Origin of the sequence: Rothia similimucilaginosa (assembly GCF_029850875.1) — a bacterium.
Classification (GTDB): Bacteria; Actinomycetota; Actinomycetes; order Actinomycetales; family Micrococcaceae; genus Rothia.
Genome location: NZ_JAOVAM010000004.1, coordinates 1 through 56499, shown reverse-complemented (window position 1 = coordinate 56499; position 56499 = coordinate 1). Strand labels below are relative to the sequence as shown.

General features: G+C 59.0%; 58 protein-coding genes (1 of these 58 only partly in view). 36 read left to right on the top strand and 22 right to left on the bottom strand.

Annotated elements, in window-relative coordinates:
• The 4 genes in view from QFX05_RS04115 to QFX05_RS04100 are tightly spaced (at most 26 nt apart) and all read left to right on the top strand, a layout consistent with a single transcriptional unit that may run on beyond the window.
• A protein-coding gene (locus tag QFX05_RS04115) for a LysR substrate-binding domain-containing protein (protein WP_279741190.1) crosses the window boundary here: on the top strand, positions 1–637 show its 3' portion. The gene continues 548 nt to the left of window position 1, outside the view; the window shows 637 of its 1185 coding nt (coding positions 549–1185); its start codon lies off the left edge, out of view; it ends in the stop codon at positions 635–637.
• A gap of 26 nt (positions 638–663) precedes the next feature.
• A complete protein-coding gene (locus QFX05_RS04110; RefSeq protein WP_005508451.1) occupies positions 664–1173 on the top strand; it encodes an NUDIX domain-containing protein in 510 nt (169 codons plus the stop codon).
• Complete coding sequence (locus tag QFX05_RS04105; protein ID WP_279741188.1) at positions 1173–2354, top strand: glycine betaine ABC transporter substrate-binding protein; 1182 nt, start codon at positions 1173–1175, stop codon at positions 2352–2354. The genes QFX05_RS04110 and QFX05_RS04105 overlap by 1 nt, the downstream gene beginning before the upstream one ends.
• A gap of 6 nt (positions 2355–2360) precedes the next feature.
• On the top strand, positions 2361–3584 hold the full coding sequence (locus QFX05_RS04100) for a pyridoxal phosphate-dependent aminotransferase (RefSeq protein WP_279741186.1): 1224 nt from the start codon (positions 2361–2363) through the stop codon (positions 3582–3584).
• 137 nt (positions 3585–3721) lie between these two features.
• On the opposite strand, the gene QFX05_RS04095 is transcribed toward QFX05_RS04100, so the two are convergent.
• On the bottom strand, positions 3722–3988 hold the full coding sequence (locus QFX05_RS04095) for an exodeoxyribonuclease VII small subunit (RefSeq protein ID WP_279741185.1): 267 nt from the start codon (positions 3986–3988) through the stop codon (positions 3722–3724).
• 54 nt (positions 3989–4042) lie between these two features.
• Positions 4043–5344 (bottom strand): exodeoxyribonuclease VII large subunit, encoded by a 1302-nt coding sequence (xseA, locus tag QFX05_RS04090; protein ID WP_049346945.1) that lies wholly within the window; start codon positions 5342–5344, stop codon positions 4043–4045.
• Between the two features lie 156 nt (positions 5345–5500).
• On the opposite strand from xseA, the gene QFX05_RS04085 reads away from it, so the two are divergent.
• The 14 genes from QFX05_RS04085 (at position 5501) to QFX05_RS04020 (ending at position 17622) form a co-directional block, all read left to right on the top strand.
• Positions 5501–6724 carry a dehydrogenase gene (locus tag QFX05_RS04085; protein ID WP_279741181.1) on the top strand — a complete coding sequence of 408 codons (1224 nt, stop codon included), beginning with the start codon at positions 5501–5503 and terminating at the stop codon, positions 6722–6724.
• A 27-nt stretch (positions 6725–6751) separates the two neighbouring features.
• Positions 6752–7837 (top strand): 4-hydroxy-3-methylbut-2-enyl diphosphate reductase, encoded by a 1086-nt coding sequence (locus QFX05_RS04080; RefSeq protein WP_279741180.1) that lies wholly within the window; start codon positions 6752–6754, stop codon positions 7835–7837.
• Between the two features lie 279 nt (positions 7838–8116).
• Complete coding sequence (locus tag QFX05_RS04075; protein WP_279741178.1) at positions 8117–9073, top strand: ABC transporter ATP-binding protein; 957 nt, start codon at positions 8117–8119, stop codon at positions 9071–9073.
• A 56-nt stretch (positions 9074–9129) separates the two neighbouring features.
• Positions 9130–9891 (top strand): ABC transporter permease, encoded by a 762-nt coding sequence (locus QFX05_RS04070; RefSeq protein WP_279741176.1) that lies wholly within the window; start codon positions 9130–9132, stop codon positions 9889–9891.
• Positions 9892–10035: 144 nt separating this feature from the next.
• The gene (locus tag QFX05_RS04065; RefSeq protein WP_279741174.1) at positions 10036–11295 is read left to right on the top strand and encodes a sensor histidine kinase; all 1260 of its coding nucleotides are present in this window, start codon (positions 10036–10038) and stop codon (positions 11293–11295) included.
• A 125-nt stretch (positions 11296–11420) separates the two neighbouring features.
• On the top strand, positions 11421–12053 hold the full coding sequence (locus tag QFX05_RS04060) for a response regulator transcription factor (protein WP_070616154.1): 633 nt from the start codon (positions 11421–11423) through the stop codon (positions 12051–12053).
• A gap of 216 nt (positions 12054–12269) precedes the next feature.
• The gene (gene ychF, locus QFX05_RS04055) at positions 12270–13355 is read left to right on the top strand and encodes a redox-regulated ATPase YchF (RefSeq protein WP_279741172.1); all 1086 of its coding nucleotides are present in this window, start codon (positions 12270–12272) and stop codon (positions 13353–13355) included.
• 406 nt (positions 13356–13761) lie between these two features.
• Positions 13762–14241 (top strand): Asp23/Gls24 family envelope stress response protein, encoded by a 480-nt coding sequence (locus tag QFX05_RS04050; protein ID WP_279741171.1) that lies wholly within the window; start codon positions 13762–13764, stop codon positions 14239–14241.
• A 212-nt stretch (positions 14242–14453) separates the two neighbouring features.
• Complete coding sequence (locus QFX05_RS04045; protein ID WP_279741170.1) at positions 14454–14870, top strand: Asp23/Gls24 family envelope stress response protein; 417 nt, start codon at positions 14454–14456, stop codon at positions 14868–14870.
• Entirely contained in the window at positions 14867–15415 is a 549-nt protein-coding gene (locus QFX05_RS04040) for a DUF6286 domain-containing protein (protein ID WP_279741168.1), read from the top strand. The genes QFX05_RS04045 and QFX05_RS04040 overlap by 4 nt, the downstream gene beginning before the upstream one ends.
• 187 nt (positions 15416–15602) lie before the next feature.
• Positions 15603–16082 carry a hypothetical protein gene (locus QFX05_RS04035; RefSeq protein ID WP_279741166.1) on the top strand — a complete coding sequence of 160 codons (480 nt, stop codon included), beginning with the start codon at positions 15603–15605 and terminating at the stop codon, positions 16080–16082.
• Positions 16045–16728, top strand: coding sequence for an RNA polymerase sigma factor (locus QFX05_RS04030; protein ID WP_279741165.1), 684 nt, complete (start codon positions 16045–16047; stop codon positions 16726–16728). The genes QFX05_RS04035 and QFX05_RS04030 overlap by 38 nt, the downstream gene beginning before the upstream one ends.
• Complete coding sequence (locus tag QFX05_RS04025; RefSeq protein WP_279741163.1) at positions 16725–17276, top strand: Asp23/Gls24 family envelope stress response protein; 552 nt, start codon at positions 16725–16727, stop codon at positions 17274–17276. Before QFX05_RS04030 ends, QFX05_RS04025 begins: the two co-directional genes overlap by 4 nt.
• Complete coding sequence (locus tag QFX05_RS04020; RefSeq protein WP_279741161.1) at positions 17266–17622, top strand: transcriptional regulator; 357 nt, start codon at positions 17266–17268, stop codon at positions 17620–17622. The genes QFX05_RS04025 and QFX05_RS04020 overlap by 11 nt, the downstream gene beginning before the upstream one ends.
• Before the next feature lie 121 nt (positions 17623–17743).
• Here the strand turns inward: QFX05_RS04020 and QFX05_RS04015 are convergent, their stop codons facing one another.
• The gene (locus tag QFX05_RS04015; RefSeq protein WP_005505155.1) at positions 17744–17956 is read right to left on the bottom strand and encodes a TOBE domain-containing protein; all 213 of its coding nucleotides are present in this window, start codon (positions 17954–17956) and stop codon (positions 17744–17746) included.
• A gap of 344 nt (positions 17957–18300) precedes the next feature.
• On the opposite strand from QFX05_RS04015, the gene QFX05_RS04010 reads away from it, so the two are divergent.
• Complete coding sequence (locus QFX05_RS04010; protein ID WP_279741157.1) at positions 18301–18669, top strand: zinc ribbon domain-containing protein YjdM; 369 nt, start codon at positions 18301–18303, stop codon at positions 18667–18669.
• Positions 18670–18789: 120 nt separating this feature from the next.
• Here the strand turns inward: QFX05_RS04010 and QFX05_RS04005 are convergent, their stop codons facing one another.
• The 3 genes from QFX05_RS04005 to QFX05_RS03995 form a co-directional block, all read right to left on the bottom strand.
• Positions 18790–19047, bottom strand: a complete 258-nt coding sequence (locus QFX05_RS04005) for a GlsB/YeaQ/YmgE family stress response membrane protein (RefSeq protein ID WP_279741155.1) — start codon at positions 19045–19047, stop codon at positions 18790–18792.
• 206 nt (positions 19048–19253) lie between these two features.
• Positions 19254–19646 (bottom strand): DoxX family protein, encoded by a 393-nt coding sequence (locus QFX05_RS04000; protein WP_012903126.1) that lies wholly within the window; start codon positions 19644–19646, stop codon positions 19254–19256.
• Positions 19647–20129: 483 nt separating this feature from the next.
• Positions 20130–20885 carry an LppP/LprE family lipoprotein gene (locus tag QFX05_RS03995; RefSeq protein ID WP_279741152.1) on the bottom strand — a complete coding sequence of 252 codons (756 nt, stop codon included), beginning with the start codon at positions 20883–20885 and terminating at the stop codon, positions 20130–20132.
• 275 nt (positions 20886–21160) lie between these two features.
• Here QFX05_RS03995 and tpx point away from each other — a divergent pair, with 275 nt between their 5' ends.
• Positions 21161–21661 carry a thiol peroxidase gene (gene tpx, locus QFX05_RS03990; RefSeq protein ID WP_070593671.1) on the top strand — a complete coding sequence of 167 codons (501 nt, stop codon included), beginning with the start codon at positions 21161–21163 and terminating at the stop codon, positions 21659–21661.
• A gap of 248 nt (positions 21662–21909) precedes the next feature.
• Here the strand turns inward: tpx and QFX05_RS03985 are convergent, their stop codons facing one another.
• The 3 genes from QFX05_RS03985 to QFX05_RS03975 all read right to left on the bottom strand — a co-directional run bounded on the left by QFX05_RS03985 (position 21910) and on the right by QFX05_RS03975 (position 24408).
• On the bottom strand, positions 21910–22827 hold the full coding sequence (locus QFX05_RS03985) for an AzlC family ABC transporter permease (RefSeq protein WP_279741148.1): 918 nt from the start codon (positions 22825–22827) through the stop codon (positions 21910–21912).
• 6 nt (positions 22828–22833) lie between these two features.
• The gene (locus tag QFX05_RS03980) at positions 22834–23169 is read right to left on the bottom strand and encodes a branched-chain amino acid transporter permease (RefSeq protein WP_279741147.1); all 336 of its coding nucleotides are present in this window, start codon (positions 23167–23169) and stop codon (positions 22834–22836) included.
• A gap of 444 nt (positions 23170–23613) precedes the next feature.
• Positions 23614–24408 carry an AzlC family ABC transporter permease gene (locus tag QFX05_RS03975; protein ID WP_279741145.1) on the bottom strand — a complete coding sequence of 265 codons (795 nt, stop codon included), beginning with the start codon at positions 24406–24408 and terminating at the stop codon, positions 23614–23616.
• A gap of 222 nt (positions 24409–24630) precedes the next feature.
• On the opposite strand from QFX05_RS03975, the gene QFX05_RS03970 reads away from it, so the two are divergent.
• The 5 genes from QFX05_RS03970 (at position 24631) to QFX05_RS03950 (ending at position 29111) form a co-directional block, all read left to right on the top strand.
• The gene (locus QFX05_RS03970) at positions 24631–25128 is read left to right on the top strand and encodes an OsmC family protein (protein ID WP_279741143.1); all 498 of its coding nucleotides are present in this window, start codon (positions 24631–24633) and stop codon (positions 25126–25128) included.
• Between the two features lie 313 nt (positions 25129–25441).
• Positions 25442–26935, top strand: a complete 1494-nt coding sequence (locus QFX05_RS03965; RefSeq protein ID WP_279741141.1) for an amino acid permease — start codon at positions 25442–25444, stop codon at positions 26933–26935.
• Positions 26936–27111: 176 nt separating this feature from the next.
• The gene (locus QFX05_RS03960; RefSeq protein WP_279741139.1) at positions 27112–27627 is read left to right on the top strand and encodes an NUDIX hydrolase; all 516 of its coding nucleotides are present in this window, start codon (positions 27112–27114) and stop codon (positions 27625–27627) included.
• A gap of 149 nt (positions 27628–27776) precedes the next feature.
• The gene (locus QFX05_RS03955; protein ID WP_279741136.1) at positions 27777–28364 is read left to right on the top strand and encodes an LOG family protein; all 588 of its coding nucleotides are present in this window, start codon (positions 27777–27779) and stop codon (positions 28362–28364) included.
• A gap of 42 nt (positions 28365–28406) precedes the next feature.
• On the top strand, positions 28407–29111 hold the full coding sequence (locus tag QFX05_RS03950) for a pyroglutamyl-peptidase I (protein ID WP_279741381.1): 705 nt from the start codon (positions 28407–28409) through the stop codon (positions 29109–29111).
• 153 nt (positions 29112–29264) lie between these two features.
• On the opposite strand, the gene pgi is transcribed toward QFX05_RS03950, so the two are convergent.
• Positions 29265–30941, bottom strand: coding sequence for a glucose-6-phosphate isomerase (pgi, locus tag QFX05_RS03945; protein WP_279741133.1), 1677 nt, complete (start codon positions 30939–30941; stop codon positions 29265–29267).
• A 129-nt stretch (positions 30942–31070) separates the two neighbouring features.
• Between pgi and QFX05_RS03940 the strand changes: the two genes are divergently transcribed.
• The 5 genes from QFX05_RS03940 to dapC all read left to right on the top strand — a co-directional run bounded on the left by QFX05_RS03940 (position 31071) and on the right by dapC (position 38030).
• Positions 31071–32009 (top strand): NAD(+) diphosphatase, encoded by a 939-nt coding sequence (locus QFX05_RS03940; protein ID WP_279741130.1) that lies wholly within the window; start codon positions 31071–31073, stop codon positions 32007–32009.
• A gap of 210 nt (positions 32010–32219) precedes the next feature.
• Positions 32220–34133 carry a translational GTPase TypA gene (gene typA, locus QFX05_RS03935; protein WP_279741127.1) on the top strand — a complete coding sequence of 638 codons (1914 nt, stop codon included), beginning with the start codon at positions 32220–32222 and terminating at the stop codon, positions 34131–34133.
• A gap of 405 nt (positions 34134–34538) precedes the next feature.
• A complete protein-coding gene (locus QFX05_RS03930; protein ID WP_279741124.1) occupies positions 34539–35888 on the top strand; it encodes a PIG-L family deacetylase in 1350 nt (449 codons plus the stop codon).
• Between the two features lie 488 nt (positions 35889–36376).
• Positions 36377–36697, top strand: a complete 321-nt coding sequence (gene fdxA, locus QFX05_RS03925) for a ferredoxin (RefSeq protein WP_279741121.1) — start codon at positions 36377–36379, stop codon at positions 36695–36697.
• 193 nt (positions 36698–36890) lie between these two features.
• On the top strand, positions 36891–38030 hold the full coding sequence (gene dapC / locus QFX05_RS03920) for a succinyldiaminopimelate transaminase (RefSeq protein WP_279741119.1): 1140 nt from the start codon (positions 36891–36893) through the stop codon (positions 38028–38030).
• 178 nt (positions 38031–38208) lie between these two features.
• On the opposite strand, the gene QFX05_RS03915 is transcribed toward dapC, so the two are convergent.
• The 8 genes from QFX05_RS03915 to dapD form a co-directional block, all read right to left on the bottom strand.
• Positions 38209–39147, bottom strand: a complete 939-nt coding sequence (locus QFX05_RS03915) for an amino acid ABC transporter permease (RefSeq protein WP_279741117.1) — start codon at positions 39145–39147, stop codon at positions 38209–38211.
• A complete protein-coding gene (locus QFX05_RS03910) occupies positions 39144–39827 on the bottom strand; it encodes an amino acid ABC transporter permease (protein ID WP_279741114.1) in 684 nt (227 codons plus the stop codon). Before QFX05_RS03910 ends, QFX05_RS03915 begins: the two co-directional genes overlap by 4 nt.
• 20 nt (positions 39828–39847) lie before the next feature.
• Complete coding sequence (locus QFX05_RS03905) at positions 39848–40678, bottom strand: glutamate ABC transporter substrate-binding protein (protein ID WP_279741111.1); 831 nt, start codon at positions 40676–40678, stop codon at positions 39848–39850.
• Positions 40679–40693: 15 nt separating this feature from the next.
• On the bottom strand, positions 40694–41458 hold the full coding sequence (locus tag QFX05_RS03900) for an amino acid ABC transporter ATP-binding protein (RefSeq protein WP_279741109.1): 765 nt from the start codon (positions 41456–41458) through the stop codon (positions 40694–40696).
• A 374-nt stretch (positions 41459–41832) separates the two neighbouring features.
• The gene (gene galE, locus QFX05_RS03895; RefSeq protein WP_279741107.1) at positions 41833–42846 is read right to left on the bottom strand and encodes a UDP-glucose 4-epimerase GalE; all 1014 of its coding nucleotides are present in this window, start codon (positions 42844–42846) and stop codon (positions 41833–41835) included.
• Between the two features lie 225 nt (positions 42847–43071).
• Positions 43072–43764, bottom strand: coding sequence for a DUF4253 domain-containing protein (locus QFX05_RS08360; RefSeq protein ID WP_279741106.1), 693 nt, complete (start codon positions 43762–43764; stop codon positions 43072–43074).
• 4 nt (positions 43765–43768) lie between these two features.
• The gene (locus QFX05_RS03885; RefSeq protein ID WP_279741104.1) at positions 43769–43987 is read right to left on the bottom strand and encodes a hypothetical protein; all 219 of its coding nucleotides are present in this window, start codon (positions 43985–43987) and stop codon (positions 43769–43771) included.
• Between the two features lie 276 nt (positions 43988–44263).
• Positions 44264–45229, bottom strand: a complete 966-nt coding sequence (gene dapD, locus QFX05_RS03880) for a 2,3,4,5-tetrahydropyridine-2,6-dicarboxylate N-succinyltransferase (RefSeq protein ID WP_279741102.1) — start codon at positions 45227–45229, stop codon at positions 44264–44266.
• 89 nt (positions 45230–45318) lie between these two features.
• Here dapD and dapE point away from each other — a divergent pair, with 89 nt between their 5' ends.
• The 4 genes from dapE to QFX05_RS03860 all read left to right on the top strand — a co-directional run bounded on the left by dapE (position 45319) and on the right by QFX05_RS03860 (position 48955).
• Positions 45319–46497: a succinyl-diaminopimelate desuccinylase gene (gene dapE, locus QFX05_RS03875; RefSeq protein ID WP_279741100.1), complete on the top strand. Its 1179-nt coding sequence runs from the start codon at positions 45319–45321 to the stop codon at positions 46495–46497.
• A 104-nt stretch (positions 46498–46601) separates the two neighbouring features.
• Positions 46602–47027 carry a taurine ABC transporter substrate-binding protein gene (locus QFX05_RS03870; RefSeq protein WP_279741097.1) on the top strand — a complete coding sequence of 142 codons (426 nt, stop codon included), beginning with the start codon at positions 46602–46604 and terminating at the stop codon, positions 47025–47027.
• A 5-nt stretch (positions 47028–47032) separates the two neighbouring features.
• Positions 47033–48394, top strand: coding sequence for a hypothetical protein (locus QFX05_RS03865; RefSeq protein WP_279741095.1), 1362 nt, complete (start codon positions 47033–47035; stop codon positions 48392–48394).
• A 183-nt stretch (positions 48395–48577) separates the two neighbouring features.
• Entirely contained in the window at positions 48578–48955 is a 378-nt protein-coding gene (locus tag QFX05_RS03860; protein ID WP_279741093.1) for a Sec-independent protein translocase family protein, read from the top strand.
• Positions 48956–49058: 103 nt separating this feature from the next.
• On the opposite strand, the gene QFX05_RS03855 is transcribed toward QFX05_RS03860, so the two are convergent.
• From QFX05_RS03855 to QFX05_RS03845, 3 genes are read right to left on the bottom strand one after another with little or no spacing between them, the layout of a single operon-like run.
• The gene (locus tag QFX05_RS03855; RefSeq protein WP_279741090.1) at positions 49059–50261 is read right to left on the bottom strand and encodes a P-loop NTPase; all 1203 of its coding nucleotides are present in this window, start codon (positions 50259–50261) and stop codon (positions 49059–49061) included.
• Positions 50251–51141, bottom strand: coding sequence for a DUF1003 domain-containing protein (locus QFX05_RS03850; RefSeq protein WP_279741087.1), 891 nt, complete (start codon positions 51139–51141; stop codon positions 50251–50253). Before QFX05_RS03850 ends, QFX05_RS03855 begins: the two co-directional genes overlap by 11 nt.
• A complete protein-coding gene (locus tag QFX05_RS03845) occupies positions 51134–52462 on the bottom strand; it encodes a magnesium transporter MgtE N-terminal domain-containing protein (protein ID WP_279741084.1) in 1329 nt (442 codons plus the stop codon). The genes QFX05_RS03850 and QFX05_RS03845 overlap by 8 nt, the downstream gene beginning before the upstream one ends.
• 130 nt (positions 52463–52592) lie before the next feature.
• Between QFX05_RS03845 and QFX05_RS03840 the strand changes: the two genes are divergently transcribed.
• Complete coding sequence (locus QFX05_RS03840; protein ID WP_279741081.1) at positions 52593–53576, top strand: hypothetical protein; 984 nt, start codon at positions 52593–52595, stop codon at positions 53574–53576.
• A gap of 132 nt (positions 53577–53708) precedes the next feature.
• Here QFX05_RS03840 and QFX05_RS03835 read toward each other — a convergent pair whose 3' ends face one another.
• Positions 53709–55238, bottom strand: coding sequence for an aminopeptidase P family protein (locus QFX05_RS03835; protein ID WP_279741079.1), 1530 nt, complete (start codon positions 55236–55238; stop codon positions 53709–53711).
• 215 nt (positions 55239–55453) lie between these two features.
• On the opposite strand from QFX05_RS03835, the gene QFX05_RS03830 reads away from it, so the two are divergent.
• Entirely contained in the window at positions 55454–56428 is a 975-nt protein-coding gene (locus tag QFX05_RS03830; RefSeq protein WP_279741076.1) for a PHP domain-containing protein, read from the top strand.
• Positions 56429–56499 lie beyond the last annotated feature (71 nt).

Below are 56499 nucleotides of genomic sequence, written 5' to 3'. Positions count from 1 at the left end.
CCACAGCATCCGCCTCTACGAGGAGCTGCCCGTGGTCATTCTGCCGGTGGATCATGTGCTCACCGTACTTGATGAGGTGCCCGTGGAGGAGCTTGCCGAAGAGTTCCTGTTGCAACCGGCCTCCGATATTCCCGCCTATGAGGAAGTATCCCGCGCCTGGCGTGAGAACGCAGGTCGCATTGTGCCCGAAGGTCTGACCGATAAGGAAACCATCGAGCTGGTTGCCGCCGGTGTGGGCCTGTACATTGTGCCCATGTCCATTGCGCGTTTCTACCACCGCAAGGACCTCACCTACCGCCCCGTTGCGGGCTTGGACGTCTACCCGGTGCACCTGGTGTGGCCGCGTGCCCCCAAGGGCGAGCCGCGCAGCGAAGAGCTTGAAGCGCTCCTGCAGGACTTCATCGGTATTGTGCGTGGCCGCACCGCAACCAGTGACCGCGGCAGCGAAACCCGGCAGGCACGCGCTGAACGCGTCGCCGCCGAAAAAGCAAAGGCAAAAGCGAAGGCACGAGCCGCCAACGCCCGCCGTGAAGCACGCGATAAAAAACGCGCCAACGCCAAGAAAAACGGTAACGCACGCCAGCACTCCCGACAGACCGCCAAAGCCGCCAGTGCACGCCGCGGCAAGAAACGCTAAAGAACGATAGACGGTAAAATCAAACCATGGCATTAGCAATGGAAACCCGCCCCGCAGCCTACGCAGTCATCATTGAGCAGGGCAAGCTGCTCATGACCCGCTGGGTGCCCGAAGACCGCGCACTCAGCCCTCTCTGGTCCCTGCCCGGAGGCGGCATGGAACCCGGCGAACAGGCCGATGAAACCGCGCTGAGGGAAACCCTTGAAGAGACTGGCTATAGCGTCGCTATTGAAGACATTCTGGGCGTGCACGCCGGGCACTTCCCCGTGCGCTCCACCCAGAAAGACCCGCAAGCGCTGCCTTTCTGCGCCCTGCGGGTGGTTTTCCGTGCCCATATTGTCACCGGCGAACTGCGCCATGAAATTAACGGTTCCTCCGACACCGCACGCTGGGTACCCATCGCTGAGCTAGATACCATCCGCTACGGTACTCTCATAGACGAGGTAGCCTCCATGATGGGCTACTCCAATGCCGCCAGCTGGGCACGCGAATACCGCGAATTTCTTGCCGACGAAAATGCACGGAAGCTTCCCTAATGAACCGACTAACCATCACCCGCCGTGCGGTGTTCACCTCCCTGGTGCTCATGCCGCTGCTCGCCGCCTGCGGGAATAATGACGCAACCCCCCAGATGGACCTTTCCGCATCCAGCTACGGTACTCTGCGCATCGGCTACGGTGCCCTGCGTGAAATGCGTGCTGTGGCGCACCTGTACGCGCGCGCCCTGCGACAGGTTGGCTACTCCGTTGAACTAGTTGACACCGACAACAGCCGCGCTACCGCCCTGCGCGGGCTCATGGTTCCTTCGGCTAACTCCGCCACCCCTACCGCAACTTTGCCCGACGATGAGGAAACCGGTAGCACCGCAGCCGCGCTTGAATCGTTGGACCTGGTTATCGACTACAGCGGCGACCTGCTGCTTTACCTGACCGACGACGGAAAAATCAGCCCCGCCGCAGCGCAGAACGAACGCATCGCGGCCTCCATGAGCGCCTCCGCTCAAGCCGCAGGCGTGACCCTGCCCCCGGCAGCTACCCCCAACCCGGAGGAGAGCACCGCCTCCGCGCATGCTAGGGACGCAACCGCGAGCCCCACGGCAAGCTCTACCCGCTCCGCAGACCCCATCAACCTGCGTGCCATGAGCACCACCGACATGACCAACGCCATCTCGCGTATCCTGCCCGAAGAGCTCATGCTCCTCAACGGTGCCCACGCCACCAACAAGGATGTACTGGTCACCACCCGCGCCGTGAGTGCCCGCCACAAGCTCAACTCCCTCGCGAACCTGCGTGAGGTACACTCTTCTCTGGCGTTCTCCATTCCGACCGGGTACTCCAGCGGCACCTACGGCGTGGATTCTTTGCATAGCCTCTACCGCTACCGTGTGCACAACCCGAAGATTCAGGACAACCCTGCCGAGCGCGTTAAAGCCCTGACCTCCGACAGCGTGCAGGTGACCCTGCTGCACAGCAGCGACTCCGCGATTGAAGAGAACCGCCTGGTTATCCTGGAAGACCCGTCAACGGCACTTTTGCAGCAGCAGTTGGTGCCCATTATTCGTCGTGCCCTGCCAGATAGCGCCCGTACGGCAATTAACCGCGTATCATCTACATTAGACACGGGTAACCTCTCGTTCCTATTGCGTCTGACCAGCGGATCCAACCCCATCGCAGATGATGACGCAGCGCAATTCATTTTGGATCACCCTAGAAAGTAAATCATCATGACGAAGTACCGTCAGTCCTCAAAGTTGAGCAACGTCCTGTACGACATCCGCGGCCCCATTCTGGACGAGGCCAATCGCATGGAGGCGATGGGTCACCGCATCCTCAAACTGAACATTGGTAACCCCGCCCCCTTCGGCTTTGAAGCGCCCGACGCCATCATGATGGACATCATTCGTCACCTGCCCGAAACCCAGGGCTACTCCGACTCCCGCGGCCTCTACTCGGCACGTACCGCCATTGTGCAGCACTACCAGAACCGCGGCATTATGAATCTCGACACCGACGCCGTCTACCTCGGCAACGGCGTGTCTGAGCTAATCCCGATGACCCTGCAGGCACTGTGCGAGACCGGCGACGAAATCCTGGTTCCCATGCCTGACTATCCGCTGTGGACCGCATCCACTGCGCTGGTTGCCGGCAAGCCCGTGCACTACCTCTGCGATGAGGAAAACAACTGGTACCCGGATATTGAAGACATTAAGTCGAAGATTACCGAGCGCACCAAGGGCATCGTGGTTATTAACCCGAACAACCCCACCGGCGCCGTGTACCCACGCGCAGTCCTGCAACAGATTGTGGACGTGGCACGCGAGCACAATCTGGTGGTCTTCGCTGATGAAATTTACGAAAAGATTACCTATGACGATGTTGAGGTAGTCAACATGGCAACCCTCACCGGCGACGACGTGCTCTGCCTGACCTTCTCCGGTCTGTCCAAGGCATACCGCGTCTGCGGTTACCGTGCAGGCTGGGTCGCTATCACCGGCCCGAAGAAGGACGCCGCAAGCTACCTTGAGGGTATTCACCTGCTCGCCTCCATGCGCCTGTGCTCCAACGTTCCGGCACAGCACGCAATCCAGACCGCGCTCGGCGGCTACCAGTCCATTAACGAGCTGATTATTCCCGGCGGCCGCCTGTACGAGCAGCGCACCCTGGCGCACAAGATGCTCAACGAGATTGACGGCATCAGCTGCACCAACGCCGAAGGCGCACTGTACCTGTTTCCGAAGATTGATGTTGAGCGCTTCGACATTACTGACGATGAGCAGTTCGTCCTGGACCTGCTTAAGAGCCAGAAGATCCTCTTCAGCCACGGCCGCGCCTTCAACTGGAAGGATCCGGACCACTTCCGCCTGGTGTTCCTGCCCGATACGCAGACCCTCACCAGCGCCCTGGAGCGTCTGGGTAACTTCATGGCTGACTACAAGCAGAAGCACTAGCCTTCCCGCCTCTGCTACATATAGACAGAAGTAGCCTGCCCCGCAGTTCTGATGAGCTACGGGGCAGGCTATTTTTAGTGGCTTAGCGGATGCGTGATGCGCCAGAGGGCCGAGGAACGCGCCGGGGGAGGGGCGTGCTAGTTCGCCGCAGGCTCCCCGCCCTGCGCACCAGTCTGCACACCGCGTGCCGCGTTCAGGCGCTCCTGTGCGCCCTGAAGCCACGCCTCGCAGCGGGCGGCAAGCGCCTCGCCACGCTCCCACAGGGCGATAGAGGTCTCCAGGTCACTGGCGCCGGACTCCAGCTGGCGCACGACCTGCTCCAGCTCGGCGCGCGCCTGCTCGTAGCCGAGGGTTTCGACGGGGGCGCCCAGCTCGGCGCTGTTGAAGCTAATGTTCTCGCTCATTGAGGAACCTTTCAGAGGTAAAAACTTGGGGTAAAACTTTAGGGGTATTGAGGTTTAGGAGATGTTCGAGGGATCCGTGGAGGTCACGGTCGCCTGCGCCGAACCGGTCGCCGCGCGCACCGTAATCTGCTCGCTCTCGCTCAGCGCCGAAGCGTCACGCACAATAGCGCCCGCGGCATCCTGAACGATGGAGTAGCCGCGGTTCAGCGTCTGCGCAGGAGAGAGCGAACGCACCCGCGCCAACGTGTGCGACAGGGTCGCCGACTCACGCTCCAGGCGGTGCTGCACCGAACGGTGGGCGCGCTCGCGCAGCTGGCTCAGCTCCTCCACACGCATGAGCAGGGAGGACTCCGGGTGGGTGAGCACCGGGCGGCTGCGTAGCTGGGCAATGTAGTTCATCTGCATGCCCACGTAGCCGAGCACCGCACGGTCCAGGCGGGCGCGCGCCTCGGTGATGCGGGCGGTTTCCTCCGAAATATCGGGCACAATGCGCTTACCCGCATCGGTTGGGGTGGAGGCGCGCAGGTCAGCGACCGCGTCGAGGATGGGGGAGTCAGCCTCGTGACCGATTGCCGAGACCACGGGGGTGGTGGCTGCCGCGACGGCGCGGATGAGCGCCTCCTCAGAGAAGGGGAGCAGGTCCTCGAAGGAGCCGCCGCCTCGGGCGATGACGATGACGTCAACCTCCGGGTGAGCGTCTAGCTCGGCGAGAGCGGCAATGACCTCAGCCGCCGCACCTTCACCCTGAACGCGGGTGTTGCGCACCTCGAAAGTCACGCCGGGCCAGCGCAGGGAAGCGTTACGGATGACGTCCTTCTCAGCGTCAGAATCGCGACCGGTAATCAGACCCACACGGTTGGGCAACATGGGCAGCGGCTTCTTCCGCGCGTCAGAGAACAGCCCCTCGGCGGCGAGAGCCTCACGCAGACGCTGCAGCTGCTCGTGCAGGTTGCCGGTGCCGACCGCGTACACTTCCTTGCCGATGAGGGAGAGCTTGCCGTTCTTCCACAGGCTCGGCTTGGCGCGGGTGACGATGCGAGCGCCTACGGTCACATCGGCCGCCAGGCCGCTACCGGCACGCCCGAAGAGCGCGAGGGTGAAGGAGAAGTCTTCGTTGAGGTCTTTGAGCTCCATGAAGACGTTGCCGCCGCGGCCGTTGAGGGAGGCGACCTGTGCCTCCACCCAGAGCTCGGGAACCTTGTCTACGTAGTTTTTGAGGTTCTGCGCGAGCAGGGCGAGGGGCCAGGGGTTGGTGGCGGTGGTTTCCTGAGACTTCCCGGGAAGCTGCCGCTCGTGCACGGGCGGCACCACGAGTGCGGGTGCCGGCTGCGCTGCGGAGGGGTTGTAGAAGTTCATACCCTCTATTGTCCCTGATTGGTTGGTTATGCGCCTGCTCACAGGTCAGCCGAGCAAATCGGGGTATCTTGCACGCAGTGCAGGTGGAACTTAGCTTCTGGCGCATTCGGCGGGTCTGAATCGGCTTTGAACAGTGTGAGCGGGTACCCTAGGCTCATGCGCTCACCCGATCAGTCAGAAGACCAGAACAATGCCCTCAACACCGCCGCAGCTTCGTCTGCGGCGGGTACGGGCGCGCACAACTACCCGGCGGATGCGACCCGAGTCGTCGGCACCCGGATCACCCGCACGGATGGCTACTACACGGACGGCCACTACACGGCGGATGAAGACACCACCCTGCTACAGCCCACCCGCACGCTCGGCCACGGGACAGCCCCCACAAAGGCCGAATTGCAGGCTGCCCCGGAGCCTCCCTTCGCGGCAGGTTTGCGCAGGTTCCTGACCGTTGTGCTGTGCGCCCTGGCCCTGGTGACCGGTCTGGGCGCATCCGCGGGTGCCTGGGTGAACTCAAAGCTCATGTCAGAGCGCGGTTTCTCACAGATTTCCTCCAACTTGGCGGAGGACTCGCAGCTTGCCTCGCGCATCGCTGACGGCGCGGTGGAAGACCTCATGAACTCCGAGGCTATGACAACCTTCCTCGACGGCACCAAAGAAAGCGGCTTATACTCCATTCTTGTAAAGCCGACACAAGACGGCATACGTTCCCTGCTCAACCGTTCCGCGGCTGAGCTGTCAAAAACTGAAGAATATCGAAGCCTCTGGAAGGAAGTCGCCGAGGAAACTCGCCGCTACAACCTTGAACACCAGGACGGTCCCGCCGTCATTGTGCTCACCCCCTTCTACCGTGCGCTGGATGCGAAGGTCGGCTCTATCGGCTCCTTCGACCCGGACCTGACGAAGCTCGGCCCTGAAACCCTCAACATTGACCGGGTGAAGGACGGCAACAGCCAGCAGGACCAGCAGGAATGGTACCTGCACGCCGGCATTAACCGTGCCGCCGCGCTGGGCAAGTCCACCGTGCCGCTGACCATTATCTCGGTGCTGAGCCTGCTGCTGGCTATGTTGCTGGCACCCAGGCACCGCATCCTGGTACCGGTGGTCACGGCTCTGCTCTACGCCCTGCTGGGATGGGGCGCCGCAGCCTGGTTAGGGGACCAGAGCCCCGAATCCCTAGGAATTACCAGCCACAGCGCCGCCGGAACGGCGCTGATTACCGGGGTATGGAATCAGCTCGCACCGTCACTGACCGGGCATCTGGAGGCGGCGGCAAGCTACGGGCTGGTCCTGGCAATCCTCGCCCTGCTACTCGGTATCCTGATTCGCCTCACCGCCCTGGGCCGTAGCCCTGCGAGCGGTGCCACAGTCATCACACACTAAAAGTCTGAACAACGTAGGATAGTAACCATGTCCACTGAAACTATTGCCCTGGGCCTGCCGCCCGTACCCCGCGAGCGCCGCAGCCGCGCCGAGGTTGAAGCCGCCGCACCCGTCACCGGTGAGAAGAAAGTCCTGCTCGCCACCCCGCGCGGTTACTGCGCGGGCGTTGACCGTGCCGTGATTGCTGTTGAGAAGGCGCTGGAGCACTACGGCGCGCCCGTCTACGTGCGCAAGCAGATTGTGCACAACCGCCACGTGGTGGAGACCCTGGAGAAGCAGGGCGCTATCTTCGTTGATGAAGTGGACGAAGTTCCCGAAGGTTCCGTGACCGTATTCTCGGCGCACGGCGTGTCCCCGGCGGTGGTTTCCGCAGCCGGCGACCGCTCCCTGAACACCATTGACGCGACCTGCCCGCTGGTGAACAAGGTGCACCGCGAGGCTGTGCGCTTCGCCAAGCAGGACTACGACATCCTGCTCATCGGTCACACCGGCCACGAAGAGGTCGAGGGTACCGCCGGTGAGGCGCCCGAGCACATCCAGATTGTGAACTCGCCCGAGGAAGTGGATCAGGTAACGGTCCGCGACCCCGAGAAGGTTGTGTGGATTTCTCAGACCACCTTGTCCGTGGATGAGACCCTGGAAACCGTGGCTCGTCTGCGTGAGCGTTTCCCGTCCCTGCAGGACCCGCCCTCGGACGACATCTGCTACGCAACCTCCAACCGCCAGGGTGCAATCAAAGAGATCGCTCCGCGCGCTGACCTGGTGATTGTGGTTGGTTCGGCGAACTCCTCGAACTCCGTGCGCCTGAAGGAAGTGGCACTTGAATACGGCGCTAAGCGTGCCGAGCGTGTGGACTTCGCACACCAGGTGGACGAGGCCTGGTTCGAGGGCGTGGCGACCGTGGGTCTGACTTCGGGCGCGTCCGTGCCGGAGGTGCTGGTTCAGGAGGTGCTGGCGCTACTGGGTGAGTACGGCTACAGCACTATCGAAGAGGTTGAGACCGCGAAGGAAGACATTCTGTTCTCCCTGCCGAAGGAACTGCGTTCCGCCCTGAAGAATGACGAGAACGTCGGCCGCCAGCTCGGTGGCCGTGGCGCGAAGCCCACTCGCTAATACTTTTAGCTTATGACCCCGTGTCCTCTTCCCCGTGTGGGGAGAAGACACGGGGTTTTTCGTGTCTGAGGATGAGCGGGCAAGGACGCTTGCGCAGCTTCACGTTCACGCTACGCGGGAGAGTGCGCCCTCTGCGGAGCTGGGGAGCCTTGAGGACGGAGTGCCCGCTTCGCGTAACTGACCGAGACGTTCGCATATCCTCAACTCATGACATTTGTCATGGGCAGGTCATGACACTCTGTACCGCACCGGTGCGAAAACCGGCGGTGTAATAGAAACATGAACACCGCAGTACTTCAGAACAGCACGCAACAAAATATCGCAGAAACCGTTATTTCCGCCCGCTCCCTCCGCCAGGTTTTCTCCACCCGTGCGGCAGACACCGTGGTCGCTGTCGACTCGATTGACCTGACCATCAAGCGCGGCGAAATCATCGCATTGCTCGGCCCCAACGGCGCAGGCAAGACCACCCTCATTGACATGATTCTTGGTCTGACCCAGCCCAGCGGCGGTGAGTTGAGCGTCTTCGGCCGCAACGCCTCCGAGGTGGCACGCGCCGGTCTACTCGGTGCGGTTCAGCAGACCGGTGGCCTGCTCAAGGACCTGACGATCCGCGCCACGGTCGAGATGATTGCCGCCCTGTACCCCAAGCCCATTGACGTGGATGAGGTACTCGCCGGCGCCGACCTGACCGATATTGCTAAGCGTAAGGTCGGCAAATGCTCGGGCGGTCAGCAGCAACGTCTGCGTTACGCCCTGGCGACCATGCACTCGCCGGAACTGCTGATCCTGGACGAGCCGACCGCCGGCATGGACGTGAACGCGCGCCGCACCTTCTGGGAGCGCATGGAAGCCATCGCCGAGCGTGGAACGACCATTCTTTTTGCGACGCACTACCTAGAAGAAGCACAGAACTTCGCCCAGCGCATCGTGCTCATGGAATCCGGCTCCATCATCGCTGACGGCTCCTCCGACGAGATTCGCGCCCTGACCGGCCACCGCCACCTCAGCTTCCTCTCACCCGCACCCATCACCGACCTGAACGTGCCGGTTGAGGTCACCGAAGAGTCCGGCGGGTACCGCCACCGCATCTCCGTGGTGGAGATTGAACAGGTACTGCGCACTCTGCTGAAAAACTACAGCATCACCGACCTGGAGGTCACCAAGCCCTCCCTGGACGAGTCCTTCACCCTGCTGACCGAGCAAGCCGCCGCCTCCAAAGCATCCGAAGCCTAAACACCGTACCGCCTCAACATCACACCGCCGCCGCTACATACCTCAAGGAAAACATCATGCTCCGCTACGCACTCTACGACATCCGCGCTTCTATCCTCTCGACCGACCGTTTCTTCTTCGGCGTGGCACTGCCGATTGTATTCTTCCTGCTCTTTGGCGCGATGCAGGACTACTCCTCCCAGCCGATGGGCGACGGCAACGTAGCAGCGTACGTCATGATTGGCATGGCGCTGTACGGTGCCGTGCAGAACACCGTGGCGATTAGCGGCAGCACCGTCACCGAACTGTCGAGCGGCTGGAACCGCCAGCTGGCGCTGACCCCGCTGACCACCGGCAAGTACCTGGGCGCGAAGGCACTGACCGCCCTGGTGATTTCTGCGCTGCCGGTGATTGCGGTGAACATTGTGGGCATGTTTACCGGTGTTGAGATCCCTGTGAACCAGCAGCTTGCAGCCGGCGCGCTGACCGTGCTGTGCGGTCTGGTGTTTGCCTTCTACGGCATCATGATGGGGCTGCTGATTCGTAACGAGAACGCCGTGTCCATTGCGAACGGTCTGCTGGTGATTATGAGCTTCTTCGGTACCGTGTTCTCCCCGCTGAGCACCGACCTGCTGAAGTACGCCCGCTTCACCCCGCTGTACGGTGCCGCTGAGATTGCCCGCTACCCCTTCGCCGCAGGTCAGACCATTATTCTGGGCGGTGGTGAGGACTGGTTCGTCACCGAGCCGCTCTGGTACGCCGTGTTGAGCCTGGCCGTGTGGGCGGCGATCTTCCTGGGTGTTTCTGCCCTGCTAATGCGCCGCGCAACCCGCCGCTAAACGCTTCTTCCCGCCGCAGCCTTGAACCCTAAGGCTGCGGCGGAAGCCGTACCCACTCACACCCCATCTGCTAACACTGCCGCGCCGGTGGTATCTGCACCCCTGGCACCTGCACCCGCAACACCCGCACGTTAGGCTAGAACCATGACCGAAACCCACACGCACCCGCACAACACTGACCAGGCCCGCGCCGTGACTGAACAGACTCACGCAGAGAACGAGGCGGCACCCTCCGCCGCGAAGCGCACCCTGGGTAAGCACCGCTTCCGCTTCCTCCACCGGGAACGCAGTGGCAACGTGAACTGGCTGGCGCTGGGCTTTAGCGCCCCGTGGCTGGTGTTTCTGCTCATGCCGCTGGACAGCTTCCTCACCACCCCGGAGCTGGCGCATGTGCGCTGGACCGGTGTGGCGCTGGTGGTACTGTTCGCGGTGGTGAACTGCTCGGCGTACGCGGTGCCGTGGCTGGTGCCGGTCGCCTCCACGGTGCGTCGAAGCGTCATCTGGACGGTGCTGATGGCACTGCCTGTGGCTGGCCTGACGGCGCTGCAGCTGGAATCTGCGTATGTGGTGTTCTTGTCGTTCAGCATGTACTTTGTGGCGTTCTGGATTTTTGGCACAATCGCCCCGTACCCCCTGCGCTTCGGTGTAGCGGCGACGATTGCCCTGGTCTGCTGGCTAATCTTTATGGCGGGCATCGGTTTTGACGTCACCGCGCACGGCGGAATTGCCCTCTTTATCGGTGCGCCGATGGTGGGCATGCTGGGCTTCTCCTACCTGATTGAGCTCGGCGAACGTGCGGACGTAGCGCGTGCCTCCCTGGCGCTCTCTGAGGAACGCGAGGAAATCGCCCGCGACGTGCACGATGTGCTGGGCCACTCCCTGACCGTCATCACCCTCAAAGCGGAGCTGGCGCAGCGCCTGCTGGAGATTGACCCCGCCCGCGCCGGCGCCGAAATGGAGGCGATCGCGCAGCTGTCTCGCGCATCTCTGGCGGAGGTCCGCTCAACCGTGACGCGCCTGCGTGTGCCTGACTTCTCGGGTGAGATTGAGGGTGCGGGCCGTGCCCTGCAGACCGCCGGTATTCGCGCCGAACTGCCGGAGGCCCAGAGCGCGCTCGCGGTAGCTGGTGTGAACGCGAAGCTGTTCTCCTGGGTTCTGCGTGAGGCGGTCACGAACATGGTGCGCCACTCGGGTGCGAACGCGGCGCGGGTGCGTCTGACCGCAACCGGTCTGGACATCCTCGATAACGGCGTGGGCGTGGGTGATGTGCGCGGTAACGGTCTGACGGGTATGGCTCAGCGTGTGGCGGCTCCCGAGCAGTGGCTGGCGGAGAACCCGAACCCTGCCGGTGGGGTGGGTACGCGCATCCGCGTGAGCATGGACGGCGATACTTCGCTGCTGTAGATTGTGGAACATGGCGCCGCGCCCTGGACGGGGGAGCTACCCGCCCATGTATGGTGGTGGTAGACAACCTCACGCGGTTGTTCCGCCCGCCGTTATCATCCCGTCTTCACCCCAGGGAGGCTCCCCTGATTCGTGTTCTGCTCGCTGATGATCAGCAACTCATCCGTGAGGCTCTTGCCGCCCTGCTGGGTCTGGAGGTTGACCTGGAGATTGTGGGGCAGGTCGGTAGCGGCGATGAGGTGTTGGGCGCGGTCGCCCTGTTGAAGCCTGACGTGGTGCTGTTGGATGTGCAGATGCCCGGTACTTTGCTGGCTGATGGTATTGAGGCGGCTGCGGCGCTGCGTGATGCGGGGGCGGTGAGTGAGTCGGGTGAGCCGGTGCGTACGCTGATTGTGACGACGTTTGGCCGCCCGGGCTATGTGCGCCGCGCGCTGGAGGCTGGTGCGAGTGGTTTTGTAGTGAAGGATACGGGTGCTCGCCAGTTGGCGGAGGCGATTCGTCGTGTGCATGCGGGGTTGCGTGTGGTGGATCCGTCGTTGGCGGCGGATTCTTTGGTGACGGGTGCTTCTCCGTTGACGGAGCGTGAGGCGCAGGTGCTGCGTGAGGCGGCGTCGGGTGGTACGGCTCAGCAGATTGCGTCGGCGTTGTTTTTGTCGGCGGGTACGGTGCGTAATTATTTGTCGGCGGCGATGGCGAAGACGGGTGCGTCGACTCGTCAGGATGCGGTGCGTATCGCCACGGAGAACGGCTGGCTTTAGCCCGCTGCTCTCATCAACACGGGCGGCTCCTGCGCGAACACGGTAGAATGGTAGTGTCTATGCCCGCAGGCGCCCCGCACCCGTTTCTTCTTGAGACTGGCGGTGTCGTGCTTGGAAGCGGGCACCATTTTCGCCCTGTGCCCGCCCGCACCCGCCGCATCACGTACGCGGCGCATCCTGAGTGTTTGGCGGGGTACATGATTCGAAGGAAAACTTGTGGCTCTAACTATCGGCATTGTTGGCCTGCCTAACGTGGGCAAGTCCACCCTGTTCAACGCTCTGACCGGCAACACTGTGCTGGCGGCTAACTACCCGTTCGCGACCATTGACCCGAACGTGGGCGTGGTGAACCTGCCGGATGTGCGTCTGAACCGCCTGGCTGAGATTTTTGGTTCGGAGCGTATTCTGCCTGCGACTGTTTCGTTTGTTGATATTGCGGGTATTGTGAAGGGCGCTTCTGAGGGTGAGGGCCTGGGTAACAAGTTCCTCGCGAATATTCGTGAGGCGCACGCTATCGCCCAGGTGGTGCGTGCGTTTGATGACCCGGACGTCATTCACGTGGACGGCAAGGTTGATCCCGCCTCCGATATGGAGACCATTAACACTGAGCTGATTCTGGCTGACCTGCAGACTCTGGAGAACGCTATTCCGCGTCTGGAGAAGGCTGTGAAGATTAAGAAGGGTGACGCCGCTCAGCTGGAGACCTACAAAGCCGCGCAGAAGATCCTGGAGGATGGTGACACCATCATTTCTCGTGTGAAGGACGCGAAGCTGGAGCTGGCTCACTTGAAGGAGCTGAACCTGCTGACTGCTAAGCCGTTCATTTACGTTTTCAACGCTGATGAGGGCATTCTGGCCTCTGAGGAGAAGCAGCAGGAGCTACGTGACATGGTGGCACCGGCTGAGGCTGTGTTCTTGGATGCGAAGCTGGAGGCTGATCTGGTGGAGCTGTCTGAGGAGGAGGCTCGCGAGATGCTGGAGATGAACGGTCAGGATGAGTCCGGCCTGGACCAGCTGGCTCGTGTGGGCTTCTCGACCCTGGGTCTGCAAACTTATCTGACTGCTGGCCCGAAGGAGGCCCGCGCCTGGACTATTTATAAGGGTGATACTGCGCCGCAGGCTGCTGGCGTGATTCACTCTGACTTTGAGCGTGGCTTCATTAAGGCTGAGGTTGTGTCTTTCACTGACCTGGATGAGGCTGGCTCCATGGTGGAGGCGAAGGCTCGCGGTAAGGTCCGTATGGAGGGCAAGGACTACGTCATGCAGGACGGCGACGTGGTCGAGTTCCGTTTCAACGTCTAAGCCGTAAAAACATAAAAGCGGAGCCCAGCACTGTGCACAGTGCTGGGCTCCGCTTTTATGTTTGTTGGCTTCTTCTGAAGAATCTGGTTGGGATATCTTCTTGTTTGACTCTATAGGATGACAAGATAGAAAGCTGTCTTCCGAAGTATTTGTGACAGATTATTGCACGCAAAATATGACCTTTTTTGAGCTGTGTGATTCATTGCATAAAATAAAGTTATGACGAAACCACATCTGGTAGCGTCTAACTACTAGCACGGCAAATATGACGGGCAGCAAAACCAGTCAGATCAGTCAACAGAGAAAGCTGATTGTGGATGCCACCGAGGGCACCTTGACTATATTGCTTACTGCATCGTGCATAACCGTTATTAACCATCTCGGATTTTTACGAAAGAGGCTCCAAATGAGCAACAACGCTATCCCCCAGACTGCAAAGCAGCGCGAGCACGACGAGAACAAGGCTGAAGAGACCAAGGAACCCCGCGGTCCTCTCCAGACCGAGCACGGTATTACCACCATTGATGAGAGCGTCGTCGCAAAGATTGCTGGCATGGCAGCTCGTGAAATCCCCGGCGTCTACGACATGGGCAATGCTGTTCGCCGTGCGTTTAGCGCTGTGACCGACCGTATCCCCAACGCTCAGACCAACGTCGCTGGCGGCATTAGCGTCCAGAAGGGTGAGACCCAGGCAGCTATCGAGGTTACCGTAGTCGTCGAGTATGGTGTCTCCATCGTTGAGGTTTCCGACGCAATTCGTCGCAACGTTATCGAGCAGCTTGAGGGCACCACCGGTCTTGAGATTGTTGAGGTCAACATCAACGTTACCGACGTTCACCTGCCCGAGGATGACTCTGACAAGTCTGAGGACACCGACCTCAAGTAACCCGCATCCAACGCCTTAATCTAAGGAGTTCTTATGAAGACAACGCACCTGGCCCTCCTAGTGGGCCTGTTCCTTGGAGCCGTTCTTGCCTTCGGTTCTTTCGGAACGTTTGTTCTGGTAGCCCTGTGTGGCTTTGCCGGATGGGCCGTAGGCCTCTGCATGGAGGGCCGGGTCGATGTCCGAAGCCTCCTGGACGGGCGAAAGAAGTGACGATGGTGACCGCGAACCAGCGTATAAACACGCAGCTAAGTGCTTCCCAGGAAGAACGTTCTTCCTGGGAGCACCGCGGCACCACCACCATCCCCGCGCGACTCGTTGCAAAGATTGCAGCTGAGGCTGCAAACGAAAGCGCCAATGTTGGCTCAAATGCTGGAGGTGTACTGGGAATTGGTACCCGCCACAACTTCGACTCGCGCCCTGAAGCCCAATGTGAACTCTACGGCCAGGTAGCAGTCCTGCACCTGGACATCGGACTGGTCTTCCCCGCACCTTTGTCACCCATCATCGAACATCTACGCACACACGTGCGTAATCGCGTTGAGTACCTCACGGGGCTTAGTGTGGGCAAGATTAACATTGAGATATCCTGGCTCAATCCGAGTAGCCACGTTAGGAAGAGCCTTAAATGAGTACACCTGTTCCGAAACTAATTCGTCGTCCCTCGCGAAGCATCCCTAACATCCTGTTGGCTCTGGTATTGCTCGCCTTGGGAGGACTGGTGGTTTGGCTTGCGGTTCACCGAATGGTGAACGGTGCCTGGCCTGAGTCTATGGTGGGTACCCTCACCGCTAGTGGTTCTACCACTCTTGGCTCCATCACGGCTATTATCTTCGCCATCATCTTGGCGGGGTGCGGTCTGGCTATGATCATTGGCGCTGTGTGGCCTGGACTTCCGGATCGCCTGGAAATTTTCCCCGACGATATTCCCGGTCAGACTGTCGCAAAACGCCGAGACTTGGCTAACCTCATTCAGACCCAGATTGAGCAGCTTGACGGCGTCCACTCCGCTATCGTTACTGCTAACGGCTCCCGCGTAGACGTTATTGTCTATAGCGTCTTGGACGACCTCGGCCCCGTGCGTGAAGCTGCGCGGAAGAAGACCAACGAAGTGCTAAAGATGCTTGCACCCGTGGGTATTGTACGTACTCGCGTGCGGATTAAGCATATTAGCTAAAGGAGATAGGAATATGCGTTCAGTTTCTGGTGTTTTGAATAGAACTGTCCTGGCCATCTTTGGGCTTCTCCTTGTAGTAACGTCCTTTTGGCTTTTAGCTTCGGGTTTCAATGCTGGTCAGACTTGGCCTGAAATTGCACCTTACCTGGCCTCTGCACAGGACCCGATAGCTAGCTTTATCGGACCCATGGTGCACACACCGTGGTTCCTGCCTGTAGTAGCACTGGTATCAGTACTTATTATCATTGCTGGCTTGTTCATGCTGGTTGCACAGGTTCCCCGTAAAGCTACTACTTCTCCTTTGAAGTTTAGCGGTTCTGAGGGTGTGCTGATGGCTACTTTGGCACCTGAGGTTCTGGCGCAGGCTCTGTCTGAGCGTGCTCGAGAAGTCCCTGGTGTAGAAAAGTGCGCTGTCTGGGTTACTGGTTCCCCGAAGAGCCTGTGGGTTCAGGCAGAGGCTACTGTCTCTCAGGGGTGTGAGGTTGAGTGGGCTATTGCTGAACTGAAGAACCGACTTAACAATGATGTGGCAGTATCTTTCGGCGCGACCCCCAAGCAGATTGACGTTCTAGTACGGCTGGAGCGTTCTTCGAAGCAGCGTAATGTCTCCGAGTCTGTAACTGGCCATCATGCACCCGAAATCACGGGAGAGAGCATTGGCGCGTAACCCTCAGAGCGAGGTAACGCTGGAACCTCAGCCCCATCAGTACCCCACTGCGCAGCTGAGTGCTTTGTCTGAATCAACGCAGGACGAGGATCGATACCTCGTTCTGCGTGCTCAGGACGGAGATATTGACGCCTTTGAGAAGCTTGTTAAGCGTTATCAAGGGCGTCTCTTTCGCTCTGCATATATGATTGTTCGGAACCGTCAGGACAGTGAGGATATTGTTCAAGACACCCTTGTCCAAGCTTGGGGTAGCCTTCACCTAGTTCGGGAACCGGCAGCTTTTCGTGGCTGGATTATGCAGATTTGCACTAATAAAGCTACTAGTATGGTGCGTAAGCGTCAGCGTCGAGCCACTGATCCTTATGACGCAGAAGGGCTCGAAGGCGTGAGCGGTGCGGCTGAGATGACGTCGAGCAGTACCGCTGACCCGGCTGATTCCAGTGAAGTTAATGCACAGATTCAGGCCCTTGCCAATCTTTTGGCGTCCGTGGAACCTGAACTGCGTGTAGTGTGGATTCTTCGAGAAATCGATGAAATGTCATATGAAGAGATTGCCAAGACACTAAACCTGACAGTTTCGACCGTCCGTGGGAGGCTGGCACGAGCCCGTTCTCTCATCATACGCCTGATGAAGGAGTGGGCTTGAGTAAATCCAACAACCTCTCAAATAAGGTCCGACACTCAGCAGCGTCGGCAAAATCACTCTCACGCTCGCATGAGCAGGACAATCTGGACACCCATGAATATCTGAGTCTCATCGCCTCCCTCCACAAGGAATGGGACCGGCTAGAGGCTATGGGAAGTACCTCGGTTATGCCGCGACCCCGTTCCATAATGGACGCTATTATCGCTGAGACTCGACACGGTACTCAGGTGGAAATGCCCGATACAGATTTGGGTCCCTACAGCATGTCTGAGTTTTCGTTGAGGGCCCTTATTCGCCGCATTGTAGACTCAGTACCCGGTGCACGTTCCTTGCGTTCTTCTTTCGAGCACGCACCTTCAAGCGAAGAACATCGCGGTCTGGGGGTTCCGGAGGGTGTATCTTGCCGAATCTCGGCGTACGCTCCCATTAAAAGCTTACCGCAGCTGGCCCAGCAAGTCCGTGATGCCGTCCGCGAAGCCTGCTATGAGAACCTGGGAATCTCCCCGACGGTCAACGTACATATCGAGGATATTCATCATGACGACTAACTTCTCTGCTGCCGAGCTACTCCGGCTTGTCACTGCCATTCCCGGAGTACGAGGAATCGAACCTGGATTGGGTAGCACCCTGAAAGTAATTGGTAGCCGCATGCCGCAGGCCCGATTTGGCGTCATCATTGAATCAGGCTTGCGCAAAGCTACTATTGAGGTCAGTATTGATGGATCCAGGCCGGTCAAAGATATCGTACGAGATATCCAAGAGACTGTCATTCATTCGCTGTCTCAATCGCAACAATACGACGAAGAACATACAAACTCTAAAACCTTAGACTCAACCGGTAGCGATAACGACAATACCCCGCAGGTTAGGGTGAGGGTCCAGTCCCTCCTGTAGGGGGGTTCAACCTCAGAAAACAACGGAGCCCCGCACTACAGCTCGTAGTGCGGGGCTCCGCCCTATTAACCCTCGCGCGCCACAAAAAGCAGCTACCGGGTGTAAGTCTTATTGACCGGGATTAGTGGTCAGCACCAACCATCACGTTGGACGCCTTAATCACTGCGTAAGCGGTCTCGCCAACCTTCAGGCCCAGCTCCTTGATGGACTCGTTGGTGATGGACGCAGAGATAACAACCTCGGGAGCGATCTCGATCTTAACGATGCCGTTAGTTGCACCCTCAGTAATCTCAACAACCTTGCCAGCGAACTGGTTACGTGCAGAAAGCTTCATGAAGCCGTGCCTTTCACTCAATAAACGTACAAATACTCCAAGCATTCTACACGCCGTAGCCATTGAGAAGTATCTTCCAACCAAAATATTACGCACCAACTATGCAAGTTTTATTTTCGGATTTACCCATGCCCCGAATCCGCCCCTAAAGACCAACAAAAACCAGCCCCGCACATGCGGTTCACACCCGCCAAATGGTATAGTCAGCACGAACGCGAGAATCCTCGTACCCTCCACCGTCGCACCCCTTGCCTGGCTGACGCGCGCCCACACGCCGAAGCACCACCGCTGTAGCACCGCGGTAACAGGAGAGCGGCACATCCGCACAGATCGAAGAAGGAACTATGAGCGAAAACCTCAACGAAATCGAAGCACCCGCCTGCCCCGAATGCAATGAAAACTACACCTACGAAATGGGCGCACTCTGGGCATGCCCCATGTGCGGCCACGAATGGGAACGCACTGCAGCCGGCGAAACTGAAGAAGCAGCAGGCTCCAAGGTTCTGGACTCCGTCGGTAACGAGCTCGTCGACGGCGACTCCGTCACCATCGTCAAGGGCCTGAAGGTTAAGGGCGGCGCAGACATCAAGGCGGGCACCAAGGTGCGTGGCATCCGCCTGCTCGAATCCCCCGTGAACGGCCACGACATTGAGGCGAAGGTCCCTGGCGCAGGCCAGATGTACCTGAAGTCCTCTGTGGTGAAGAAGGCATAAAGCGCTTCGCATTAGATGCAGAAAAGGCGGCACCTACCGCACTAGCTCGCGCTAGGGGAGGTGCCGCCTTTTGCTTTATAAAAATTGCTTAGGTTTTAAAAGAAATTGACAAATATCTCTTTACTTTTTACCGGTCAAGCCCATGTACAGGGAAATAGTTAGCATTGCAGCAATAATTGAGATAATCCAGCGGATCCAGTCAATGCCGCTAGTGTCTGCAACACCCAGCTGGGTTGCTGCCCAGGTACCGATAGCCGCGCCGACAGCACCGCAGATAATGGTCCAAAGAATTGCAATATTCTGACGGCCTCGCATAAAGAAGCGTGCAAGTGCACCAATGATTGCGCCGGTAATAATAGTGCCAATAAAAGTACCCATTGTCATCTCCTTGGGTCAATATATCTGCCACTGTGGCAGATAGTAGGTTGATTTCAATTATCAATTATACGTAAATATAATGCAAGAAGAACTTATGAGAGCTTTTATTAAGCTAAAAGCACCTTAATGTTTTATCTCTAAAACACTAAGGTGCTTTTCTCTTCAATGAGATGAGTGTCGAATGTATCGAATGGTGAATGTATTGGCTACTTCGACTTACGCCAAATCTTCAGTGCGCTACAAATCATCGGCAGCTGCAGGGGTAGGCGACCGTACGCAATAGCCTTACGCTGAGTGGACTGGTTACGCGCATCCAGCGCCATCTGAATGTTTGCGGGGAATACTGCAACAAACAGCAGAGCCGCAAGCAGGCCACCGGCACGGCGGGTCTTGTCATTAGCCAGCAGGGCAGCGGTGCCCAGCTCAGCTACACCCGAGCCGTGAGTGTATGCGTGGGGAGGACCCGGCAGGTACTTCGGCACAATCGAGTCGAAGGGATCCGGGATGATGAAGTGCAGAGCACCCATCACAGCGAGGGCGCGAGCCATGCGAGTAGCCGAGCGCTCAGCGCTATACTCTTTCTTCTTAAAAATACTCATGCTCCCATTATGCGCCTGTCAGAGGCGTATTCCTTGGTTCAAGGGCATGTTGAACCACTGCGTGTTTGATTGTCTAGAATGCGGACTCAGCACGTCACACAGAAAAACATTGTTCAAAGGCAGGTAAGATAGGAAGCGATGGCATCACGTGCGGATGACGCCCCGCCTGCCCTCACCTTTGGGTGAGTCGCCAGGGGAGCAAAACACCGGGTGCCTACCGGAACAATCAAAGGAGTTATACCGTGAAGAAGATTCTGTGCATCGCTATCCTGGCAGGCGCCGCATACTTCGGTTACAAGAAGTTCGTTGCCTAAACAGCTAGCCCTCGGGCGCTCTACATATCCTTGAGCAACGAAAAACCCGCCGTCTCACATATGCGCCATATGCGAGACGGCGGGTTTTCTTGTATGCCCAACTTCCTGAGTTTTAAACGCGTAGATTCTGGGTTGCGAGACTATGAGACGGATTGTCCAGTAGCTCGGCCTAGTAGCTCGGCGGAACCTCACCGGTCATCACAACCTTGTTCTGCGATGAGCTCCAGCTGAACTCAGCGGTCGTGCGGCCGCTTGCGCTGGCGGAGCTCTCATCGCCCTTCACATAGCGGTAGGCCACACTAATCGAGCTGTCCGAGGTGCGGGTAATCACCGGGGAGAACGAGTACGGCTCATAGGTTGCGGTACCAATGAACTTGCTGCGGTGGAACAGCAGAATGTGGTGCGCCATCGAAGAGATACAGCAATCAGACGGGGAAGAACCCGGAATCGCGTCAATCCACGACAGCTCAGCACAGGGGTCATAGCCCTCATAAGTGCTGGAAACGTTCGTCCACTGATCCCACCTGCTCTTATTCTTCAAATTGCGCAGCGCCTTAGACACCACGGTCGATGCAGAATCAGAGGCACAGGTGGAGTCCTTCTTCAGGTCAGACTTCGGATCAGCGTTCTTCGACTCGGAGGCGGTCGGCTCAGCATGAACTGTAATCGTCACCACCGACGGCGCCGGAGCAGGTGACGAAGCACTCACGGATGCACTCGGGCTCGCCGACGGGGTGGGGAACAACTCCTGCGTAGAAGTAGCGCTCGCTGAAGCAGAAGCGCTACCAGAAGAAGACACCACGGTACTAGAAACAGCAGAATCAGTGCTTGCCGAGCAAGAAGTGACAACAAGAGCTAGAGCGGCGCCCAGCGCAGGTAGAGCTAAAGAGGTACGACCGGTAAAGTGGCGGCGTGTAGAAGACATGAATACTCCTCAGATGCGCATCAGCGCACATCAGTACTGGTCATGAAGCGAATAGTGAACTCGTCCAGTATAGGGAAAAAGAGGCGGGCGCGCGGTGCGTGCGGTCAGTGCCGTTCGTTACCGTAGAGTCACAGACCGGGATTACCGTTAGACAGCCGCTACAGCAGGGCCAGAAGAAGTGAAGTAACGTAGCAGGAAATCAGCTATGCGGAAACTCCGCCCACTAGTACCTGTGCCCCCTTGCACACCCGCCGCATCCAAGGGACAATGAAGGTATGGCTGAAGTAACTCTACATAATGAACTCGTAATCCACACCAACGGTGACCTTCCCGCAGTCGGCGCAAAGCTGCCCGAATTCTCGGTTCTCGCGGCTGATCTCTCCGAGATTTCCTCCGCAGACTTCGCAGGTAAGAACCTGGTGCTGAACATCTTCCCCTCCGTCGACACCGGTGTGTGCGCAACCAGTGTCCGCACTTTCAACAAGCAGGCTGCAGGCCTGGAGAACACCGTCGTGCTGTGCGTCTCCAACGACTTGCCCTTCGCAATCGGCCGCTTCTGTGCAGCCGAGGGCATTGAGAATGTCGTCACCTCCTCTGCTTTCCGCTCCTCCTTCGGTGAGGACTTCGGTGTGAAGCTCGTGGACGGCCCCCTGGCTGGCCTGCTGGCACGCTCCGTGGTTGTTGTGAACCCCGACGGTGAGGTTGTCTACACCGAGTTGGTTCCCGAGACCACTAACGAACCCAACTACGAAGCAGCCCTGGCAGCTATCAAGTAATCGTAGATTTGGTCGCTATCGAACCAATATCCGGCGGGAGCCAAAGCAATAAGCGTTGACTCCCGCACAGTACTTCCGCCCGAGGAACCAGCTCGGCGGTAACAGCACAGCAGATACTGAACGTCTACAGCGCATCACGATGGGGTTCATCCACACATGCGGCTGGCGACAGCGTAGCGCCCCGCCCACCCGAAGTACCGGGTCGGCGGGGCGCTTTACTATATCCAGACTTAGTGCGCGACCCAGACTTAGTGTGTGGGGGCGCCGGGATGACCGGGAACGCCGGCTTCGGCAGGTTCCTCATCGGCGACCAGCATATGCTCCGGCAGGGTGCTGCGGTGCTTAGCCACAACAAAACGCGACACCAGCAACAGAATGTACACCACCATCGAAATCAGTAGCATCGACTGTGGTGCCACCAGCAAACCAACCGCCGCAGACGCAGCAGCCATCACACCAATCAAATGATCCTTTGACGCCTGGTAAGCATCGATGGCGAGCACCGCAAAGAGCGCCGTCATCACAAAATCCACGCCCTTGAGCTCACTCAAGAAGCTTGCACCCAGCATATAGCCGAGCGTTGCGCTCGCCAGAACACTCAGATGTAGGCCCGCATGAATCCATAGGATACGGGAACCACGCAGCTTATGGCGGTCCGGGCCGGTGTTCAGCGCGTACGCCTCATCGATGAGCGTGTACACGGTGTAGAACTTCGCCAACCCACCACGCACCCGCTCAATCGGATACGAGAGACCATACATGAGGTGACGTGAATTAATGAGCAGAGTCATCACGGCGATAGAGAACAGTGAGGCATGATTCGACACCATATCAATCAGCACGAACTCTACCGAGCCAGCAAAAACAACGGTAGGTAGCAGAGGCGCCACCCAGAACGGTAGATGGTAGCTGTGGACAAGCACACCCAAACCAATACCGACAAAGAACAAACCCAGCATAATCACACCGGCGATGCGCACCGCCTCTGTGAAGCCACTCTCTCGCGGCTGCTGAGAGCCTTGCGCATCGGGGGAGGTAGGCGCCTCCACCACGGGAAGCATACCGGTTAGCGGAAGAGCGGAGGCAATAACCTGCTCAACCTGTTGCTGGGTTGCCTGCTGAGGTGAGGGCTGAGAAGAAGCAGAATTCTTAGAGATGTTCATCATGACCCCCTAGAAAACCCAGTTAGCCAACACAACGCAGGTGACGGTACCCGCCACCATGCTCAGCACCATATTCTTACGCCACAGGTGCACCCCCACGGTCACCACCAGGCCCGCAAGGTACGGCGCTGCCGTAGCGAACGAGGAGTAATTAATCTTCGCCACCGCATAGATGGCAAGTAGTGCGACCGCGCCGAGCGGAATCCAGTGGCTGAGCGCATCCAGTAGTTCGGAGCCAGCCAGAGCCTTTTTCAGACCGAAGGGGAGCAGGCGCAACAGAAAAGTAATTCCAGCAGCAATGAACACCGCAGCAAGAATATATCCGGTGGTTACTTCACTGTTCATAAGGTTTATCTCTTTCTGCACTACCTCCCCCCAAAGACCCATGAAAGAGTGAAAGAACCCTGAACGAAGCGTGTGGGTGAAGCCGTGAAAAAAGGGCAGGGAGAGCCTACTCATAGAGAAGGCGCTCAGTAGTGCGGTAGGTACGTGAGTTGATGAAAGCCGCGAATAGTGAGGTGGAGGGGTATTCCTTCCGGGCAGAGACTACATCTCTGTATGACCTCGGGTGGTGCCGCTCCCGGTGCGGTGTTACTCCGGGGCGGCACAGCGTTCTGCGTCGCTAGTTTCCTTAGCGGTGTCTTTCATCTGAGTCATGGGTACCTCAACTTCTGGGGGCCTCCGTGCAGGTTCGCATGTGAAGGCGTCTTTTGAATCCTAGAAATAGAAAGAGGGGAGAGCGGTGCTCTTCATCTATCCTAGCGGGTTTTGAACACATATGTAATGTTCTTACTGTTGTGTGGAAGCGGGCGCATCAGCGGTAGTGGTGGTGTCGCTACTCTCAGTTGTTTCTGCATAAACAGTACGATGCGGCAGGGTGCCGCGGCGCTTCGCTACCGGGAAGCGCACCAACAGTAGCACCACATACGAACCCAACGCCATCACCAGGAAAGAGGACGGCGCAAAAACTAGGGCTACCGTGGCAGAAATTGCCATAAATAATGCTGCCACACGATCCGGGTTAGCACGGTAACCGTCCATGGCAAGCACCGTGAAGAGTGCTACCATCACAAAATCAACGCCCTTTAAAACGCTCAAGAAGCTTGCACCGAGCACATACCCGAGGATTACGCTCAGAATCCATGAGACGTAAATCAGAGTGTTTACCCACAGGATGCGTGCACCGGAACGGTCATTGCGGTCAGGGCCGGAGTTGAGAGCAAACGCCTCATCACAGAGAGTGTGAATGGCGAAAAGCTTAGCCCAGAAACCCTTGATCCTGTGTAGAGGATAGGAAAGACCGTACACTAGATGGCGGGCATTCACGAGGAATACTGTCAACGCAATCGACGTGATAGAGGCACCACCAGAAATCATGCCCACCATCAAAAACTCCACCGAGCCGGCAAACACCAGTGAAGAAATCAGTGGTGCCGCCCAAAAAGGCATATGGTGCGCACTCAAAATAACACCCAAACCCAAACCCAGCACCGCGATACCGAGCATCACCACGGAAGAATCCGCCATAGCCAGACGGATATTATTATGTGTACTCGTACGCTCAGTGCCGGGGGTCTGTGCCATCAAAGAGTTCCTTGTGTGCGTTGTGCTTTTCAAAAAATTTGCTGTGTGCGCGAGCGGCTTCGAAGCCCCACCGCGGTTTTCCAGTGTATAGGAGCGCTTAGATGGCCGTCGAGAAAAAGAGACCGGGAATAAAATACGAGAAACACGCTTATAGTGAATGACACTAAACAGCGCGGCGCTGAATAACCTGGCGACCGCACAAGCAACCCGAAAGGAATCTCAATGGCTGAGCAGAACAACACCGGGCAGACTGCAGAAGAACAGAAGAAAGTCTATGAACGCCAGCAGGAACGCCGAAAACTCGACAACTACCGCCAGACCAAGATTGAGCGCATCGACCGCCTGCGCTACCGTGCCTACGGTGCCAACGGCGCAACACTCGACTTCGGTGTGGGTGAGGGCCTGCTAACCCCCGTCGAGCTACTACTCGCCGCTATTGCCGGATGCTCCTCCGTGGATGTGGACGCGGGCACCTCCCGCCGCTCCACCCTCGAGGTGTTCGAAGTGCTCGCCTCAGCACTGAAGCAGACCGAAGATGGCGCGGTGCGCCTCGACGACGTTGAGGTGGACTTTGACGTGCGCTTCCCTGAGGATGAGCAGGGTGCTAAGGCGCAGAAGATGGTGAACCGTCTGATTCAGCTCAGCGAGCAGAAGGACTGCACCGTTTCTCGTACCGTGGAACACCCCACGAACGTTTCGTTCCACAACCTGGCTGACTAAAGCCTGGCGAAGTAGATAAGCCAGGGGAACCTAGTAAACAGGTTTTGAACCCTCCTGTACCGCTTGTGATGAGATGGTGCGGGAGGGTTTTTCTGTGTTTTTGTGGTTTTGGGGTGGAAAAGAACCTGAAAAGCGAGTAGGATTGACCCTCAGATTAGAAAAACTTATGATACGTAAGAAACCCTAATGATTGAAGAATTTCTTGACAGCAGACTAAACCTTCGGCGACACCACCCGCAGCAAGACTAGACTGGACACCAGACTAGACCGCTAGCAAACGCACGAAGCAAGAGCCTCAGAAAGAAGACCTGACATGGCACAGCCTACAGAGACTTCCGGCGTTGCATCGGAAGCCACCTCCGCAGAGGGTGAACTGAAGCGAGGCCTCTCCGCCCGCCACATGCAGATGATCGCAATCGGCGGCGCAATCGGCACCGGCCTCTTCGTTGCCTCCGGTAAGACCATCTCTACCGCAGGCCCCGGCGGCGCAATCCTCGCCTACGCCCTCATCGGCATCATGGTGCTCTTCCTCATGCAGTCCCTCGGCGAGATGGCTGCTCACCTGCCCGTCCCCGGCGCATTCCAGACTTACGCGGCACGCTACGTGTCTCCGTCCTTCGGCTTCGCCATGGGCTGGAACTACTGGTTCAACTGGGCGATTACCGTCGCTGCCGAACTCGTAGCCGTCGGCGAGGTGATGAGGTACTGGTTCCCGAACGTCCCATCCTGGGTATGGGCGGCAGGATTCCTCGTGCTGCTGACCGGCATCAACGCCCTCTCGGCACGCTCCTACGGTGAGAGTGAATTCTGGCTCGCCACCATCAAGGTCGTCACCGTGGTCGTCTTCCTCATCGCAGGTATCGCCATGATCTTCGGCATCCTGGGCGGTAGCTCCCCGGGCGTCTCCAACTGGACTGTTGGTGAGGCACCCTTCGTCGGCGGCGCACCCGCCGTACTCGCCATCTTCATGGTGGCTGGTTTCTCCTTCCAAGGCACCGAAATGATTGGTGTGGCAGCCGGCGAATCTGAGAACCCCCGCCGCGACGTGCCCCGCGCACTGACCAGCGTGTTCTGGCGCATCATGCTCTTCTATATCGGTGCGATGGTCGTCATTGGCTTCCTAATTCCTTACACCGACCCGAACCTGCTCACTGCAGCGGACGGCAACATCAACATCTCCCCGTTCACCCTCATTTTCGAACGTGCGGGTATTGCTTTTGCGGCAGCCATCATGAATGCCGTGATCCTCTCCGCAGTGCTCTCTGCAGGTAACTCGGGCCTATACGTTTCGGCACGTATGCTCTTCGCGCTCGCCCAGGAGGGTAAGGCACCGAAGATGTTCACCCACATCAACTCCGGTGGCGTGCCCATGAATGCGCTACTGGCCACCGCCGCAATCGGTGCGGTCGGCTTTATCGCCGCACTTCTCTCGCCGGATGGTGCGTACCTGTGGCTGGTGAACGTGTCCGGTCTGGCTGGCTTCATTACCTGGGTGGGTATCGCCGTGGCTCACTACCGTTTCCGCCGCGCATACCTGAAGCAGGGCAACAGTTTGAAGGATCTGCCCTATGTGGCGCCGTTCTTCCCCGTGGGCCCGATTATAGCCTTCCTCATGTGCCTGGTCGTTATTGGTGGCCAGAACTATGAGGCGTTCTTGAGCGGTGACTGGGCTGGCGTGCTCAGCTCCTACATTGGTCTGCCCGTGATTATTGCGGTCTGGCTGGTGCACCGCGTGGTCACTCGTGACCGCATCATTCCGCTGGAGCAGATTGACGTGAGCGGCATTGATGTTAAGGTTTCGAAGTAATGCGAACATGCAGAACTATTGGCTGCAATAGCTGATACGTGAAGAGCCGCCGGTTCCCCCATAAGAGGGGAGCCGGCGGCTCTGCTGATGCAGAGAGTTCCCCATCGAGGAGATGAACGTCTTTATCCGTGGGCTGAGTCAAGAATTTGAAGCGTCCAGATGCTAGGGTGGAAAGCATGCAGAACAACCCCTATACCCCTGCCGGCGCGTCACACACCGGGCAGCCCGCCGCTACACATGGCGCTATCGATAATGCACATCGTATTGTGAACGTGTGCGCTGTAGCCATCCGCACTAAGGACGGGCTTGTTCTGACCGTGCGCAAGCAGGGTAGTGACGGGTTTATGATGCCCGGCGGCAAACCTGAACCGGGGGAGACCCCGCTACAGACCGCCTGCCGTGAAGTAAGCGAAGAAATCGGACTCACCCCCGACCCCATCTGGATGCACTACCTGGGCATTCTGAAGGCGGCGGCATTGAATGAGGTCGGCTTTACGGTACGCGCCGAAACCTACGAATACTCACCCACCGACGAGCAGCACGAACAGCTGGCTACGCTGGTGCCGCAGGCTGAAATCGCCGAGCTGCGCTGGGTCAACCCTGCCATGAGCAGCCCCTCCGATTCTGATGCGCAGGCACCGCTGAATACAGAGCAGATTTTCCCGCTACTGGCGCGCACCCCGCTACCTTAACCGTTGAGCCCAACGTGCCTCTGAACTGGCGGGTGGCACACATGAGGTACACAGGTGCATCCGGTACTCTCAACACAGCAACATCTATCGTGGGTAGAACGCATAGAGGCGCTCCACCCCGGAAACCCTTATACACCCCAAGGAGAACCATGAAGAAGACTGACTACAACCTCGCCGTCTACTGCGGTGCACGCTCCGGCAACGACCCGCTCTTCACCACCCGCGCCCAGGAGCTCGGCACTCTCTGCGCCCAGAACAATATTGGCGTGGTGTACGGTGGCGGCCGCACAGGCCTCATGGGCACCATTGCGGGCGCAACCCTGGATGCCGGCGGCGTGGTCTACGGCGTGGTCACCCACAAACTGGTCGGATTGGAGGGCGTGTACCCCGGCCAGACCACCCTCGAAATTGTGGACACCATGCACCAGCGCAAAATCGCCATGATTGAGAAAGCCGACGCATTCGTTGCCATGCCCGGCGGCCCCGGCACCCTCGAAGAGTTCTTTGAAGTTTTTAGCTGGCAGTTCCTTGACATTCACTCCAAGCCGGTGGCCCTGCTGAACGTCAACGGCTACTGGGATAAGCTTATCGACGCCATGCACTACATGGCGTCCACCGGCCTGCTCAATGAACGCTACCTGGATGAGCTCATCATCGCCACCACCCCCGAAGAGCTACTGGAGGCGCTCGCCAAGGACCTGGAGCGCCGCGCCACCAACAAGAACGCCGCTGAATAAAACCAACACTGCATAAAACCAACGCAGAAAACGAGATTGACTATGGTAACCACCCCCAGCCAGGCACGTACCCTGCTGCTGACTTTCTTCGGCCCGTTCCCCGGTGTGCCCGTGAACCCCACCGTAGTGCTCGCCGAAGGTGCTCAGCGTCTGCTGACTCAGATGCGCCCGGATTTGAACGTCATCATCCGCGAACTGCCCGTCAGCTACGACGGTTCCAGCACCGCCCTGCGCACCGCCCTGCAGGAGATACAGCCCGATGCGCTCATCAGCCTGGGCGTGGCGGTTGGCCGCGACGTGCTCAGCCTCGAACAGGTCGCTATCAATCTGGATTCTGCCGGTATTGAAGATAACGACGGCGACCAACGTTGCGATGAGCCAATCGCCCCGGGAGGTCAGGAGGCGTACTTCTCCTCCCTACCGGTGCGCGCCAGTTTTGAGCGCCTGCGTGCGGCGGGAGAGCCGGTCGAGATTTCGTACACAGCCGGAACATACGTGTGTAACCACGTGTTCTACGAGGGGCAGCGCATTAGCCGTGAACTGGGTTTGAGCATTCCCGCCGGATTCGTGCACGTGCCCGCAACGTGCGCCGACGGCGAAGAGAGTACCGAAGGCATCGGTATGACCGCTCACCGTGACGCCGGTGGCGTAGTCCGTGACGAGCAGGGCATCCCGCAGCTACCCGAATCCACCGTGGTGCGCATTATTGCCGAGGTCGCCTCCGACACCCTGCCCGCAGTGGACTAACAGCACGGCATTGAGCTAGAACCCGTACAACAAAACCGCCGGATAGCCTCCCTCACTGGGATCCTATCCGGCGGTTTGTGTATTTGTGCTGAGCTAATTTGCGCTGGGCCAACACAGCCAGGCTATAACACCGGCACATGCAGGCTCACACTACTACTTGGTGCGGTTCTTCAGGTAGTAGTCAATCAGAGAAGCGGTCGAAGAATCCTGACGAGCCAGAACCTCACGGTCACCTTCAATAGCGGGAACCAAATCCAGCGCCAGCTTCTTACCCAGCTCAACACCCCACTGGTCGAAGGAATCAATGCCCCAAACAACACCCTGAACGAAGGTGATGTGCTCGTACAGGGCAATCAGGGAGCCCAGAATGCGCGGGGTCAGGCGCGGCGCCATAATGGAGGTGGAGGGGCGGTTACCGCTGAAGATACGTGCGTTGACCACGTGCTCTGCGGTGCCCTCTGCACGAACCTCTTCCTCGGTCTTACCGAATGCGAGAGCCTGAGACTGTGCGAAGAAGTTAGCCAGGAACAGTTCGTGAACGTCCTGCTCGCCGTCCTTGGTCGGGTGGACCGGGTTAGCGAAGGCAAGGAAGTCTGCGGGAATCAGGCGGGTACCCTGGTGGATCAGCTGGTAGAAAGCGTGCTGGCCGTTGGTGCCGGGCTCGCCCCAGAACACTTCACCGGTTGCGTAGTTGACGAAGGAGCCGTCCGCTCGAACGGACTTACCGTTGGACTCCATGGTTAGCTGCTGCAGGTAGGCGGGGAAGCGGTGCAGGTACTGGTCGTAGGGCAGAACCGCGTGGGTCTCTGCGCCGAGGAAGTTCACATTCCAGATGTTCAGTAGACCCATCAGAACGGGCACGTTCTGAGCCAGGGGAGCGGTGCGGAAGTGCTCATCTATTGCGTGGAAGCCCGCGAGGAAGTCAGTGAAAACCTTCGGGCCGAAAACGATAGCCAGGGAGGTGCCGATAGCGGAGTCTACGGAGTAGCGGCCGCCAACCCAGTCCCAGAAGCCGAAAGCGTTCTCGGGGTCAATGCCGAATGCTGCAACCTTATCCAGTGCGGTGGAGACAGCCACGAAGTGCTTAGCCACAGCCTCGGAAGCTTCCTTACCTTCCAGCGCGTCAGCCTCAGCCAGTGCGGACAGCAGCCATTCGCGTGCCACGCGCGCGTTGGTTAGGGTTTCGAGGGTGCCGAAGGTCTTAGATGCGACGATGAACAGGGTGGTCTCGGGATCTAGGTCGGAGACCTTCTCAGCCACATCGGTCGGGTCAATGTTGGAGATGAAGCGTGCGGTGATGCCTGCATCAGCGTAGGGCTTGAGAGCCTCGTACACCATGACCGGGCCCAGGTCGGAGCCACCGATACCGATGTTCACAACGGTCTCGATACGCTTGCCGGTGATGCCGGTCCACTGGCCGTTGCGCACGCGCTCAGCGAATGCGTAAATCTTCTTCAGTACGGCGTGTACGTCTGCGTCTACGTCCTGGCCGTCAACGGTCAGTGCCGGGGTGTAACCCTCGGGGCGGCGCAGAGCGGTGTGCAGTACTGCGCGGTCCTCGGTGACGTTAATGTGCTTGCCGGAGAACATTGCCTCGCGAGTCTGCTCCAGCTTGACCTCTTCAGCGAGCTTGACCAGCAGTTCAAGGGTTTCGGAGGTAATCAGGTTCTTGGAAAGGTCGACGTGCAGTTCGTCGGCGGTGAAGCTGAGCTTCTGCGCGCGTTCCGGGTCAGCGGCAAACCATTCGCGCAGGTTCGGAGTGAGGGACTTGTGATGAGCGGACAGAGCAGACCACGCGGAGGTGGTCGTAGGGTCAATAGAAGTAGTCATGGTTCCATTCTCTTATTTTCGGGTGCCTATGTCACCTCTTTCGAGGGTGAGATAGGACGATACTGCGAAAAAATCGAAACCTGGCACGCCATTGTGTGCCTTGCAGTATCAAGATGTAGAGTAAACCCCATGACTTCTTCACCTGAACACACGCATGAGACTATTTCTGAGAGCGCATTGCGCTACCTGCTCATTTCTCGCGAAGGGGAAACCCTCCTCAACGATGAGGGAGCCGTGCACTATCTGACCGGTAGTGATTCTGCCGAACTGCTGCCTGAGGAAGCTATCCTGGCGCACAGCATAATCCGTCCCGCCGCTTACAGCGATGACGTGAAGAAGAATGGCACGGCAGAGGTGCACGTGATTTACTGCGAGGACAAAACCCTCGCGCAGGTTGCCACCGAGCTGAACAACCCTCGGGTGCGCGCCTCCAGCAGGGGCTTCCGCTACTACCCGGTCCACGAGGACCCGGAAGGTCGTGCCCACTACGCCACCGCCCTGGCACGCCGCGACTACCTCATCGACATGCGCTACTCCGCCTACAGCGGTGAGGAGGCGCCCCTCGGTTCCAAGGGAATCCGCCGCACCGCCTCGGGCGAAATGGTGTTCCCCCGCATTGAACCCGCCGTGATGGCGCTGGTGACCAGCCGTGACGGCGAGTGGGTGTTATTGGCGAATAACCGCCAGTGGCACCCCAACCGCTTCGCTCTCATCGCCGGTTTCGTTGACCCTGGCGAAAACCTCGAGGAGGCAATCGCCCGCGAAGTCTACGAAGAAACCGGCTTGCACGCCCTCAGCACCGAGTACCGCATGAGCGATGTGTGGCCTTTCCCGCGTTCGCTCATGATTTGCTACCGGGTGCACGTGGATGAGAACGAAACCATCATCCACCACGATGGCGAGATTCGTGCCGCACGCTGGTTCACCGCCGCTGAGCTGCGTGAGGCAATTGCTCTTTCGGAGGAGTGCGGCAACAGCGACGAGGACGACCCCGCAAAACTGGAGTTGCCCGGCACGAACGCTGTCGCTCGCCGCATGATTGATGAGTGGCTCACGGAAAAGCCCTAGTGATACACTGGTAGCTAAGCCCAACGGAGGGGGTCCGTTTTGGCGTGCCCGGAAACGTTCTCATCGCAGAGCGGGTCCATCGGCAAATACCCAAACCGGCAAACGACCGCCAGATACCTATCTGTAGGCACTGCCCTGTGACCTCCTGTGCCGTCTAGAACGCACCCGTTGGCAAGACTATCCCCTAGATTTAAGCGAGAAACTTAACGCATGTCTGAAAACACCGCTTCGCGCCCCGACCTTCGCAATGTGGCTATCGTGGCACACGTTGACCACGGTAAGACCACCATCGTCGACGCGATGCTGCAGCAGACCCACGCCTTCTCTGCCCACGCAGATGTTGAAGACCGAGTCATGGACTCCGGCGACCTCGAAAAGGAAAAGGGCATCACCATTCTGGCGAAGAACACCACCGTGTTCTACAACGGCCCTTCCGCCAACGGTGAGACCATCACCATTAACGTGATTGACACCCCCGGCCACGCCGACTTCGGTGGCGAGGTGGAGCGTGGCCTGTCCATGGTTGACGGCGTTGTGCTGCTCGTGGACGCATCCGAAGGCCCGCTGCCCCAGACCCGCTTCGTGCTGCGTAAGGCACTGGCTGCTAAGCTGCCCGTGATCCTCGTGGTGAACAAGGTTGACCGCCCCGACTCCCGTATTGACGAGGTCGTTGGCGAGTCCATGGACCTGCTGCTCGGCCTGGCATCTGACCTGGCGGACGAAGTTCCCGACCTGGACCTGGACGCTGTGCTGAACGTTCCGGTGGTGTACGCATCCGGTAAGGCTGGCGCTGCATCCCTGAACCAGCCCGCAGACGGCCAGCTGCCCGACAATGATGACCTGGAGCCGCTGTTCAAGACCATCATCGAGCACGTACCCGCCCCCACCTACAACCCGGATGAGGTTCTGCAGGCACACGTGACCAACCTGGACTCCTCCCCGTTCCTGGGCCGTCTGGCACTGGTCCGTATCTTCAATGGCACCCTGAAGAAGGGCCAGACCGTTGCGTGGGCACGTCACGACGGTGAAATCAAGAACGTCCGCATCTCCGAACTGCTGGCAACCAAGGCTCTCGAGCGCGTTCCCGCAGAGTCCGCTGGCCCCGGCGAGATTGTCGCAGTGGCTGGTATCGAGGACATCACCATTGGTGAAACCCTCACCGACGCTGAAAACCCCAAGCCCCTGCCGCTAATCAAGGTGGACGATCCCGCGATCTCCATGACCATCGGTATTAACACCTCCCCGCTGGCTGGCCGCGTCAAGGGTGCAAAGGTCACCGCACGTCAGGTGAAGGACCGCCTGGACCGCGAGCTAATCGGTAACGTGTCCATCAAGGTTCTGCCTACCCAGCGTCCGGACGCGTGGGAAGTTCAGGGTCGTGGCGAGCTCGCCCTGGCTATCCTCGTGGAGCAGATGCGCCGCGAAGGATTCGAGCTGACTGTGGGTAAGCCCCAGGTGGTGACCAAGACCATCGACGGCAAGGTCTACGAGCCCATGGAGCACATGATTATTGACGTGCCCGAGGAGTACCTGGGTGCTGTCACCCAGCTGATGGCTGCACGTAAGGGCCGCATGGAGAACATGGCGAACCACGGTACCGGCTGGGTTCGTATGGAGTTCGCTGTTCCCGCACGTGGTCTGATTGGTTTCCGCACCCAGTTCCTGACTGAGACCCGCGGTGCCGGCATCTCTTCCTCCTACTCGATTGAGCACGAGCCTTGGGCTGGCGACATTGAGTACCGTACCAACGGTTCGCTGATTGCTGACCGTGCCGGCGTGGTCACCCCCTATGCGATGATTAACCTGCAGGAGCGCGGCACCTTCTTCGTGGAGCCCACCTCTGAGGTGTACGAGGGTATGATCGTTGGTATGAACTCCCGTGCAGACGACATGGAAGTTAACATCACCAAGGAAAAGAAGCTAACCAACATGCGTTCTTCGACCGCGGATAACTTCGAAAACCTGACCCCGCCGAAGAAGCTGACCCTGGAAGAGAGCCTGGAATTCGCTCGCGAAGACGAGTGCGTTGAGGTGACTCCCGAGGCAATTCGTATCCGTAAGGTCATCCTGGATTCCAACGAGCGTGTCCGCGAGTTCCGCCGCCGCGCCCGTGCGAACGACTAATACAGCGCCAGCGATTAATACAGCGCGACTATGAGTGTTAGTAGTGCGTTAGCAACTCACCTGCTGTAGCGGGTGTCGTTGCTCAATCGTGTCGTTACCCAAGAGCCGCCGCTACCTTCCGAAGAGGAGGTAACGGCGGTTCTGTTTAATCACCACGATCTGTTTGGGAAATAACGGCGGGGGAGAATGGAGAGGAGAGACGGTGCTTTTGCTTTCTGCCGAAAAACCGCCTTCCGAGAAGCCCGAACACCTCGCGCTGTACATGCGAGTGTGTAAGATAAAAATAATGCGCCTGCAAGGTGGCGGTACCCGTCCGCCGCTCAACATCTGCCGCCAACGATGTAAATTGCCGGCGCCCTATTGACCGTCCAAGAAACCCAACCCTGCGTATGAGAGGGAAAGCCTGTGTCTGAAACCGAGAACACTCAGCCTGATTCTGCGACCCCCAGCTACCCCACGCAGGGTGAGCGCATCGCCCCCGGCTCGCGCCGTGACCTGCTGCCGAATAACTACGATGCGAAGAAGGCGCGCATCCTGTTCGTGCATGCGCACCCGGACGATGAAACCTCCTCGACCGGCGCGACCATGGCGTACTACGCACAGAAGGGTGCGGAGGTGTACCTGCTGACCGCTACCCGCGGTGAGCTGGGCGAGGTCATCCCCGAGGAGCTGCACCACCTGGAGGTCGGTAAGCTCGGCTGCCGTGATAACGGTGAGGCGCTGGGCGAGTACCGTACCGGTGAGCTTGCCGGCGCTGTTAAGGCTCTGGGCGTGAGGAAGCAGTTCTTCCTGGGCCAGGAGCCTGCTGTCGCTGAGGGTGCGCTACCCCTGTACCGTGACTCCGGCATGGCGTGGGGCCCGGAGGGTAAACCCGTCGCTAACCCGGTAGCGGCGGAGGAGTCGTTGACCGCCCAGCCGCTGGAACCGCAGGCTCAGGCTTTGGTTGCCGCTATCCGTGCTCTCACCCCGGACGTTCTGGTTACTTACGATTCGGACGGTGGCTACGGCCACCCCGACCACGTGCGCGTGTACGAGATTGTGCGCCGTGCCCTGCAGATCCTTGAAGACGACGAGGACCGCCCAATTCTTACCTGGGGTATTGAGGGTGAGTTTGACGCGGATGATCAGCGCCTGCAGGCCGCTATTTACGGTGACGGCACCACCAAGCGCAAGGCAATGGAGGCGCACCGCACCCAGATTACGGTCGTGGACGAGAAGACTTTTGAGTACTCAAATAAGGTGCCGCAGAAGATTTCTGCCGTGGAGACTTTCCGCGTGCTCGACGGTAATCCGACCGCGACCGTGCACCCGAAGCCGCAGGAGGCTGGTCTGGTGGCGGGCGTTCTGACCGGCTCGATTCTGGGTATTTTTGCTGGTATTGCCGGGTCGATCTACCACGCCTGGGTTGTATACGTGGGGGAAACCGCCCTGCCCCTCGGCTTGCTGGTCGCGTACCTGACGGTCTTCTTCACTGCCCTGTGGTGTGCCCTGTCGTTGCGTCGCGGCTACGCTGCGGCTGTCGTGGCTGTTGCGGTGTTCGTGACCGTGTACGTGCTCGGTTACAGTCGTCCCGATTCGCCGTTTGTTCTGGTGAATCCGGGCCATTCGGCGATTGGCCTGTACGGTGCCCTGTGGTGGTTCGGCGCCCCTGTCGCGGCGATGCTTGGCATGCTCGTGTACACGCGCGCTCGCGTGAAGGACGCGCAGTATTTCTCGCCGCGTGCGGCGCATCAGCGTGCTCGCGCCAAGAAGTAGGCTGAAGCCTATCACTACGTCATAATCTAAGGGGAGGGGTGTTCCGGTTAGCCGGGACACCCGTCTGACGTTTTTGGGGTGCTACACCGCTGCTGTCTTCTAAACCCGTCGGATAGAGGGCAATAGGAAAGAGAATGTATGCGTTATTCGGTGAATTGTGCGGGGTGGAAATAGCGATGACTTCATCAAAAAATTCATGTGATGAAGATTTCATTTTTGGCTTAATCTATTTTTAAAAGCCTGCGGACTAGCAATAACGCAAAGAAATACCAGGTCAGCCTAGCCTAAAAAATACCCCCACAAACCCATGAGACCACTGTCTGATACGCCACGAAAATACGGTTAAACAGCCGGTGCGCGATAGACTATACACAGACTTCCCCGCCGGGTACCAACTACTCGGCGGTTTACTCTGTAGATTCTGCCCTGCAGCAGACGACCCGCAGAACGGCGGGCACGGGGCGAACAGCTTGTAGAAAGGCACACCAATGACCTACGTAATCGCGCTTCCCTGCGTGGATGTCAAAGACCGCGCATGCGTTGAAGAATGCCCCGTCGACTGTATCTACGAAGGCGAACGCACCCTGTACATCCACCCGGATGAGTGCGTGGACTGTGGCGCCTGCGAACCCGTCTGCCCCGTAGAAGCAATCTACTACGAAGACGACGTCCCCGAAGAGTGGACCGAATACATCAGCGCCAACGCAGACTTCTTCGATGACCTGGGCTCCCCCGGTGGCGCTGCAAAGCTCGGCCCTACCGGTAAGGACGTGCCCTTCATCGCGGCGCTGCCTCCTCGTGGCGAATAATAACCTGCGGCGAATAATAGCTATAACCGCATAGACTGATCGCACCCTATGACGGGTGCCAAGAGCCTCCATCTAGCACCCGGTGCCCACACACCGTCTACGCGCTGGAATGGAGGTTCTTGCTATAGGCACGCCAGTGCCCGGACGCTAGACTAAAATGACGAAAACTATTCCCAAGCAACCAGGTGACACTATGACTTACGGCCTTAACCTGCCCGAATACCCCTGGGAGGCGCTCGCCCCCTACCGCGCAACCGCAGCCGCCCACCCGGATGGTCCGGTGGACCTGTCCATCGGCACCCCGGTCGACCCGACCCCGCAGACCATTCGTGAGGCGCTGGCGGCAGCCTCCGACGCACCCGGCTACCCGACCACCCACGGCACCCCCGCCCTGCGTGAGGCTATCGCCGAATGGTTTGCGCGCCGTCGCGGCGTGACCGGTCTGAACCCGGAAGCTATTATGCCCACGGTTGGTTCGAAGGAGCTCGTTGCGTGGCTGCCGTTCCTGCTGGGTCTGGGCCCGGGCGATGTGATTGTGTATCCCCGCGTTGCGTACCCCACCTACGATATGGGCGCCCGTTTTGCTCGCGCCGAGTCTGTTCCCGCAGACAGCCTGGACGAGCTGGATGCTGACACCCGTAGCCGTGTGAAGCTGATTTGGGTGAACTCACCAGCGAACCCGAACGGTGTGGTGCGTACCGTGGAGCAGCTGCGTGAGGTTGTGGCGCAGGCGCGTGAAATTGGTGCCGTGGTGGCATCTGATGAATGCTACGCGGAGCTCGGTTGGGGTGCTTGGGATGAGGCGTGCGGCGGTCAGCCGGTGCCGTCCATCCTGGATCCTCGCGTGTGCGATGGTGACTTCACTGGCCTGTTCGCCGTGTATTCACTTTCGAAGCAGTCGAACCTCGCCGGTTACCGTGCCGCGTTCATTGCCGGCGCCCCCGAGCTGATGCCGAACCTGATTAATAGCCGCAAGCACGCCGGCATGATTGTGCCCGCCCCGGTGCAGGCTGCCATGATGGTGGCGCTGGCTGATGAGGCGCATGTGGCGGTGCAGAAGGACCTGTACCGTGCCCGCCGTGAGGTGCTGGAGGAGGCGATTACTGTCGCCGGTGGTCGCATCGAGAATTCTGAGGCGGGCCTGTACCTGTGGACCACCTTCGGTGAGTCCACCTGGGATTCAATTAGCCGTCTGGCGGAGCTGGGTATTATTGCTGGCCCCGGTGTGTTCTATGGCGAGGACGGCGAAGGTTACGTACGTATCGCCCTGACCGCCTCCGATGAGGCTGTAGCGAAGGCTGCCGAGCGTCTGAAGGCATCTGTATCTCAGTAGCTTTGCTGCTCTGTAATCCGGGCAGCGGTACGGCTCCAGTAGCTGTGTAGCCCCGGCAGCTAACTAGCCCGAGAGACAGAGAAAACCCCGCACCCTCCTGAAAGGGGAGTGCGGGGGCTTTGCGGTATCTGCATATCGTCGTTGGCTGGGGAGCCGGGACGATAGGGAGGGGAGGAAGCTACTTGCGGCCGCCGGGCAGAACGAACATCTGGACGGTTGGCGGGTTCGGGTTGTCCAAGGCATCCGGGATCAGGTTACGGGTCACTTTAGCTGAGGTTCGTGAAGCCAAACGATCCGTAATGCCGGTTGCTACCGCGGTCAGCACGAAGTTCACCGTCACGAAGATCGCCGCCGCCAGAATCAGGGTCTGCAGTACGTTGCCGTCACCGGAACCGATGCGTCGGGCTGAAGCCAGCAGCTCCGGGTAGGAGATGATGTAACCGAGCGCGGTGTCCTTCAGAATCACCACGAACTGGCTGAGCATCGACGGCATCATTGCAGTGAAAGCCTGAGGAAGGAGAATCCGAATCAGCGTCTGGGTCGGGGTTAGACCAATCGCAAGACCCGCCTCACCCTGGCCGCGTGGAAGCTGCTTCACGCCCGAACGGAGTAGCTCAGCGATCACCGAACCGTTGTACAGGGTCAGACCAACAACCACGGCGATGAAAGGTAGCTGAGCAGGCGGAAGACCGCTGTACTTGCCCAAAAAGAGCCAGAAGAAGATCATCATGATCAGCACCGGCACGGCGCGGAAGAATTCCACGACCACGGTGCCGAACCAGCGGGTAATGCGGTACTGGGATAGTCGAGCAATACCGAAGACCACACCGAACGCAACCGAGGTAACCACCGAAACCGCTGCCGCCGACAGGGTTGAGGCAAGGCCCGGCAGGTAGTAGGAACTCCAGGCGCGGGCGGTGAACAAATCAGTCCATTTTTCTGCCTCCAGCTGCCCCTTCTGACCCATAACGGTCAGCACATAGACCGCAAATAGTGCAAAAAGGACTACCGCAGCAATGTTGAAGATACGGATACGACGCTGAGCAATAGGACCTGGCTCGTCGAAAAGCACCGAAGAAGTGGCGCGGGTTTCATCACTGATAAAGGGGTTTTTCATCTCTTCACCGCCAGCTTACGGGATGACCAGGTGGTCAATGCACCAATGGGAACAACAATGATGACGAAGCCTATCGCAAACATAATAAAGATAGCGAGCACCATGTTCGCATCGAACTCAATCATGGTTTTCATTAGCCCGGAGGCTTCAGCCACCGACGCGACCGAGGCGACAGTGCTGTTCTTCGTCAACGCAATTAGGGTATTACCAAGCGGGGTAATGGCACCGCGTAGAGCCTGAGGGAAAATCACCAGGCGGGCGGTATCGAAGAAACCCAGGCCGATAGCGCGGGCTGCTTCTGCTTGACCCTTCGGCACGGTGTTTACACCCGAACGGATTGCCTCGCAGATAAATGCTGAATGGTAGATTGACAGGGCAATGACCGCGTACACGAAGAAGTTCGTGTCGAAATCGTGTGAGAAGGAGAGCTGGAACTGCGTCCATACACCCAGAATGGCGAAAGTCATCATGATGGTGAGCGGAGTATTACGGACAGTGTGTACGTAGGCGGTGCCCGCCCAGCGCAGGGACGGGACGGGGCTGATGCGCATGAGCGCCAGCACGGTACCGAGGACGAACGATCCAATAGCCGCCCAGAAAGTCAGCTGAATATTGGTCATGAAGGCGCCAACCACATCGTACTTGGACAGGAGAGCGCCGAGTTGGTCAAAGAATGACATTCGTGAACCTCTCTAGAGGCCTAGGCGCAGGAGGTGCCCAGGTGCGGTGGGTTGGTTTCCGTGTTGTAGTGGTAGCCGGTGTCTTCGGTGTACTTGGTGATGAGTTTCTCCCAGGTACCGTCAGCTACCATTTCGTTGATGGCATTATTCACAGCTTCACATTTGTCGGTCCCCTTGGGCAGACCCACACCGTAGCGTTCAGCGGTAAAGGGGGAGCCGACCACTTTTAGCTTGCCCTTGTTTGCCTTGGTTGCTGCTAGACCGGCGAGGGTAATGTCGTCGGTGGTGACGGCATCTACCACGCCACCATTGAGGGCAACCACACAGTCGGAGTAGCTATTCTGCTTGACCAGGTTCACATTCTTGGCGAATTTGTCCTGGACTTTTTTGGCGCTCGTAGAACCGGTTACAGAACAGAGGTTCTTTCCGTTCAAATCATCCGGTCCGTGGATGTCATTGTTATCGACACGAACCAGCAAATCCTGACCGGCAGTGTAGTAGGGACCTGCGAAGTCTACGGTCTTCTTGCGGCTCTCAGAGATAGAGTAGGTCGCAAAAATCATGTCTACCTGGCCGGTATTGAGCATATTTTCGCGGTTAGACGCTGGAGACTCGACGAATTCAATCTGGCTTTCGGAGTATCCAAGCTTACCGGCGACGTAGCGCGCTACCTCCACGTCGAAGCCGGTGTAGGTGTTGCCGTCCTGATAACCGAGGCCGGGCTGGTCTACTTTAATGCCGATGCGGATCTTATTGCCGCTGTCTGCGCTGGAACATCCGGTGAGGACGCCGGTTAGAGCGAGGGATGATGCCGCGGCGAGTGCTGCGAGCTTGCGTGAATATTTTTGCATGTCGGGCCCTCCGCTTTAGTGGTTGATGATCTTGGAGAGGAAGTCCTTGGCGCGCTCGCTCTTCGGGTTAGTGAAGAACTCGTCCGGGTGTGCTTCTTCGATTATCTCCCCGTCGGCAAGGAAGACGATGCGGTCTGCCGCCTTACGGGCAAAGCCCATTTCGTGGGTTACAACAATCATGGTCATGCCTTCCTTTGCGAGGGAGACCATGGTGTCGAGCACTTCGTTGACCATTTCGGGGTCAAGTGCACTGGTGGGTTCGTCAAAGAGCATGACCTTGGGCTTCATAGCGAGGGCGCGGGCGATAGCGACGCGCTGTTGCTGACCACCGGAAAGCTCTGCGGGCATTTTATGTGCCTGGGAATCCACACCAACCTTTGCGAGTAGCTTCATAGCTTCTGCTTCTGCGTCTGACTTGGACATTTTGCGGATTCGGCGAGGTCCAAGGGTTACGTTATCAAGAATGGTCTTGTGAGCGAAAAGGTTGTAGGACTGGAAAACCATACCTACTTCGGCGCGGAGCCTCGCGAGGGCTCGGCCTTCTGCGGGGAGCTCTTCGCCATCAATCGTGATGGATCCGCTGGTGATAGTTTCGAGGCGGTTAATGGTTCGGCAGAGAGTTGACTTGCCGGAACCAGAGGGGCCGAGAAGGATGACAACTTCGCCCTTGCCTACGGAAAGGTTGATGTTTTTCAGAACATGATTGGTGCCGTAGTATTTGTTGACATCAGCAATTTCGATGAGGTTTTTTTGCTCTACGGGAGTTGTCTGTGCGGACATCATGAACCCTTTCATGTGAGGTGCATCTATGATGTGGGTTGTGTATATGCTGAGATTTTAGATTACGCCTCATCAGGTAACGTGTGTGTAAAATATTCGCTTTACTGTGTAAGTTATGTGAATTTTTAAGCCCTAATGCATAGTTATAGTATTTTTGACGTAAAAATATGGGTGAAAAACACCTCATCTATGTAAAGGGCTCTGACTAGGGGGAATGCTTCACCTTTCCGTTTTCTCCCACGACTTGTCAACTGTTTCCAGGGTATGCGTCACAAGCTGGCAAAAATTTCGAAAAAAGCGCACAAAAGTGCCCGACAGGTGAGATAACACCTATCGGGCACTCTTCAACACCCCTCACAAGGGGCTAAAACAGCTTAGGCCTCGTAACCGTTGGGGTTGTTCTTCTGCCAGTTCCAGTGGTCGCGAACCATGGTCTTAATGTCGCGGCTAGCGCTCCAACCCAGATCCGCCAGAGCAGAGGAAGGATCAGCGTAAGAGACCGCAACGTCACCGGGGCGACGATCCACAATCTTGTACGGCAGCTCCTTACCGCACGCCTCCTCGAACGCGTGCAGAACCTGCAGAACCGAGTAGCCGTTACCGGTACCCAGGTTCCAGGTGTGCAGGCCGCAGTGCTCAGTAATGTAGTTCAGCGCCTTCAAGTGGCCGTCAGCCAGGTCAACCACGTGAATGTAATCACGCACGCCGGTACCGTCAACGGTCGGGTAGTCGTTACCGAAGACGTTCAGGTGCTCGCGGCGACCCACAGCAACCTGCGCGATGAAGGGCACCAGGTTGTTCGGGATACCAGCCGGGTCCTCCCCAATACGGCCGGACTCGTGCGCACCAACGGGGTTGAAATAACGTAGCAGAGCAATGTTCCACTTGGGGTCAGAAGCAGCCAGGTCGACCAACATATCCTCGATGTGCTCCTTGGTGCGGCCGTAGCAGGACTGCGCATCCATGTTCATCTTCTCAATCAGAGGCATGGACTCCGGCTCGCCGTACACGGTAGCGGAGGAGGAGAACACGATGGAGTGGCAGTCAGCCTCATCCATTGCGTACAGCAGGTTCAGGGTGCCAGCCACATTGGTCTGGTAGTACCACAGCGGCTTCTCTGCGGACTCACCCACAGCCTTCAGACCCGCAAAGTGAATCACAGCGTCGGGGCGAACCTGCTTGAAGAGAGCCTTCATGCCTTCAAAGTCGAGCAGGTCAACCTTATGGAACTCGGGGGCGCGGCCAGCGAGTTCAGCGACACGCTTGAGGGACTCCTCGGAAGAGTTTGCGAGGTTATCCATGACGACGACGTCGTGACCTGCCTTGAGCAGTTCAAGTACAGTGTGGGAGCCGATGTAGCCGGCGCCGCCGGTAACGAGTACCTTCATGATGTCCTTTCGGGCTTTATATATCCGGAACAATTGCTCCGGATGGGGGACAAAAGCTGTTGAGCTGTATCTAATAGTACAGCCGCACACGATGTGTAAGTACTGCGGGACACTGTGCGCTTGTGCACGCTGGTGTGAGCATGTAGGAGGCGTTATTTAGATGTGTCGACGCTCGCCTTCACACAGCGTCTGAACCCGACTCTCAGCTGATTTCTGAGCCGACCTCTAATCCCACCAGAAATACCACTGGCGGCTCTGGTGAATAAACTCCGTCAGCGGCTCAAAATCTTCAAACACCTGGAACGGAAGATCCGAACAGAACGCGATTTGCTCGACCGCCACCTTCTTCGCCTCCAGCGGGTCTGCCACGGGGCGTTCCACCAGAAATTCCAGACAATTAGCACCGTCAAGAGCCGCCGGGATTGCACCATACTTTTCACGCCAATAGTGGGTGAACGCCAGCTGCGTTTCAGCGTCCGGGCAGTCATTCCAGCCGCCAAAGGGCAAGTACGCGGGAATGTCGGCGGGGTCATCGGTCGGAATCTGCAACAGGAGCATCTCGCCTTGCTCCTCCTCATCCAGGAGCTCGTAGCAGAGCAGAGCAGAAAGAGTCGGGGCCTCATCTTCAGGCTCCTCATCGGGCAGAAAATCGGAGCTCATAAACTCGTCAACAAACTCATTGAGGTTGAACTCGTCCGAGTTGTCCTCGTTAGTATCTTCGCCGTCATCGACAACCCTGCGCAGCTGTTGGGCAATGGCGGCGCTGCCATACTCTTCGGCGGAGGCGCCACCCCGGGCGGTACGGTAACGCTGCAGAACAGCACGAGTGTAGGCACTCACCTGCTCCGGGGTCAGCGTCTCAACATCGTCAATGATGTCGTGTTCAAGGGACACCGCAATGACCATGCTTTCAAGCACCGTATCATTCAGGTTCAGGAAGAAGGGGGGCGAACCCCTCCGCACGTCCCAGCTTAGCCAGCTCATCGTAACGGGCCATGGCATCAGTAGCCGCAGCGCCCACCGCAATACGCTCGTGCAGGTAGGGGAAGAGGCGCGTAAAGTGCCGGTAGGTGTCGCTCATCGCAGGCGCGGATGCTGCTGATTCGGATGCTACTGATTCGGACGCTGCTGACTCGGACATGGGGGCTCCTCTCTGAACGGTACCTATCGCCTGCAATGGCGGGTGGGCTGTACCCGATACTACCAGCCTAGCGAAAGCCCGCGCATCCCGCCCCGAAAATGGTCATCGTAACCGCAATGGATCTGCTCCCAGCCTGTGAGAGCGGCGAAAAAGGGGAGCACCGGGCAGAGAAAAAGGGGCCGGGATGATTCACACATCCCGACCCCAAAGTTCACGGGCGGACCCGTACTATTCCAGGTACAGACTAGTCCAGGTACAGACTAGTCCAGGTGCAGACTAGTTCAGGTGCAGTGCCTCGTTCAGCTCCACGGTGTTCTTAGCACGCGGCAGAACCTCGATCGCGCCGCTGACCGAATTGCGGCGGAACAGCAGGTTCGACACACCGGACAGCTCCGCAGCCTTCACCACGCGCGCCTCCTGACCGGGCAGCAGAACGCTCACGCGCGAACCAGCGGTCACGTACAGGCCAGCCTCAACCACACAGTCATCGCCCAGGGCAATACCGATACCGGACTCCGCACCCAACAGGGAACGCTCACCAATAGACACGCGCTGAGTACCTCCACCGGAGAGTGTGCCCATCGTCGAGGCGCCGCCACCCACATCCGAGCCGTCACCCACCACAACCCCCTGAGAAATACGGCCCTCAACCATGGAGGTGCCCAGGGTACCGGCGTTGAAGTTCACGAAGCCCTCGTGCATCACGGTCGTGCCGGACGCCAGGTGCGCACCCAGGCGTAGGCGGTCACCGTCACCAATACGTACACCGGCGGGAACCACGTAATCCACCAGGCGAGGGAACTTATCAATGTGGCTCACACTCAGGTGGCCCAGCTTGCGCAGACCAATCGCAAGCTTCTGGAACTCGGCGGCAAGCACCGGGCCGTGGTTGGTCCAGGCAACATTCGCCAGGGTACCGAACAAGCCGTCCAGGTTCAGCTCGTTGGGGCGAACCAGGGTGTGCGAGAGCAGGTGCAGACGCAGGTATGCGTCAACTGCGTCTTCGGGTGCCTCATCCAGGTTAATGGAGGCAGTGCGTACCTCGGTGCGAGCATTGCGTGCCGGGTGCTCAGCGGCCAGCTCCTCTAGCTCGTCCGCGATGGACAGGTCAGGAGTCTGGGTGAGGGAGGGGGCGGGGAACCAAGCATCCAGGACGGTGCCGGCGTGCTCGCCAGAGATAACAACATTAACCAGTGCAACGCCGGAGGCATAACGGGGAGTGTTTTCAGACATACCGTCCATTATAGTTTTGGGGATTGGTGTCCCTTCAAGAGCGTCCCATATCTTCGATATGGGCGCTGTGTGCGCGGGGGAACCTGTAAGGTGGAAGGATGAGCGTTTCCCCGAATATTTCTGAGCATCACTCGGTTCCGGCTCCGCCCCTGAACTTGGACGTATCCATGCCCGAGCTGACCCGTGCCCTGCTGGATTACGAGTCGGTTTCCGGCAACGAGCAGCTAATTGCTGACGCCGTGCACACGGCGCTGTCGTTCTGCCCGCACCTGCACCTGACTCGTGACGGGGACGCCATTATTGCCCGCACTGAATTCCCGCCGCCGCCCGGTGCTAAGGTCGAGCGTACCCGCATTATCCTTGCCGGTCACCTGGACACCGTGCCCCTGCCCACCGTTGAGGGATCCCTGGGTACCGTGCCGTCCACGGTGCGTGAAGAAGAGGACGGGTACGTGCTCTACGGCCGCGGTGCCACCGATATGAAGGGCGGTGTGGCGGTGCAACTGAAGCTTGCCGCCGAACTGACCGTGCAGGACACCGACTACAACCTGACCTACATCTTCTACGACAATGAAGAGGTTGCCAGCGAACTCTCCGGCCTGGCACGTCTGATCCGCAACCACGGCGAACTCATCACTGACGCAGACTTCGGTGTGCTGCTTGAACCGACCAACGGCACCATTGAGGGCGGCTGTAACGGCACCATGCGTTTCTTCGTGCGCACCCGCGGCCTTGCCGCCCACTCGGGACGCGCTTGGCGCGGCGAGAACGCGATTCACGCCCTGGCACCGGCATTGGCGGCGCTCGCCTCCTATGATCCGAAAACTATTGCCGTGGAGGGCCTGGATTATCGTGAGGGCCTGAACGCGGTGCAGATTTCTGGCGGTGTTGCCGGTAATGTGATTCCTGATGCAGCGGCAATGCACGTGAACTACAGGTTCGCACCCGATAAGAACCTGGACGAGGCGGTCGCCCATGTGCGTGAGGTCTTCGCCGGTTACGAGCTGGATTTTGTGGATCTTTCCCCGGCAGCTCGCCCCGGCCTGGACACCCCGCTGGCAGCTTCCCTGATTGAGGCGGTGGGGCAGGAGCCGCAGCCGAAGTATGGTTGGACGGACGTGGCGCGCCTGAGTGAGATCGGTATTCCCGCCGTAAACTTCGGCCCCGGTGATGCTCTGCTGGCTCATACCGATAATGAGCATGTGAGCTTTAGTCAGCTGACCCGGTGCCACGCGGATTTGCGTGCCTGGCTACTCAGCGACCGTGACGAGGATTAGACATAACAGGACTAGTCGCGGCGCTGATTCTGCCGGTGCTGACGCTACTATTTGAATTTAGGTGACCGTCAGGGGTTGATGGTCCTGCATGATATGAGATTGAGATGAACATTCTGCTGATTCTGCTTGCCCTGCTGATTGCGGGCATCGCGGCGCTCTCCGTTGTGGCGCTCACCGGTGAGCGTGCCGTGCCCGGTGCCGCATTCTTTAGTGGTGTGGGCCGTGACGGTTTGGGTACTTTCGACCGTGTGGAGGATTTGACTACTGCGGTTCGTTTCTTCGGCGATCCCGAGGACGAAAAGGCGTCTGCGAGTGAGTCGGCATCCGGTGATGCTTCTGCTGAAGCAACTGCAGAATCCGCTGAGGGTGCTGCTGAGACTGCTGGTGAGCAGAAACCCGTGTGTCGCGTCGCGGTTCCGCGGGCTGATGATGCGGAGAGCACCTTGAGCGCGCATAACCTTGTGGAGAAGCGAAAGAACGTCCGGGCGGCTTCCTCCGGTCGGGTGGCTACTCCGGCTGAGGGGAATTAGCGTCTGTGAGTGTTCCTTCTCAGCACCCTAGCCCTGTTCCGCTTGCCCGCGCTAACTCTGCCGCTGACTCGGCACCCCGCACCTCCTCGGAGCAGGGTGAGTCCTTTGACCAGCTACTGACCTGGGCGTACGCCGCTGCCGGTGAGCGCCTGCACCGTGTGTGGGAGCGTCTGTGTGCCCTGCCCGCGTGGCTGTCGGTGCTACTGATTTATGGTCTGTCCCGCGTGTGGGGCTTCATTGTGTTTGCCGTGGTCGGTCAGCAGCAGCTACGAGGTCCGTGGGGTGAGCACCTGGATTATTTGTCGTTCATTAGTATCTGGGATGCCGGCTGGTATGAGCAGATTGCGGTACAGGGCTACCCGAGTGAGTTGCCGGTGAATGCAGCGGGTGTGGTTCAGCAGAATCAGTGGGCTTTTTATCCGATTTTCCCGCAGCTTTCCGGTGCTATTAGCCATGCGACAGGCATCGGGTACTACCCGGTGGCGGCGACTGTTGCTCTGCTTGCCGGTTTCGCAGCCGCGTGGGTGATTTACCTGCTCTTTGAGGCGTCGTTGAAGGCGACCGGTTTCAAGAGTGAGGAGTTGCCTTCTGTGCTGTCTAAGTGGGCTGTTGCGTTGGTGTCATTCTTGCCGGTTGCGCCGGTGCTTCAGGTGCCCTATGCGGAGTCGCTGAATCTGGTGTTCCTTGCCGGCGCCCTGCTGTGCCTGGTTCAGGGACGCTACGGTCTGCTGGTTCCTGTGGCGGCGTTGGCGTGCCTGTCCCGCCCGGTGGGTGTGCCCCTAGGCGCGACTGCCGGTCTGTGGTGGTTTACGTGCTGGGTTCGTTCAAGCCGCCAGTCGAGTATGGGCACGGCGTTTGTACGTCATCTGGGGCAGCTGGTGAGCGCCCTGGTGGTGTGTGCGTGTGCGCTGGTGTGGCCTGCGATTGCATGGTGGGTTACGGGCCGTGTGGATGCATACACCGCCACGGAGACGGCGTGGCGCGGCACCCATCTGGCGCTGATTCAGCCGTGGCTTTCGCAGGGTTACCTGTACTTTGGGTATGCAGCTCCGGTACTGCTGACTCTGCTGATTCTGGGCTTTATCGCTCTGTGCTTGAGCCCGTTGGCACGTAGGGTTTTGGCGGCTCCGTTGAACCTGTGGTGTCTGAGCTATTTTGCGTATTTGATTCTGTTTTTGAATCCGCAGTCTTCGACGTTCCGTCTGTTGTTGCCGTTATTCCCGCTGGTGATTGTGGTGGCGGCGGTGAGCCGTTCGCGGGCGTATCGTTGGGCGTTGCTGGTGGCAGGTGCGTGCGCGCAGTGGGGCTGGGTTGGCTGGCTGTGGCATTGGAAACAGCTCCCCGGCGGTGGAGACTACCCGCCGTAAACCGAATATTGTGTCAGGAGACCGCCGGTGTGTAGCCGGCAGTCTCCTGTGTTCTTAGCCGTGGGCGCAATGCCCCTTTGCGGTGCTGTAGCATACGCCTTTTGCCTGTCCAGATTTTAAAGACACGTCCAGAAAGCGCCGCGGGTTCGGCGGTGCTGGCTCGGAACTGATAATCTATATTCCGTGTTTGGTATTAGTGGCACCGAGTTTATTATTTTGGCCGTTATCACGTTCTTTGTGATCGGTCCCGAACGCATGCCTGAATACGCCCGACAGATCCGTGAATTCGTCAAGATGGTGCGCCGTATGGCGTTCGACGCGAAGGACGACTTCAAGGAAGCCCTGGGCGAGACAGGTTTGGAAGATATTAACTGGCGCCAGTACGACCCCCGCCAGTACGACCCGCGCGTGATTGTGAAGCAGGCGTTCGCTGAGGATGACGCCGAGCGTGAGCGTGAGGCGAAGGAACGTGAAGAGGCGCTGCTGAAGGAGAAGGAAAAGTCGGAGAGCCGTGCTCTTCCGCGAGGCGCATACGCTCCCTTCGATGTGGACGCAACCTAAGATTTTGACATGAAAGAACCCCGCACTGTGATGGTGCGGGGTTCTTTGTATATCTGCTGTTTGGCCGCAGCTTCTAGAAGCTTGGTCCTAGACTGCTGCAGCTTTAGACGAAGAGCGGCAGGCTCTGACCCGCCCTCGACTCGCCCGAGTGCAGTAGCTGCGAGGCAATGGACTGAATCTCTTCGGCAGCGGACGAATCTGGGTGGCTCCAGACCACGGGGGTACCCTCGTCGCCGCCGGTACGCAGGTTTACGTCCAGCGGGACCGAACCGAGCAGTGGTACCGGGTAGGAGAGCGCCTCCGAAAGACGCTCAGCGAGCACCTGACCGCCGCCAGAACCGAACATGTCGAGTACGGTACCGTCCGGTAGGGTCATGGCAGCCATGTTCTCGACCACGCCCACGACCTTCTGACCGGTCTGCAGGCTCAGGGTGCCGGCACGCTCCGCCACATCCACCGCGGCGTGCTGCGGGGTGGAAATAAGCACCAGCTCCGCATTGGGCAGTAGCTGAGCCATGGAGATGGCAATATCGCCGGTACCGGGCGGTAAATCGAGCAGCAGCACATCCAGGGCACCGAAGTGCACGTCCATGATGAACTGCTCCAGGGCGCGGTGCAGCATGGGGCCGCGCCACGCTACCGGCTCGTTGCCCTTGAGGAACATGCCGATAGAAATCACACGAATAAAGCCGCCGCTGACCTTCTGCTCACCCCAACGCTGGGCGGGGGCGGGAACATCCACGGTCGGCGGAAGAATCAGATCATCCAGGCGGGTCGGGGCGTCAGTAATACCCAACAGACCCGGGATGGAGAAGCCGTGCACATCCGCGTCAATAATGCCCACCGCAAGCCCGCGTGAAGCGAACGCGGCGGCAAGATTTGCGGTCATAGAGGACTTACCCACGCCACCCTTACCGGACACCACACCGAACACGCGGGTTAGCGAACCGGGTGCGGTAAACGGGTTGGAACGCTCCGGCTTGAGCATCGAACGCAAGGCGGAACGCTGCTGCGGGTTCATCGCACCCACCACCAACTGCACACGCTCAACACCCTCAACGGTGGCGGCGGCGTCACGAACTTGCTGTTCGATGGTGTTCTTCAGCGGGCAACCCTCAATGGTGAGTAGCACCGTGACCTCAGCCCAGTGGCGACCGGGAATCGGCGCACCCAGCTCATCCAGCTCAGGATGCACGAGCGCAGTGTCAACCATACCCAGCTCCGTAATGGGGCGGCGCAGTTCGGGATCCTCGACACGGGCGAGCGCCGCGTAGAGCGCATCCTGCAGGGGTGAATTAGCGGTCATGGGCGCCTCCTTCACGGGTGCGCTCTGCCTGCTGCTGTGCCTGCTGAGCTTCGCGGCTCTGAGGCTGGCTCAGATCGCCGCGGTGGGAATGATCCTGTGCGGAGTCCTTCGCAGAGCGTTCAGACTTGTCAGAGGGCTGCTCGGTGCCGTTCTCGGTGCCCTCAGCGTCCTTTTCCTCGCCCTCGGAGATATCGATATCGTCGATAGCCTCCTCCAAGTCCTCAATGTCTTCACTGATGTCCTGCAGCTGCTCGGCGTGACGCTCCTGCTCCTGCGCAATGTTCTGCAGTTCCTCAAGAATGTCACGCAGCTCGCTACGGACGAAGTCACGGGTCGCAACCTCACGCAGAGCAATACGCAGCGAAGCAATCTCGCGGGTCAGGTACAGGGTCTCCTCCAGGTTCTGCTGGTCGCGCTTACGGTCCTCAGATGCCACCACACGGTCGCGGTCATCCTGACGGTTCTGCGCCAACAGCAGCAGGGGAGCAGCGTAAGAAGCCTGCAGGGACAGCATCAGGGTCAGCAGGGTGAAGTTCAGACTACGCGGGTCGAACTGCATCTCCTCCGGCGCCAGGGAGTTCCAGGCAAGCCACACGCCACAGAAAACGGTCATCCACATCAGGAACTGCGGGGTACCCATGTAGCGTGCAAAGCCCTCGGTCATGCGGCCGAAAGCATCCGGGTTGGGGCTCGAGAACAGCTTCGGCTTACGGGTACCGGGGGTGCTCAGCTGCGAGTCGTTACGCTGCGGGCGGGAGTCGCCGCGCTCGCGGTTGCGTTCAGCGTACTTCTTCTCCAAGCGGTCTTTGAGAATGCGAGCCTTATCGATGCGGGGGTTCTCTTCGGTACGGTTTGCGTCACGGCGGTTCGAATCAGGCAAAGCGTCGTCCTACCTTTCGTACGGGAGTTCCATCATCGTAAGTGCGCCAGTCTTCGGGCAGAAGCGCATCGAGCACGTCGTCGATGGTCACTGCGCCTACCAGGCGGTGCGATTCGTTCACAATGGGAACGATGGTCAGGTCGTAGGTTGCCAGCACGCGTGCCAGCTCTTCCAAGCTGGCCTGGTCAGAGACGGGCTCAGTGCCGGTATCAAGGATGTGACCAATCGGCTCGCTCGGCGGCACACGCAGCAGCTTCTGCATGTGCACCAGGCCCAGGTATTTGCCGGTCGGCGTTTCCAGAGGCGGGCGGGTCACCATCACAGCAGCCGCCATCGCCGGAGGGATTTCCTCGGCGCGGATGTGCGCGAGCGCCTCTGCGACGGTCGCCTCGGGGGAGAGGATAATCGGTACCGGGTTCATGAGCGAACCGGCGGTACCTTCGTCGTATTCGAGCAGTCGACGCACATCGTCTGCTTCGTCGGGTTCCATGAGTTCGAGCAGCTTTTCACGCTGGGCGTCGTCCAGCTCGATGAGCAGGTCGGCGGCGTCGTCCGGTTCCATTTCTTCGAGGACCTGCGCGGCACGCTCGTCATCCAAGTGTGAGAGGATCTGCACCTGGTCCTCGGCGGGCAACTCCTGCAGAACGTCCGCGAGGCGCTCATCCTGCAGTTCGGCGGCGATTTCGACCATGCGCTTATCGCTCATCTCGTGGATAGCGTCCGCAAGGTCGGCGGGCTTGGAGTTCTCATGGTTCGCCACGAACGCGGTTGCTGCCTGCGGTTCCACATCGGTGGAGAGCACCGCTTCGTCCCAGTCGACGATGAGGGTCTCCTTAGAGCGGCGGCGCCACGTGTTGGAGGAGGAGCTGACGCGGGAAACGAACAGCTCGGTCACGCCCCAGTCGCCGTTGCGGCGCTGCTCAATGGCGACGTCCTCAATGACGGCGTCGCCGCTGCCGTCGAGCAGGCGCACACGGCGGTCAAAAAGCTCACCAACGATGAGAGTCTCAGAGTTGCGTTGTTCAAAGCGGCGCAGGTTCACCAGGCCGGTTGAAATGATCTGTGAAGCGTCGATACTTCGCACACGGGTCATGGGCATGAACACGCGTTTCTTGCCGAGCACCTCAATAATGATGCCGACAACAATGGGTTCGCTGCCCTTGGCGGGGCGGGCGCCCGCAATGGATGCGCCCAGGCCGCGTTTGAGCACGACAACATCTCGGAGACGTCCGAGGCGGTCACCGAAGGGGTCAAAAACGTCGAGGCCCAGAAGGCGGGCAATGTAAATCTTGCTGGGGGTGCTGAACTTCGAATTGCTCACCTCTCTAGGGTACGCTCTGCCGTGGGGATTCGCACTTTGAGAAGCCTAATTGAAGAGGTGTTTGCTACGCCTGTAGAGGAGCTGACTGCCCACCGGGCCCAGGGTTGGGGTGGGCGGTAGAATAGGAGTCATGACTTCTCACCTGCCGAATATTCCCTCGACCCCGCCTTCTTCATATCTGGCGTCGCGCCTGTCGCAGGCTCAGGGCAAGCCTCTGCCCGCCGGTGAGGCGATTGCCTCCTTCGTTCGTCACGATGATGCGCTCGCCGCTTTTGATGTGCTCAGCGAGCAGGATTATCCGGTCACGGCGCTGTACCTGGTCAATGACGGTATCCGCCAGGTGGAGTACCCGGTACAGCCCGGTTATGGTCGTGCCCTGATTTCTTCAGCGATTCAGGGTGTGGTGATTGGCCTGTTGTATTCGGCATTTGTGTCTTTGAACGGCACCTCTTTTATCTCTGCGGCAATGTCTACGGTGCCTATCTCTGTGGCCATTTTTGTCCTGTGGCGTATGTTTGATTTGCGCCGCGGCCGCGGGGCTCGTTACCCGATGCGTACTGAGGCGATTCCCTCGCGCACCGTGATGTACGCTCTGCCGGAGTACGCTCAGGATGCGCGCCGCGTGCTGGGTGCGCATCCTCGCTTCTCGGCGGCGGTTGCGGCTGCGCGTGCGGCTGCAGCTCCGGATGCTTCGCAGGCTCGTGCGGCACAGAGCACCGTTTCGATGAATGGTGCACCGGTTCCGACCGGCGCCCCGAAGGCGCCCTCGTACCGTGCGCAGGCGGGTAGTCAGCCGGCACCGAACCAGAACCTGCCCGTGCGTGATGCGACCGCGCAGAACGCGGTGGCTCAGAGCGCGGCGCAGAATATGCCCGCACCGGTTGCCCCCGTACAGTCCACACAGTCCGCCGAACAGGAACAGGCAAGTACTGACCAGACGACCGGTCAGAAGTCAGATACGCAGAAGCGTCCGGCTCAGCGGTACGGTCTGCGAGTGGACGACCCGGAAGAGTACGCGAAGCTGATTCAGCCCAAGCCGCAGCGTCCGACCCCGCGCCCGCAGGGCCTGCACGATAAGTCCTCGCACAATAATTCTTCGAAGGACTACGAATAACCGAACCCGCAACGGCAGTAGCCGCCCATCACGGTGGGAAACAACCATAGAAGACACGCGAAAGCCCCTCACCGAACGAGTTGGTAAGGGGCTTTCCCTATGAGCCGTTACTAACGCATCTGGGGGTAGGCGTTACTTCGCCAGCTTCGCCATCCACTCCTCAATGCCCTCAACGGTGCGCGGCAGTGCAGCGGAGAGATTCACGTTGCCGTCCTTGGTGCAGAGCACGTCGTCCTCAAGGCGGATACCGATACCGCGGTATTCTTCGGGAACGGACAGATCCTCGTCCTTGAAGTACAGTGCAGGCTCAATGGTGAAGACCATGCCCGGCTCCAGCTCAGCCCACATGTACAGTTCAGCCTTTGCCTGCGCACAGTCGTGCACGTCCAGGCCCAGATGGTGGCTGGTGCCGTGCGGCATCCAGCGGCGGTGCTGACCGCCCTCAACGGTGAGCGAAACATCAGCGGAAACAGGCAACAGGCCCCATTCTTCCAGACGGTGTGCAAGAACGTTCATGGCAGCCTCGTGGATTTCGTAGAACTTGACACCCGGCTTAGCGACAGCGAATGCGGCGTCAGCAGCCTCCAGCACAGCGTTGTAGACCTTCGCCTGAACCTCGGTGAACTTACCGTTCACGGGGAAGGTGCGGGTCACGTCTGCGGTGTACAGGGTGTCGTCCTCAACGCCTGCGTCCAGCAACAGTAGCTTGCCGTCGTCGACGGTGCCGTTGTTGCGGATCCAGTGCAGGATAGTTGCGTTGTTACCGCACGCTGCGATGGTGTCGTAGCCCAAGTCGTTACCGTCGGTACGTGCCACGGAGAAGAACGCGGTCTCAACGACGCGTTCGCCACGGTGATGTTCCTTAGCCTTCGGCAGGGAGCGAATGACCTCTTCGAAGCCCTTGACGGTCAGATCAACGGAACGCTGCAGGTTCTCAATCTCGATAGCGTCCTTGATCAGGCGAGCCTCGGAGAGAGCCACGGCCAGTTCGGAGTCCAGCTTGTCAGCCTGCTCCAGCTCCACGCCGGTGTTGTAGCGGGAGGTGTCAACCAGTGCGTCAACAGCCGGGTCAACATTGCGGACCAGGCGGATGTTCACACCACCCAGGCCCTGGTTACCGGCGTTCTTAGTGATAGCTACCTCAAGCTCGGATAGGTCTCGGGTGCGGATGCCGAAGCGTTCGGAGAACTCCTTCAGGGTGGGGCGGGGACCAACCCAGAACTCGCCATAGCGGGCGTCTGCGTAGAACTCGGTGGTGTCGCGGCCAGCCAGCGGACGGAAGTACAGGGTGACTTCGTGGTTGGAGCCGTTGTCACCGGTACCCTCTTCGACGGGCTCGAAGATCAGCACAGCGTCGGGTTCGTGGTCGATGCCCAGACCGGTCTGGTGCGCAAACGCCGAGTGGGGACGGAAGCGGTAGTCGCAGTCGTTGGAGCGGACCTTCAGCGGGCCTGCGGGCAGGACGAGGCGCTCGCCGGGGAATGCCTTGGAGATCTTGGCACGGCGCTCAGCCGCGTAGTCTGCTACGGGCTCGCGAGTGTAGCCGTCATCTTCGGCAGGTGCCCAGTTTGCGGCAATGAATTCGGTGAACGCAGATGCCTTAGGGGTGCTGCGGTGGTCGTTCTTCTGAGCTTCGGTGCTCTTCTCATTGTTCTCAGTCATGGGTTAATCATATCGCCTTCACCACAAGTGGGCAGATGTTTTAGCGCTTTTGACTATAAGAGAGGACCGGTGGGGCAGAATATATCTTTGACCTGCGACCGGGTACCCGATATTGCGCCGCCGATATTGGTAGGGTTGAATCAGAAGAGTAGATGACATGCCTTAAAACCCCGCTGAGGTGGCGAGGAACTAGCAAAGGCGGGGAAGGAGAGAAAATGACGCAGACAGAACATCGAAATAGTGCACCGCAAAATAATGCGCAGCAGGCACCGCAGCCCGCTGAATCGGGCGCGCCTGAAAACCGGAACCTTACCGGGAGCTATGATCTGCATATTCACTCCGCTATTTCTGACGGTACGCAGAACCTGGCCGAGCTGGTGCCGCTGATTGCTCGCGCTGGGTTGGCGGGTTTTGCGCTGACTGATCACGATACGACGGCTGGATGGGCGCAGGCGGCTCAGCTGGCGGATGAGTACGGTCTGGATTTTCTGCCGGGTGCCGAGTTCTCTTGCCGCTACCGGTACACCGACGGTGAGGGCCGCGCACGCACGAAGACTATTCACCTGCTCGCTTATGGTTTTGACCCGGTGGGTTCGGAGTTGGCGTGCCGTGTGGAGGCGATTCGCGCCAGCCGTGCGGGCCGTGCACAGGCTATTGTGGACCGTCTTGCCGCTGACTACCGGCTGACATGGGATGACGTGTTGGCGCAGGTGGGGGCGGGGAACACAGCGGTGGGCCGCCCTCATATTGCTGATGCGCTGGTGGCTGCTGGTGTGGTTGCTGATCGTTCTGAGGCTTTTGCGAAGCTACTGTACACGGGTAGCCCCTACTATGTGCCGCAGGGCGCGCTGGATCCTTTAGAGGCGGTGCGTCTGGTGCGTGAGGCTGGGGGTGCGCCGGTGATTGCGCACCCGATGAGTACGATGCGTGGGCCCGCGTTGAGCCTGGAGTATCTGGGTTTGATGGTGGAGGCTGGCCTGGCGGGTGTGGAGGTGTATCACCGTGAGAATTCGGTTCAGGACCGTGCGCGTCTGCTGGAGTTCATTGAGGGTCAGCGCGCGGCGGGCCGTGAGGTACTGGTGACAGGTTCGAGTGATTATCACGGTGCGGGCAAGCCGAACCTGCTGGGTGAGAATACGACGGATGCGGCGACGGTGGCGCATATCCGCGAGTTGCTGGCAACCCGGTAGTAAGACCAGTAGCTAGGGGAAAGAGTGTGGGGGGGGGGGGGAAACCCCGGGCCCCCCCCCCCCGCAAAAAA

Coding starts and splice junctions, on each gene's coding strand:
- galE (WP_279741107.1), bottom strand. CDS start 42,846: ATGAAGGTACTCGTTACCGGCGGCGCCGGCTACATCGGCTCCCACACT.
- QFX05_RS04075 (WP_279741178.1), top strand. CDS start 8,117: ATGAACACCGCAGTACTTCAGAACAGCACGCAACAAAATATCGCAGAA.
- QFX05_RS03830 (WP_279741076.1), top strand. CDS start 55,454: ATGACGCAGACAGAACATCGAAATAGTGCACCGCAAAATAATGCGCAG.
- QFX05_RS03955 (WP_279741136.1), top strand. CDS start 27,777: ATGAAGAAGACTGACTACAACCTCGCCGTCTACTGCGGTGCACGCTCC.
- xseA (WP_049346945.1), bottom strand. CDS start 5,344: ATGAACTTCTACAACCCCTCCGCAGCGCAGCCGGCACCCGCACTCGTG.
- QFX05_RS03840 (WP_279741081.1), top strand. CDS start 52,593: ATGACTTCTCACCTGCCGAATATTCCCTCGACCCCGCCTTCTTCATAT.
- QFX05_RS03960 (WP_279741139.1), top strand. CDS start 27,112: ATGCAGAACAACCCCTATACCCCTGCCGGCGCGTCACACACCGGGCAG.
- QFX05_RS04020 (WP_279741161.1), top strand. CDS start 17,266: ATGACGACTAACTTCTCTGCTGCCGAGCTACTCCGGCTTGTCACTGCC.
- tpx (WP_070593671.1), top strand. CDS start 21,161: ATGGCTGAAGTAACTCTACATAATGAACTCGTAATCCACACCAACGGT.
- QFX05_RS04080 (WP_279741180.1), top strand. CDS start 6,752: ATGTCCACTGAAACTATTGCCCTGGGCCTGCCGCCCGTACCCCGCGAG.
- QFX05_RS03870 (WP_279741097.1), top strand. CDS start 46,602: ATGAACATTCTGCTGATTCTGCTTGCCCTGCTGATTGCGGGCATCGCG.
- QFX05_RS04110 (WP_005508451.1), top strand. CDS start 664: ATGGCATTAGCAATGGAAACCCGCCCCGCAGCCTACGCAGTCATCATT.
- QFX05_RS03980 (WP_279741147.1), bottom strand. CDS start 23,169: ATGAACAGTGAAGTAACCACCGGATATATTCTTGCTGCGGTGTTCATT.
- fdxA (WP_279741121.1), top strand. CDS start 36,377: ATGACCTACGTAATCGCGCTTCCCTGCGTGGATGTCAAAGACCGCGCA.
- QFX05_RS03970 (WP_279741143.1), top strand. CDS start 24,631: ATGGCTGAGCAGAACAACACCGGGCAGACTGCAGAAGAACAGAAGAAA.
- dapD (WP_279741102.1), bottom strand. CDS start 45,229: ATGGACGGTATGTCTGAAAACACTCCCCGTTATGCCTCCGGCGTTGCA.
- dapC (WP_279741119.1), top strand. CDS start 36,891: ATGACTTACGGCCTTAACCTGCCCGAATACCCCTGGGAGGCGCTCGCC.
- QFX05_RS04000 (WP_012903126.1), bottom strand. CDS start 19,646: ATGAGTATTTTTAAGAAGAAAGAGTATAGCGCTGAGCGCTCGGCTACT.
- QFX05_RS03900 (WP_279741109.1), bottom strand. CDS start 41,458: ATGTCCGCACAGACAACTCCCGTAGAGCAAAAAAACCTCATCGAAATT.
- QFX05_RS04050 (WP_279741171.1), top strand. CDS start 13,762: ATGAGCAACAACGCTATCCCCCAGACTGCAAAGCAGCGCGAGCACGAC.
- QFX05_RS04005 (WP_279741155.1), bottom strand. CDS start 19,047: ATGGGTACTTTTATTGGCACTATTATTACCGGCGCAATCATTGGTGCA.
- QFX05_RS03915 (WP_279741117.1), bottom strand. CDS start 39,147: ATGAAAAACCCCTTTATCAGTGATGAAACCCGCGCCACTTCTTCGGTG.
- QFX05_RS04045 (WP_279741170.1), top strand. CDS start 14,454: ATGGTGACCGCGAACCAGCGTATAAACACGCAGCTAAGTGCTTCCCAG.
- QFX05_RS03905 (WP_279741111.1), bottom strand. CDS start 40,678: ATGCAAAAATATTCACGCAAGCTCGCAGCACTCGCCGCGGCATCATCC.
- QFX05_RS04065 (WP_279741174.1), top strand. CDS start 10,036: ATGACCGAAACCCACACGCACCCGCACAACACTGACCAGGCCCGCGCC.
- QFX05_RS03940 (WP_279741130.1), top strand. CDS start 31,071: ATGACTTCTTCACCTGAACACACGCATGAGACTATTTCTGAGAGCGCA.
- QFX05_RS04095 (WP_279741185.1), bottom strand. CDS start 3,988: ATGAGCGAGAACATTAGCTTCAACAGCGCCGAGCTGGGCGCCCCCGTC.
- QFX05_RS03995 (WP_279741152.1), bottom strand. CDS start 20,885: ATGTCTTCTACACGCCGCCACTTTACCGGTCGTACCTCTTTAGCTCTA.
- QFX05_RS04010 (WP_279741157.1), top strand. CDS start 18,301: ATGAGCGAAAACCTCAACGAAATCGAAGCACCCGCCTGCCCCGAATGC.
- QFX05_RS03985 (WP_279741148.1), bottom strand. CDS start 22,827: ATGATGAACATCTCTAAGAATTCTGCTTCTTCTCAGCCCTCACCTCAG.
- typA (WP_279741127.1), top strand. CDS start 32,220: ATGTCTGAAAACACCGCTTCGCGCCCCGACCTTCGCAATGTGGCTATC.
- QFX05_RS04100 (WP_279741186.1), top strand. CDS start 2,361: ATGACGAAGTACCGTCAGTCCTCAAAGTTGAGCAACGTCCTGTACGAC.
- QFX05_RS03950 (WP_279741381.1), top strand. CDS start 28,407: ATGGTAACCACCCCCAGCCAGGCACGTACCCTGCTGCTGACTTTCTTC.
- QFX05_RS03885 (WP_279741104.1), bottom strand. CDS start 43,987: ATGTCCGAGTCAGCAGCGTCCGAATCAGTAGCATCCGAATCAGCAGCA.
- QFX05_RS04105 (WP_279741188.1), top strand. CDS start 1,173: ATGAACCGACTAACCATCACCCGCCGTGCGGTGTTCACCTCCCTGGTG.
- pgi (WP_279741133.1), bottom strand. CDS start 30,941: ATGACTACTTCTATTGACCCTACGACCACCTCCGCGTGGTCTGCTCTG.
- QFX05_RS03965 (WP_279741141.1), top strand. CDS start 25,442: ATGGCACAGCCTACAGAGACTTCCGGCGTTGCATCGGAAGCCACCTCC.
- QFX05_RS04040 (WP_279741168.1), top strand. CDS start 14,867: ATGAGTACACCTGTTCCGAAACTAATTCGTCGTCCCTCGCGAAGCATC.
- QFX05_RS03975 (WP_279741145.1), bottom strand. CDS start 24,408: ATGGCACAGACCCCCGGCACTGAGCGTACGAGTACACATAATAATATC.
- QFX05_RS03855 (WP_279741090.1), bottom strand. CDS start 50,261: ATGACCGCTAATTCACCCCTGCAGGATGCGCTCTACGCGGCGCTCGCC.
- QFX05_RS03835 (WP_279741079.1), bottom strand. CDS start 55,238: ATGACTGAGAACAATGAGAAGAGCACCGAAGCTCAGAAGAACGACCAC.
- dapE (WP_279741100.1), top strand. CDS start 45,319: ATGAGCGTTTCCCCGAATATTTCTGAGCATCACTCGGTTCCGGCTCCG.
- QFX05_RS04015 (WP_005505155.1), bottom strand. CDS start 17,956: ATGAAGCTTTCTGCACGTAACCAGTTCGCTGGCAAGGTTGTTGAGATT.
- QFX05_RS04030 (WP_279741165.1), top strand. CDS start 16,045: ATGCACCCGAAATCACGGGAGAGAGCATTGGCGCGTAACCCTCAGAGC.
- QFX05_RS04085 (WP_279741181.1), top strand. CDS start 5,501: ATGCGCTCACCCGATCAGTCAGAAGACCAGAACAATGCCCTCAACACC.
- QFX05_RS03910 (WP_279741114.1), bottom strand. CDS start 39,827: ATGTCATTCTTTGACCAACTCGGCGCTCTCCTGTCCAAGTACGATGTG.
- QFX05_RS04070 (WP_279741176.1), top strand. CDS start 9,130: ATGCTCCGCTACGCACTCTACGACATCCGCGCTTCTATCCTCTCGACC.
- QFX05_RS04035 (WP_279741166.1), top strand. CDS start 15,603: ATGGTGCACACACCGTGGTTCCTGCCTGTAGTAGCACTGGTATCAGTA.